General features: G+C 44.1%; 36 protein-coding genes, 1 tRNA gene and 2 pseudogenes. 23 read left to right on the top strand and 16 right to left on the bottom strand.

What is annotated here, in order from left to right:
- Window positions 1-125: pseudogene (locus ACHUFQ_RS11135) on the top strand (IS3 family transposase); the annotation flags it as partial.
- Here the strand turns inward: ACHUFQ_RS11135 and ACHUFQ_RS11130 are convergent.
- A complete protein-coding gene (locus ACHUFQ_RS11130) occupies window positions 98-754 on the bottom strand; it encodes a hypothetical protein (RefSeq protein ID WP_394175568.1) in 657 nt (218 codons plus the stop codon). The pseudogene ACHUFQ_RS11135 and the gene ACHUFQ_RS11130 sit on opposite strands and share 28 nt — an antisense overlap.
- Window positions 755-1,258: 504 nt before the next feature.
- Here ACHUFQ_RS11130 and ACHUFQ_RS11125 point away from each other — a divergent pair.
- A complete protein-coding gene (locus ACHUFQ_RS11125; protein ID WP_394175566.1) occupies window positions 1,259-2,386 on the top strand; it encodes an RHS repeat domain-containing protein in 1,128 nt (375 codons plus the stop codon).
- 10 nt (window positions 2,387-2,396) lie between these two features.
- Entirely contained in the window at window positions 2,397-2,798 is a 402-nt protein-coding gene (locus tag ACHUFQ_RS11120; RefSeq protein WP_394175564.1) for a type II secretion system protein GspG, read from the top strand.
- A gap of 203 nt (window positions 2,799-3,001) precedes the next feature.
- On the opposite strand, the gene ACHUFQ_RS11115 is transcribed toward ACHUFQ_RS11120, so the two are convergent.
- Together ACHUFQ_RS11115 and ACHUFQ_RS11110 are read right to left on the bottom strand one after the other, a co-directional pair.
- Window positions 3,002-3,826, bottom strand: coding sequence for an ankyrin repeat domain-containing protein (locus ACHUFQ_RS11115; RefSeq protein ID WP_394175562.1), 825 nt, complete (start codon window positions 3,824-3,826; stop codon window positions 3,002-3,004).
- 2 nt (window positions 3,827-3,828) lie between these two features.
- Window positions 3,829-5,094 (bottom strand): RHS repeat-associated core domain-containing protein, encoded by a 1,266-nt coding sequence (locus ACHUFQ_RS11110; RefSeq protein WP_394175560.1) that lies wholly within the window; start codon window positions 5,092-5,094, stop codon window positions 3,829-3,831.
- Window positions 5,095-5,173: 79 nt separating this feature from the next.
- On the opposite strand from ACHUFQ_RS11110, the gene istA reads away from it, so the two are divergent.
- From istA to ACHUFQ_RS11090, 4 genes are all read left to right on the top strand, one after another.
- Window positions 5,174-6,700 carry an IS21 family transposase gene (gene istA / locus ACHUFQ_RS11105; RefSeq protein ID WP_394175559.1) on the top strand — a complete coding sequence of 509 codons (1,527 nt, stop codon included), beginning with the start codon at window positions 5,174-5,176 and terminating at the stop codon, window positions 6,698-6,700.
- A complete protein-coding gene (istB, locus tag ACHUFQ_RS11100; RefSeq protein WP_143580152.1) occupies window positions 6,690-7,442 on the top strand; it encodes an IS21-like element helper ATPase IstB in 753 nt (250 codons plus the stop codon). Before istA ends, istB begins: the two co-directional genes overlap by 11 nt.
- 134 nt (window positions 7,443-7,576) lie before the next feature.
- Window positions 7,577-7,939, top strand: coding sequence for a hypothetical protein (locus ACHUFQ_RS11095; RefSeq protein WP_394175557.1), 363 nt, complete (start codon window positions 7,577-7,579; stop codon window positions 7,937-7,939).
- 230 nt (window positions 7,940-8,169) lie between these two features.
- A complete protein-coding gene (locus ACHUFQ_RS11090) occupies window positions 8,170-8,514 on the top strand; it encodes a hypothetical protein (RefSeq protein ID WP_394175556.1) in 345 nt (114 codons plus the stop codon).
- Window positions 8,515-8,558: 44 nt separating this feature from the next.
- Here the strand turns inward: ACHUFQ_RS11090 and ACHUFQ_RS11085 are convergent, their stop codons facing one another.
- A complete protein-coding gene (locus ACHUFQ_RS11085) occupies window positions 8,559-8,861 on the bottom strand; it encodes a hypothetical protein (protein WP_394175555.1) in 303 nt (100 codons plus the stop codon).
- Between the two features lie 707 nt (window positions 8,862-9,568).
- Here ACHUFQ_RS11085 and ACHUFQ_RS11080 point away from each other — a divergent pair.
- Window positions 9,569-10,615 (top strand): hypothetical protein, encoded by a 1,047-nt coding sequence (locus ACHUFQ_RS11080; RefSeq protein ID WP_394175553.1) that lies wholly within the window; start codon window positions 9,569-9,571, stop codon window positions 10,613-10,615.
- Between the two features lie 52 nt (window positions 10,616-10,667).
- Here the strand turns inward: ACHUFQ_RS11080 and ACHUFQ_RS11075 are convergent, their stop codons facing one another.
- Window positions 10,668-10,913, bottom strand: a complete 246-nt coding sequence (locus tag ACHUFQ_RS11075) for a hypothetical protein (RefSeq protein WP_394175551.1) — start codon at window positions 10,911-10,913, stop codon at window positions 10,668-10,670.
- 363 nt (window positions 10,914-11,276) lie between these two features.
- Window positions 11,277-11,687, bottom strand: coding sequence for a hypothetical protein (locus ACHUFQ_RS11070; protein ID WP_394175549.1), 411 nt, complete (start codon window positions 11,685-11,687; stop codon window positions 11,277-11,279).
- 631 nt (window positions 11,688-12,318) lie between these two features.
- On the opposite strand from ACHUFQ_RS11070, the gene ACHUFQ_RS11065 reads away from it, so the two are divergent.
- Together ACHUFQ_RS11065 and ACHUFQ_RS11060 are read left to right on the top strand one after the other, a co-directional pair.
- A complete protein-coding gene (locus ACHUFQ_RS11065; protein WP_394175547.1) occupies window positions 12,319-14,094 on the top strand; it encodes a tyrosine-type recombinase/integrase in 1,776 nt (591 codons plus the stop codon).
- Window positions 14,095-14,197: 103 nt separating this feature from the next.
- Window positions 14,198-15,142: pseudogene (locus ACHUFQ_RS11060) on the top strand (tyrosine-type recombinase/integrase); the annotation flags it as partial.
- A gap of 226 nt (window positions 15,143-15,368) precedes the next feature.
- Here the strand turns inward: ACHUFQ_RS11060 and ACHUFQ_RS11055 are convergent.
- From ACHUFQ_RS11055 to lptF, 4 genes are all read right to left on the bottom strand, one after another.
- Window positions 15,369-15,455: transfer RNA gene (locus ACHUFQ_RS11055), tRNA-Leu, on the bottom strand.
- A gap of 235 nt (window positions 15,456-15,690) precedes the next feature.
- Window positions 15,691-16,206 (bottom strand): RDD family protein, encoded by a 516-nt coding sequence (locus tag ACHUFQ_RS11050; RefSeq protein ID WP_394175545.1) that lies wholly within the window; start codon window positions 16,204-16,206, stop codon window positions 15,691-15,693.
- Window positions 16,207-16,403: 197 nt separating this feature from the next.
- Complete coding sequence (gene lptG, locus ACHUFQ_RS11045; RefSeq protein ID WP_394175544.1) at window positions 16,404-17,474, bottom strand: LPS export ABC transporter permease LptG; 1,071 nt, start codon at window positions 17,472-17,474, stop codon at window positions 16,404-16,406.
- 3 nt (window positions 17,475-17,477) lie between these two features.
- Window positions 17,478-18,587, bottom strand: a complete 1,110-nt coding sequence (gene lptF, locus ACHUFQ_RS11040) for an LPS export ABC transporter permease LptF (RefSeq protein WP_394175542.1) — start codon at window positions 18,585-18,587, stop codon at window positions 17,478-17,480.
- A gap of 239 nt (window positions 18,588-18,826) precedes the next feature.
- Here lptF and pepA point away from each other — a divergent pair, with 239 nt between their 5' ends.
- The 5 genes from pepA (at window position 18,827) to ACHUFQ_RS11015 (ending at window position 26,746) form a co-directional block, all read left to right on the top strand.
- Window positions 18,827-20,332, top strand: coding sequence for a leucyl aminopeptidase (gene pepA / locus ACHUFQ_RS11035; RefSeq protein ID WP_394175540.1), 1,506 nt, complete (start codon window positions 18,827-18,829; stop codon window positions 20,330-20,332).
- Window positions 20,333-20,770 carry a DNA polymerase III subunit chi gene (locus tag ACHUFQ_RS11030; RefSeq protein ID WP_394175538.1) on the top strand — a complete coding sequence of 146 codons (438 nt, stop codon included), beginning with the start codon at window positions 20,333-20,335 and terminating at the stop codon, window positions 20,768-20,770. It abuts the gene before it with no gap.
- 14 nt (window positions 20,771-20,784) lie between these two features.
- Window positions 20,785-23,640, top strand: a complete 2,856-nt coding sequence (locus ACHUFQ_RS11025) for a valine--tRNA ligase (protein ID WP_394175536.1) — start codon at window positions 20,785-20,787, stop codon at window positions 23,638-23,640.
- Window positions 23,641-24,214: 574 nt separating this feature from the next.
- Entirely contained in the window at window positions 24,215-25,342 is a 1,128-nt protein-coding gene (locus ACHUFQ_RS11020; protein WP_394175534.1) for a DUF481 domain-containing protein, read from the top strand.
- Between the two features lie 93 nt (window positions 25,343-25,435).
- Window positions 25,436-26,746 (top strand): amidohydrolase, encoded by a 1,311-nt coding sequence (locus tag ACHUFQ_RS11015; RefSeq protein WP_394175532.1) that lies wholly within the window; start codon window positions 25,436-25,438, stop codon window positions 26,744-26,746.
- 64 nt (window positions 26,747-26,810) lie between these two features.
- Here the strand turns inward: ACHUFQ_RS11015 and ACHUFQ_RS11010 are convergent, their stop codons facing one another.
- The 4 genes from ACHUFQ_RS11010 to ACHUFQ_RS10995 form a co-directional block, all read right to left on the bottom strand.
- Window positions 26,811-28,589, bottom strand: coding sequence for an acyl-CoA dehydrogenase C-terminal domain-containing protein (locus ACHUFQ_RS11010; RefSeq protein WP_394175530.1), 1,779 nt, complete (start codon window positions 28,587-28,589; stop codon window positions 26,811-26,813).
- Window positions 28,590-29,193: 604 nt separating this feature from the next.
- The gene (locus ACHUFQ_RS11005; protein ID WP_394175529.1) at window positions 29,194-32,292 is read right to left on the bottom strand and encodes an efflux RND transporter permease subunit; all 3,099 of its coding nucleotides are present in this window, start codon (window positions 32,290-32,292) and stop codon (window positions 29,194-29,196) included.
- A gap of 18 nt (window positions 32,293-32,310) precedes the next feature.
- Window positions 32,311-33,336, bottom strand: coding sequence for an efflux RND transporter periplasmic adaptor subunit (locus ACHUFQ_RS11000; protein WP_394175527.1), 1,026 nt, complete (start codon window positions 33,334-33,336; stop codon window positions 32,311-32,313).
- A 631-nt stretch (window positions 33,337-33,967) separates the two neighbouring features.
- Complete coding sequence (locus ACHUFQ_RS10995) at window positions 33,968-35,350, bottom strand: PhoH family protein (RefSeq protein WP_394175525.1); 1,383 nt, start codon at window positions 35,348-35,350, stop codon at window positions 33,968-33,970.
- 519 nt (window positions 35,351-35,869) lie between these two features.
- Here ACHUFQ_RS10995 and rapA point away from each other — a divergent pair.
- Both rapA and rluA read left to right on the top strand, forming a co-directional pair.
- Complete coding sequence (rapA, locus tag ACHUFQ_RS10990; protein ID WP_394175524.1) at window positions 35,870-38,773, top strand: RNA polymerase-associated protein RapA; 2,904 nt, start codon at window positions 35,870-35,872, stop codon at window positions 38,771-38,773.
- 74 nt (window positions 38,774-38,847) lie between these two features.
- Entirely contained in the window at window positions 38,848-39,513 is a 666-nt protein-coding gene (gene rluA, locus ACHUFQ_RS10985) for a bifunctional tRNA pseudouridine(32) synthase/23S rRNA pseudouridine(746) synthase RluA (RefSeq protein ID WP_394175523.1), read from the top strand.
- 76 nt (window positions 39,514-39,589) lie between these two features.
- Here the strand turns inward: rluA and katG are convergent, their stop codons facing one another.
- Together katG and djlA are read right to left on the bottom strand one after the other, a co-directional pair.
- Window positions 39,590-41,875, bottom strand: coding sequence for a catalase/peroxidase HPI (katG, locus tag ACHUFQ_RS10980; RefSeq protein WP_394175521.1), 2,286 nt, complete (start codon window positions 41,873-41,875; stop codon window positions 39,590-39,592).
- A 294-nt stretch (window positions 41,876-42,169) separates the two neighbouring features.
- On the bottom strand, window positions 42,170-42,964 hold the full coding sequence (gene djlA, locus ACHUFQ_RS10975; RefSeq protein ID WP_394175519.1) for a co-chaperone DjlA: 795 nt from the start codon (window positions 42,962-42,964) through the stop codon (window positions 42,170-42,172).
- 422 nt (window positions 42,965-43,386) lie between these two features.
- Between djlA and lptD the strand changes: the two genes are divergently transcribed.
- The 6 genes from lptD to ACHUFQ_RS10945 are packed head-to-tail and all read left to right on the top strand — an operon-like array spanning window position 43,387 to window position 50,000.
- A complete protein-coding gene (lptD, locus tag ACHUFQ_RS10970) occupies window positions 43,387-45,657 on the top strand; it encodes an LPS assembly protein LptD (RefSeq protein ID WP_394175517.1) in 2,271 nt (756 codons plus the stop codon).
- 11 nt (window positions 45,658-45,668) lie between these two features.
- Window positions 45,669-46,994: a peptidylprolyl isomerase SurA gene (gene surA / locus ACHUFQ_RS10965; RefSeq protein WP_394175515.1), complete on the top strand. Its 1,326-nt coding sequence runs from the start codon at window positions 45,669-45,671 to the stop codon at window positions 46,992-46,994.
- Window positions 46,991-47,974, top strand: a complete 984-nt coding sequence (pdxA, locus tag ACHUFQ_RS10960; protein WP_394175513.1) for a 4-hydroxythreonine-4-phosphate dehydrogenase PdxA — start codon at window positions 46,991-46,993, stop codon at window positions 47,972-47,974. The genes surA and pdxA overlap by 4 nt, the downstream gene beginning before the upstream one ends.
- Window positions 47,971-48,777 carry a 16S rRNA (adenine(1518)-N(6)/adenine(1519)-N(6))-dimethyltransferase RsmA gene (rsmA, locus tag ACHUFQ_RS10955; RefSeq protein WP_394175512.1) on the top strand — a complete coding sequence of 269 codons (807 nt, stop codon included), beginning with the start codon at window positions 47,971-47,973 and terminating at the stop codon, window positions 48,775-48,777. The genes pdxA and rsmA overlap by 4 nt, the downstream gene beginning before the upstream one ends.
- Window positions 48,778-48,785: 8 nt before the next feature.
- A complete protein-coding gene (apaG, locus tag ACHUFQ_RS10950) occupies window positions 48,786-49,178 on the top strand; it encodes a Co2+/Mg2+ efflux protein ApaG (protein ID WP_394175511.1) in 393 nt (130 codons plus the stop codon).
- A gap of 3 nt (window positions 49,179-49,181) precedes the next feature.
- The gene (locus tag ACHUFQ_RS10945; protein WP_394175509.1) at window positions 49,182-50,000 is read left to right on the top strand and encodes a symmetrical bis(5'-nucleosyl)-tetraphosphatase; all 819 of its coding nucleotides are present in this window, start codon (window positions 49,182-49,184) and stop codon (window positions 49,998-50,000) included.
- The last annotated feature ends 109 nt before the right edge of the window (window positions 50,001-50,109 follow it).

Here is a 50,109-nt window from a genome sequence, read left to right as displayed (position 1 = left end):
TGACGAAATATATAATCGGCTATTACAGCCAGGTTAGGCCACATCAGCATAATGGTGGTTTGTCGCCAAACGAGTCAGAAGAAAGATTCTGGCAAAACTATAAAACTGTGGCCAATTTAACTTGACCACTACACAGGTAGAGCTTGTTCCATTTAGAGTGCTTGCAGGCATTCAACAAGGCGCTTCTCTCTTTATCATTTAAGTAGCGCGTCCGTTTATTCGCCTCTGCTTTAGAAGCAACTCGATGCGCAGGATTATCAAAGAAAAGTCCTTCACGTTGAGCGTAAGTGAAAACTGCCGATACAGCAGCCTTATATCTGTTTATCGTTGCTGGGCTTCTCTTTTTATTTGTGGTCTTGGTAACTTTCTTTCCAAACGAATCGAATCCTCCATATCTTAAAGCAGAACCTTCTGCTAGTTCATTGAGAGCATTACGAATAAGTAAAGGAGTAATATTTGGCAGAGTAAGATGACCAATAATGTTGACCCAAAAGTCTAATCTCTGAGCCATAGAGCTATCCTTACCTGTCCATTGCCCCATATACGAAACAGAGAGTTGTTTGAATGTGAGCACTGCACCGGGGGAACCAAAAGCTTCAACGGCTAATTTGTCAGACTCAAGTTGGTTAGCCCATTCTCTGGCTAATGATTTTTTTGGATAGGTTTTAGTTTTTCGCGAACCGTCTGGTAATCGAACAATTGCTTTGTATTTTGTCTTGCCAGACTTAGAAAGGATTTTCTCGAAAGATGCCATAAAGAGCACTCCTGATAAAAGTTTCACACTAGTGAGCGCCCTAATTTGACACTCGTTTAGCTTTGAAAAGTTTTTTATCAAGTAGCTGTTTTACAGCTAACCCCTTATTCCTTAAGGGGTTTAAATGGTACCGGAAGCCGGACTTGAACCGGCACGCCCGCAAAGGCAACGGATTTTGAAGCTCTTTCTGGAGCCAGCCAATGACGAAACCTACTAAATATGGGCTGTGACATGTGTCAACTTTAGACTCATGGCAAAAAATCCACTCACTTAAGAAACGAGCTTTTTCTCGGATACCACTCCCCTGTCGGAACAAGTGGTATCCAGTTTTAAGTTTTATATAGTATTTAATCGACAGGCGAATTTATGAGAAGTTAAGCTATTTACAATGGTATGTTGGAAACGAGTGGATATCCGAGTAGAAATTAAAAAAAGCAGGAGCCGAACGTCTCTTATGTGCCAGGAACAGCAGTTCGATTATTTTCCTTTTTATTGCGATAATTTGTGAAAGCGGACGTTCAAATTTCAAGCACTGTTCAGATGAATGGTCGAATTTATGATCCAACGTTGGGCAGGTTTCTTCAAGCCGATCCATTTATACAAGCTCCGCTCAACAGCCAGAATTATAATCGATACTCGTACGTTCTGAATAACCCGTTGAGCTATACCGATCCGAGTGGGTATTTCTTTAAGTCGCTTTGGAAAGGTGTAAAAAGCGCATTTCGTGCGATTGCAAAAGTTCCAATTTTGAATGCTGCATTACAATTTGCTGCATGTTCCTTTGGTGGGCCTGCTGGGTGTGCAGCTTATGCCGCAATATCGACTTACGCAGTTACAGGTAGTTTAAAAGGTGCATTGATTGGGGCCTTTACAGCAGGTATAGGAGGTGGACAAGGCTTCTTTACCGTAGGTTTAATTGGAGGGCTAGCAAGTCGAGCACAAGGTGGTAATTTTGGTCATGGATTCTGGTCTGCGGGATTAGGGGCCCTATTGGGCGGCCGGATAAAGCTTGGAAACCCTTATGCTAATGTTTTAGTGTCAGCCGTAGTTGGCGGTACAATTTCGAAAATTACTGGCGGTAAATTCTCTAACGGTGCGCAAACTTGGGCGTTTAGTGCGGCCATAGCGCAGGACTGGAATGACGATTTTGGCACTAGTTCCTATGAAAAAATTGAAGAGGAGCTCGCCAATCTAACAGATGAGCAAAAGGATTCTAACTTTAAAAGAAACTATGAGTCGTTTAAAAGAGGAATTGAAGCTGTTGGCGAAGCTTTAGGCTTGGAAACACCAGACAATATCGTGGTTGTTGGCATGGATGACATTGATGGAAACTTGGCTGCAGTTGAGTGTTCCGTATTTTTAGGTTGTTTAAATCAAGTGAAAGTCAGCAGAGAGTTTCTTCAATTAAACAGGACATCATATGATTTTCTAGAAACAGCTTACCATGAAGTATTGCACTTTAATGACACAAGGTGGAATATATTTCTCAATTCTGACAGTAGGCATAATCAGATTATTCGCCAATCTGAGATGGTTCATTTTGTTACCCCCAGATGGGTTGAGCAAGGCATTCATGGAGCAAACGAGGCTCTGCGGGTAAGAACACAATTTGAGCGTATTGAAAATAATTAGGGATCATAATATGCAGAACAGAATCGTAATATTTGTAAGCATTCTACTTGTAATAGCCTTTTTATACGTTTTGGTTACCCCTAAAATTCCAACTTCAATGTCTTCTGATATTGAGGCAGATAAGAGAGTAATTTCTTTCGTTTATGAAGCTCTCAATATGTTCGAGAAAGATACCGGGGACTATCCAACTTCTTTAGATTATCTATACGTTCGGAGAAAAGGAGATGATTTGTGGAAAGGGCCATATTTGGCAAACAAGATAAACACTAACGACAGTCGCGGGAGAGAGTGGATTTATAAATATCCGCATAGTTGTGCCATTAACTCTGGACGACCTGCATTTTACTCAGTTGGGCCTAATGGCATTGATGAATGTATGGGAGGTGATGACATTTTTTTCGATTTTAAGTAACTAATCTACGTAAATTGAAGTATTTATAACGGATAGTCATCATGGCCAGAGTTTCAATATTAGAAAGCGGTCCTTAATCGCTTTATGATCCAGTTTGAAGACCGCATAGTCGATTACCTTTAAACTTGGCAGTTACAAGGTCAATTATATATTAATGACCTTCAATACATAAATCGATGCCATAAGCTGGGCTTGGAGGAGACTTAAACTTTTACACCTTTATCATCTAACCATTTAACAACTTTTTTTAAATATATGTCTTGCTTGGATCCTTCTTGAAGTCTATGTTGTACAGCCTTAATTCTAGAAATTAAATTTCTGTCAGTATCATCTAAAACTTGGTAGTCTGCACCTGCCTCAAGAAGGGAATATACGATATCAAACCTCACGATATCTGCCGCAGCTAAAATAGGAGTCACTCCCCCCATAGAAATTCCGAATATTTTTTCACTGCCTGTTGGAGCATTAATATCTGCACCAGATTCTAATAGAAGCATCAAGGCTGGTAGGTTATCTCCACCTTCAACACTAATGGTATTAAAAATAGGTGTCTTTTTAGGATTGCCTGCATATAAATCAGGATTACCTTTAAACTTCAATGCTAGCTGCAAAAAACGAATATCTTTGTGTCTAGCTGACCAATGCATCACTGAACTATCAGCAAACACGATATTAGGATTGGCTCCTAGTTCCAAAAGCCTTTCGAACCCAGTAATATTCTCATTTCTTAGCGCCCAGAATAGAGGTGTGGCCCCTTGACTGCCTCTGGAATTGACATCAATGCCTTGTTTAACAAGTTCATTAATTTTCGTGAGGTTTCCTTCTCCTGCATATTTAGCCAACTTTCTGACATCAGGATCTAAAAACATTATGTTTAAAGGCATTGAAATAACTAAGTCGTGATCAGCCTTCATCATAAACTTACTATTTTTTGATTCCATATTTTGATTTCTTTCTAACGAATGGCAAGTTAATGAAAAGCCTGTCACAACTATAAATATAATCTTTTGTAATATGAGATTACTCATAGCTAGCACCTCACTCTTTCACAGACACCGCCCATAGGGTGCCATCCTGCAGCCCTTAATAAAATTTGGTTGCCATATGACTTAACAGGAGTAAGAGAATTTAATATTTGTAATCCATCGAATGAACTTTGGAAATGAGTGATTGAGCCTGGCACGGGTGACGCACCGCCCACTGTACTTGGATTCACGCCCGCAGCATTAAACACTGTCGCACTGCCGCCAGTCACAATTGCAGATGCTGTAGCCAAACCGCCACCGAGTGAGTGACCAACAAATTGAACATTTCCGCCTGTTGCAGCGTAAACCGCTTGTGCCTGTCCCATTGCTTGAGTGTATTGAGCACTTTTTAACCCGAAGGCTTGTCTTATGTTAGCAATCCAATCTGACGCTCCGTTAGTGCCAGCAAAAGCCAAAACACTATGCCCTGTATCTTGATTGACATAAAGAGCCGACTGAAGTCCTGTTTCAGAATCTATAAATAAATCTCCGACCATTTCATAGCCATCAATTTCTGCTCCTTGAGGATCATAGACATCTTCTGCTAGTTTTGCATAAGTAACTTCTTGAGCAGTGGGTTTTCTAGGGGCTGGAGCCCCCGCGTGCACAGCGGACAGAAATGCGGCACTTAAAGCTCCATTAGAAAATTTTCCACCGGTAACCTTTGATACTGTTCCTCCCACGACCGCTGCGGTTAAAATTTTACCAAAACCTCTACCATAGCCTCCTCCAAAGGCTGTACCCAATCCTGCGGACCAGAACCCATGACCAAAATTCCCACCTTGCACTTTACTGGAAATACCACCGGCAAACCCATTAGTAAAAAACGCGCCCATGCCTTCGCCAACTCCCGCTCCAATGCCTGCGGTCAATGCCCCGGTTAAAGTCCCTGTCAATATGTTTCCTCCATTTAAAGCTGCACTAGTAGCTCCAGCCCCCGCACCGATCAAAGACCAAATGGTTGAAGTACAAGTTCCAGCGCAATAGTATGAAGCAACAGCTACAATTATAACTCCGACAAACTTCTTAACTCCTTTCCAAAATTTCTTAAATAAATATCCGCTCGGATCTATATTACTCAGCGGGTTATTAAGCACGTACGCATAACGATTATGCGATTGAGAATTATTAGGAGCCTGAATAAAGGGGTCAGCCTGTAAGAATCTGCCCAAGGTTGGATCATAAATTCGACCATTCATCTGAATAATGCCAAGCGAGTCTAGGTGTTTGTGTCCTGTATAGCTGTTAATTTGCATCGAAAATTGATCCACTTCAACCCCTAATTTGCATCCAAAATTGATCCACTTCTTTAATTAGTTCTCGCACTCAAATTGCGGGAGAAATATTGGAGTGATTGATGTGTCATTACTAAGCGTTATCCGGCGTTGGTATTTTCGGGAGGGAATGTCCCAACGTGAAATAGCCAGAAGAACCGGACTTTCAAGAAATACCGTTAAAAAATACCTGGCCAAGGAATGCGTTGAACCTGCGTATCCCAAACGAACATCGATTAGCAAGCTTGATGGCTACAAAGAGCTGCTATCTGCCTGGTTGCTACGGGAATCGAAGCGTCGGCGCAAAGAAAGAAAATCAGCCAGGAGATTGCACAAAGAACTCGTTGAGCTGGGCTTTAGTGGCTCTTACGATCGCGTTGCGGCATTCGCTCGGCAATGGCGGGAAGAGCAGAAAATTGCGGCTCACGGTCTGAACAAAAAAGCCTATGTCCCTTTAGTGTTTGCGCCAGGTGAAGCGTTTCAGTTTGACTGGGGTGAAAATTATTCTTATGTCGGTACTCGTAAGGTAAAGCTTCAGGTTGCTCACTTTGTGTTATCCCATTCCAGAGCGTTCTATCTGCGTGCCTACTGGACTCAGACTCATGAAATGCTATTCGATGCACACAATCATGCCTTTCGCGTGTTTCAAGGTGCCGCTGAGCGCGGTATCTACGACAATATGAAAACCGCTGTCGATAGAGTTGGCAAAGGAAAAAGACGTGATGTAAATCGTCGCTTTCAAGCCATGGTTGGTCACTATTTGTTTGAATCAGAGTTTTGTAACCCTGCGGCAGGCTGGGAAAAGGGCCAAGTGGAAAAGATGGTCAGAGATGCTCGTCAAAGCATTTGGCACGATGCCCCAAAATGCAAAACGCTCGATGAATTAAATGACTGGCTTGAGCAAAAATGCATGTCACTGTGGCAATCAACCACGCATCCAAATTATGGTGACCGGACGATTGAACAAGTCTGGCTCGACGAGAGGAAACACCTGATGAAGGTCCAGGCACCATTTGATGGATTCATCGAACACACTAAGAAAGTGTCATCGACTTGCCTGGTGAACTTTGAACGCAATAAATACAGTGTCCCAGCCAGTTTTGCTAATCGCTTGGTAAGCCTTCGAGTGTACCCTGAACGCATTCTGTTTATAGCCGAAGGTAATAAAGTCGCAGAGCATGTCAGGCAATTCAGCCGAGATCACAACTCCAAAGGGGTTGTGACTTATGACTGGCGTCACTACCTGCTTGTTGCTCAGCGTAAACCTGGCTCACTCCGTAACGGTGCCCCGTTTAAAGAACTTCCCGAGTGCTTCCAGCACCTTCAGGATACCCTGTTGAGATATGACGGTGGCGATCGAGATATGGTAGATATCTTGTCATTGGTGCTGCACCACGATGAGCAACTGGTTAAAGAAGCCATTGAGCAAAGCCTGAACGTTGGCCTGACGTCAAAGCAGCATGTGATCAATTGCTTGCATCGACTGATGGATATACCAACACCGGATCCATTACCCATCAAAAAAGCGTTACAGCTTGAGCAAGAGCCAACGGCAGACACAAGTATCTATGAGCAATTGAAAGGACAACGGCATGCACATTGAAGCCTTATTAAACACCTTAAAAACCCTAAAACTGCATGGCATGAAGGCCAGCGTGAACGATTTATCGATTCAGAGTTCACCAGCGTTCAAACAAGCATTACCCGTTCTCGAAACCCTGCTTAAAGCCGAGGTCGCAGACCGAGAAGTTCGTTCAATCGCTTATCAGATGAAAGTTGCAAAATTCCCTGCCTATCGAGACTTATTCGGCTTCGAATTCCAATACAGTGCGGTTAACGAAACGGTGATACGGGGCTTACATCGATGTGAGTTTGTCGAAGACAGTCAAAACATCGTATTCATCGGTGGCCCAGGCACAGGCAAGACGCACTTGGCAACGGCCATTGCTGTCCAAGCGGTACAGCATCACCACCTCAGAGTACGGTTCTTCTCGACTGTAGAGCTTATCAATGCGCTTGAAAAGGAAAAGCTAGATGGCAAGAGCGGCCGCATTGCCAATCGGCTTAGCAGCGTTGATTTGGTGGTTCTAGATGAGCTTGGCTATGTACCTTTCAGCCAAAATGGCGGTGCACTGCTATTTCATCTTCTAAGCAAGCTCTATGAAAAGACCAGCATCATCATTACGACTAACTTGTCATTTTCTGAGTGGGCCAAAGTCTTTGGTGATGCAAAAATGACAACAGCACTGCTCGACAGACTAACTCATCATTGCCATATCATCGAAACTGGCAACGACAGTTATCGATTCAAAGAATCATCGGCTGCAAAAAATAAGGAAAAATAACTGGAGATATTTTCAAGATATTGGTCATAATAAGACCAACTTAGGCGGATCAGTTTTCAATGCAAATCGTGGATCAGTTTTAAGTGCAAATTAACAGCGCGCGATTCGCTCGCTATAAACATGTTAGGTATTACATGAAGAATGGATTCATACTGCTGGCTATTTTTATATCATCTAAATCTTTTGCTTGCTTTAGTGGTATTGGTTACGAGCAAAACTGGGATTACGCAATTAAATTGCTCTTAATAGCTCTAGGTATTTCTGCCGTTTCTACAGCTTTCAGTGTCGCGCGTAAAGCCAAACGATATTGCATTCCTATCGTTATTTTTATAATTTTCTCGCTTCCTTCTCTAATAGAAATTTTCCGTTACGGTTCTGGCGATTGTGGGGTAATGCTAAAAGAGGCTTCTGTTTGGCCTATATACTCGTCAATTATTGTTGTAGCCTATGAAGTCATTTTTTATATAAAATCAAAGTTTCGAGTAGGTAATACCTAACAAAAACGCTTGCTCGGTTCCGCTTCGCTTCACATTTTGGCAAGCATTACTAAGCCGTTTTATGTGGCGTTAACACCTAGAAACCAGCGTATATTAGCAATTGCTAACGGGCAGCTAATGGCACATAAGAGACACTCAGGCCCTACCATTTTTCATCAAAATTGTTGAAATTCCCCCTACCGGATCCTTGTTATTTGTGTCCAACCAAACAACAAGGAAAACCTATCAATATGGAACAAAACTATTTAAACATTAAATTTGTCAGCGAATTGCTAAACCAGCTAAATGAAGCGTTTCGCCTGGAAGAAGATGTATTGCGCGATGTAATAGTAAATAAGTGGGGAGTGCACGATGACCACATTTTTTGCGAACATCTACAGAAATACTTTACTGAACTTTTACCGCATGAACGCAAGGCGTTAATGTCGATTGCTCGGACTGTAATTTGTGCTTCGGCTGAAGCCTATTATGAATTGATTGAGGACAATTACCTGGGGTATGAAAAGCAGGACAATGAAGCGCTCAGCTTAAATGAATTCATTGACAGACTTCAAACCGAAGGCGCGGAATACTAGCCCTTACCTTCATAAAAAATACAGCCCCTTTCGGGGCTATTTTTTTACCAGTCGTCGCTAAACGATGAGCCTATAGAACTATCGAATGACGAAAAGCTATCATCAATCGAGCTCGAAGAAAATGAATCATCAAAACTGCTCGTGCAGGTATCGATACCGATAGAGCTTGTTGTATTTATGTCATTGCTGCATTGTCCATACGCCTTGCCTTCCACATCTATCATAGAGTCGGGGATCATAGGTGTACCATCACAATTTACGATTGCTGTTGTGCTAGTGTTACTTGAACTTGAATGTAACGTTGAGGTGGTATCATCAGAGCCGAATAACCAATTGAATAGTCCCATATTTATCTCCTTGCTTAATTATCAGCCCATTCCATTTTAAGGATTTTTCTGATAATTTGATGAATTCTTCGTACGCGAACGCGACCTAAAATTCTTACCTTTCTGTCAAACAAGTCTCCCTGCCCTAACACTCACCTCTGATTCAATACGCATTATCTGCCGAAGGCAAAATAACCAAATTTTTAAGGAATTAAAAATTCAAAATAAGCGAATGTAATTCGCAACAAATCGCGGAAGCAAACAACCACGATAGTGGCTTGTTTGGTGAAGCCTGCCATCAGAAGCGCAGCGCTGATTTCGCTGTACGGAGTTCCGCCTTAAGCGGAATGAGTATCAAAGAGGTACGATTTTGATGCTCACAATAGCCACATAGTGGCGCTGATTTTTGAGGGGTTTCTCAGGTGTCCCACCGCCCGAAAAAAAGCATGTGGAGTGAAGCGAAATCAGCGGTAGCGGATGGCAGCAGCTATTTTCTGAGACGCCCGAAGGAAGGAAAGCCAGACCGAGACATGTCGCGAATAGTCTGGCGTTCAGAGAAATAGCCAAAACGAAGTTTTTACAACGACAGTTGGATTAGCTTGCAGCATGCAAAGCGTGGCGAAGCCCTACCCTGATGCCAGACATCAGGCAAAGCTATTTTGCTAAACAATAGAAAAATTTGCATCGGCTGAACCTTGTTATTGGTTGAAATACAAGAAGGAGATGCGATGCTAGAATTATCAATCTATCAGAATCTGGGGACTCGATTTCTCATTCCCCCAGAGTACAACAATCCAACTCAAATCGGTCATGCCAGGAGAATTGCGGCTCTCTATGTTATTGGTCGATTTGGCTTTAGTAGTAAAACCGTTATTCAGTATCTTTTGGGAATTCGCCGTGAAGCCATCAACAAGTTATTTAGAAAGTTAGTGACCGATGGCCTTATAAATGAGCGAAAAAGTTTCGGTAGTAAAGATGGTGCGGTGTATTACTTAAGTGCCAAAGGAAAGCGATTTATCAGCTTTGAAACGGAGTTGGAATATCATCAGAAAACCGATACCAGCGCGCACAACTCAAAAACCGAAATCCACGACTTGAGTATTCAAATATGTATGATAAATCGTTTGCTGCATAGCAGAGAAAATTACACTGCATTTGTAACCGAAAAGGAGCTTCGAGAATTAGGCTACGGAACCTTTGGCGAGCTCAGAAACGAAAGGGCAGTAGATGGCCTCCTCTACCTAAGTGCGGGCGATTGCAAGGATAATTGCATGAATAATTGCAGCGATAGTAGTAAATCATATTCCTGCTGGCATTCTCTTGAAATTGAGACGTCCAATGCCAAGAATAAAAGGGCCGCTAATAATTATCTGCGCCCAGAAATTCTGGAAAAGTACCGACGTCAATTAGTAGCAGAGGATGGTCTTTATTCCCGGGTACTATTTTTCAGTCATCGAGAGCGTTTTCTGCGACAAATTGCCGCTAGGACAGATGAAATCATCAAAGAGAATGCGCTGGGCTATACCGATAAGGATATTGAGGTATTAACGGCGTCATTAAAATATGTCCATTCATTTTGCCCTACTCTTTACGAGTTATTCTGGAACCCGGATTCTAAGTTGGATAAAGACAGTCACATCAAAATTGACCAAGACAGAATTGAGCAAGCAGTGGCCTTGTACTCGGTAAACTCATCCAACGAGTATCAACAAGGCTTAACCGATGTATTTCGAACACTTGGCATTAAACATCCAGACATACCAACTAACAATTAAAGGCAAAAAAACAGGCACCGCATAGCGGTGCCTAATCGTAACGGGTTGCCCGTCAATCCTTAATCATATCAGGTCGGTGTTTGGCGACATAGCATCGTAATCCGATGCTGATACCAACCATCGTCAAAGCCAATACCGTCAAGCCAACAATGACATGAAGCTGAGTATCTAAATCTTCCTGCAAAAAGATGACTATCATAATCAACGAAATTGATGTGGCCTGTAGTATCCTCAAGCCAATTTCACACAAGCCTTGTGAGGATTCATAGATATAGATTAAAGATTCTTTGTTTTTCATAGTGTTTCCTTTTTCATTCATGGAACTGTCTTCCATAACTATGTAGAAACACGCCAGGCGAAATATGGGTAAAGGGAGCCAATCTGGCTCCCTTTACAGTCGATATGCTTTCCTTTTCTCACCATTGTCGCAATAACGTTGGCAACATCAGGTATGGGTTTCCGATCACCCACGGAGCGTTGAGCTGGTCATCGAGGTCAACGTCAACTCAGTCAAAACGCAAAGCTCGGAAACTTCACTGATTTGCTGTAATAAGTGACAGCGGCACCTTGCCCCAACATAACTTCCGACTGCCCTGTTAACTAGTTCCAATGTGGGGAAATTATTGTAGGAAAAAAGAAAAGGGAGCTTTCGCTCCCTTGATTAGACTGAGTTTTCGCACAGCGTTAACAACGATTCATAATTGTCACTGGAAAAGAACACGGACTTCGAAACGCCGGTGAAATTGAAAAACGCCAAATCATCGACGTTATGCTCGATAAACTGGCAAATTTCACTAAAGAAAAAGCCGAATACCCAAGCACGCTCTTCCGGTAGAAAATACTTTCGGTTGATGTGCTCTGGCAACTGCTCTTGCAATAAACCGGTAATGGCAAAGCCATTCGTGCCGCCCACATGGTTACGGTATTCGTATATTGCTTGTTTATTTTCTTCGTCGAGATACCAGCAAATTCGAAAATCATCCGGTTTGTCGCCATTGCCCCAGGGGCAGCGAGAACGGCGCACCATTTTATGAATCCAATTAAACTGTGTGCTTTCTCTCTTTTTGGTCATTGATATATCCTCTTTTTGTTAACCTCGGATATAACTAGGCCCCTCTCAAGAGAATTATTTCAATCGATGGGTAAATACCATTATTTTCAGTTTGGAAAATTTTTGTTTGTAATTATGTCGAGTGAAAATTGGCTGTCTAAAAATGTTTTCGAAAATCAAAAATGTCAGTTTTCGTATGAAAACCAAGCAAACGAACAAAAATATTTATTTTTTTCAAAAAAAGTGAAATTCGCCTGTTTCAAACATAGAGCCAATATTTTTCAAGTTGTTATGCGTTTCTATCAACAAAGTGGAGCTTACTCTCACCCAGATAAAAATACGCTTTTACATATATATTTATCCAAGAAAAAATAAAGAGTTAAATTGAAAAAAAGCGATTAAAAACGGTCGGTTGCGCTTCTTTTTCGAAAATATTTCGGGGGCTATTTTTCTTATAACACCTTTGTTTATACTCAGACGAATTCGTTTAAAGCCAGAGAAAAAATGAGCTAGCTTATCGAAAACCCAATTAGGGATTTCATTGAAAAATCGCGAACTCCACTGACGCAACCCGTTCGGAGATTCCTAGTTAACTTTCAAAAGCAAACTTGTTTAGTCCTGGCAATCATCCATTTATCAATGAAGTCAACTTATGCATCTAGAATCGTTTGAAAATTTAAACATTGACACCCTTTTGCAACTAGTTAATAAGCTAGGTTCAGCACAAAAAAAACAAACCAGACATTTAACAGTCAGTGAGTTAAGCTGCCAGCTGGGTTTTCCGGAACAGGAGATTATCTCTCTAGCGCGACGTGGTGAACTTCCTTCTACAAGTCTAACTAATTCTGAGGAACTATATTTCCACCCAGAAGCGGCTCAATTGTTCAACGAGAAAGAACTAACTAAATTTCAAAAGCTATATCCGAAACAATTAGCTTTAAGCGAAAGTAATGGCATTGTTGATGAAGAAGCGGCTGAAGTAATCCAGTCCAAGAAGTTACCACCCGACAAACAAAGAGTAAAACCGGCATTTTCACACCTCATACCGGTTAATTCGGATACTGTTTTAGAAAGTTTTCCGGCCGAAAAAAGTCCTGCACACTCCAAACAATTTAGAGAGTCTATGGCAGAAAACACGTCAATTACTTTACCAATAAACGGCAAAAACCAAGACATGTCTAAGTTTGAAATCCAGGAACGTTTTCGTAAAAACATATTATCTAAAGTTGACGACTTTTCACTTTTAACTAAAAGCGAAAAGTCTGAATTAGGGACTCAAGCTCTTAACGATTTGCAAAACAGAGAAAAAGTTACATTCAATTACGTCGAATACTTTAAGCTACCAGTCAAACGAAGACCCGAGAATGGAATATATTATCTAAACCTTCGAAATAAGATTGGAAAGGTAATTCAGCGATACAACGTTTCAGACCGCCCTAGTTTAGGGGTTACTGTCAGAGAACAAGCTATCTCAAAAGCTAATGAATTGCTGCACGGAGTCAATGTTGCAAACAGTAATTTTCTCTGTGTACCAAACCATTCAGTGCCCACCTTGAATGACGCATTGAGGATAAGCATGCGAGTCAACAATCTTAATGACGGGAACACTCGGAAGGAGATGAATAAAAAGATTGGGATCTGGAGTTATTTCGCTGGTGACGTTCCACTTGAAAACATAAACAGAGACTTAATTGTTAGTGTTTTACAAAACTTGAATACTGCGGGCTCGGAGGATAGCACAATCAATAAGTATGCTGTTGAAATTAGAAAAGCTCTAACAGAAGCTGTGTCTAATAATTTAAGCGTGTCTGTCCCTGACATCCCTTCATTTGGGTCCGGTCAACGAAACTTAATCGAGATACCCTGGCATAACGTTTGGTTACCATTCGTAAAAACTTATTGTAGTTATGAAAACCGGTTTAATCAGGAAGAGTTCCTATTTCTCAGTCTTATTTGGCATTTTGGACACAGGCATACAAATGTCAGCGAATTAACATTTTCTCAGATAGATTTTGTCAATAAAGTCGTGCACTTTAACAGGCACAAATCTAAAGCCAGAATAGATGTTCCTTTATCGGATTTTGCCTTAGAAATTATTGCCCAAATAAAAGCCCACCATAAAGCAATCAATTACACTGGAGACCAACTATTTCCAACATATAAAGGTATCGATCGCAAGAGATGGGTGAAAGCTATAGAGAAGCATCAATTACCTGGAGAATTAGTCATACACCACGTACGTCACTACTTTCTTACCGACCATAGAAGAAACGGAACCCCGCTTTGTGAACTGAAAGTGATAGGAGGTTTTAAGTCAGACGAAGGTGTAAAACGTTATATTCATTGCGGTATTGAGAATATTGTAGCTGAAGCATCTAACAAGAGAACCGGTGTAGCTAGATTCAACGTTAAAGATATTTCAATTTAGTTTTAAAAGGCCCCTTTGGAGTAATGCAGTAAGATATATTTTTACTGCATTATGCATTCGCTAAATATAAAGTATTCGTTCCTAGGTCAAAACAAGGAACATAATGATTTACAAAAAGAAAAACTCAAAATTTTGGTATACGCAGTTTGAGTTAACCTATCAAGACACACGAAAGCGCATAAACAAAAGCACTCGACAGACCTCCAAAGCTAAAGCAGAAGCATTTGAAACTCAATTAAGAGCAGAGCTTTGGCAACGCTTAACGTCTCCCCTACCGGAAGATCACCATTTTAACGAAGCACTCGAACTTTACATAACGTCACGTCAACAAAACCGAACGATAAATGAAAAAAAGAACAAGCTATCCTGGTGGAACAAACAGCTTGTTAACCCGATATTGCGTGACCTTTCTACCCAACAAATTCTCAGCCACATAGCGAAAAAAGAAAATATTTCTATCGCTACTCGGAATAGATATTTGGCAGAGCTTAAGGCTTTTTTAAACTTCTGCCATCAAGAATTAGGGTGGCTCGAAAAAGTGCCTGTGCTTAAGATATCAAAAGAACCCAAAAGAGCCTTTTTTAAGCTATCTAACAAGGATATTAAGAGCTTACTTAAGGCGAGCCCCGATTACCTTCAACCGGTCTTGATATTTGCTCTCTTTACAGGGCTGAGGCGCAGCAACATTCTTAATTTGCGTTGGGCGGAGATCGACTTTGAGAGAGGGTGTGTTTTCATAGCAGGCGAAAACCATAAATCGAAGGACCATGTCACAACACCGTTATCTGAGCGAGCGTTAAATTTATTACTACATTTAAAGACTCAATCAACTTCTACTTACGTCTTTGTTAACTCTCGCGGGCGACCAATCAAAGACATTAAAGATAAAAAATGGAAGGAAATAACCAAATCAGCAGACTTAATTGGTCTTCGATTTCATGACCTCAGACATAATTGGGCAACAAAACACATCGAAGCGGGAACTGACTTACTGGCATTAAAAGAGCTTGGTGGGTGGAAAACACTGGAGATGGTTCAACGTTATGCCCATCCATCAGATGACTATTTATCAATCCAAGCAAAAAATATTGATAATCAAAGCTCTGTGGGAAAGATAAATGAACTACAAATTCAGGGTAAAAATAATTGTCACATTGAAGATTGTGGCAAAAAACTTACCCACACAAATGTCACAGAAGTTGAAACAAGGGATTTTTTGATAGTTGGGGAGCCCCAAAAACTAAAAAACCTGCTAAAAATCAGCAGGTTAATTATGGTACCGGAAGCCGGACTTGAACCGGCACGCCCGCAAAGGCAACGGATTTTGAATCCGTCGTGTCTACCAATTCCACCACTCCGGCAACACATGCATCAACATCGCTGTTGATGGGAGGCATTATACGAAAGAATAACACCTTCGCAAGTATTTTCTTCACCTTTGTGTCTGTCTGCACAAGAAATAAGCGGCAATGGCGATAAACCAGCACGTAAACGTTTTTTGCACGGGTTTTAAAGACTATTGAAGATAGAGTCCTAAACCGATTGTAGAAATATAAGGAATGCAATACGCAGCTTTGCGCTGTAATTGCTTATTATTTACTTCACCGTGGGTAAAACTACCACTTCGGTATCGGTGTATCTGTCTTGCAATGACAGTTTGTTTTTCCGATCGACGATCACCAGTAAATTGCCAAGCCCCAGCAAAGTAAAGACTAATCGTTTAACACCGATAGTTTTAGATATTAACGTACCGTCCTGATTCTGGACTTTTAAACGCCAGGCTCGCATACCGATTGTTTGGCCACTACGAGCCCAGAAATAGATAAAGAAAAAGCTTACCCAACTCAGGTTCCAAAGATATATCAGCAACGACCAAATGACCGAAGATTGTTGTAGATCTATGGGATGATTAAACCCTTGATTGTCAATAATGCCCATTGAAAACAACGTGCCGAAGATACCAAACGATATGGCGCCTGCACACATATACACAGCAATTGCGATTAATACATCGTATACCCAGGAGCCAAAGCGACGACGAAAGCCCGCTCTCGGGTATCCGGATTGGCTCATGGAAGAAAGATGTTGGGTGCTCGGTTGCTGGACGGCCACAATGTGTTACTCAGGAACGGATAATGTCGGTGATTTTAATGAAAAAATCGAAATCAGTCTATGGATATCCGTGATATCGATTCGAAACCACCGCCAAGGACCGCGATAACCCTATGATTAAACTGGGCTATGTAATGGTTCATAAAACGGGCCCGCGCATAGATAATACAATTAGCGATTTGGCCCGGGTAATCACATCAAGCTTTGCGTCGCAATAAATAAACGGCAATAGCCACAAATAATAGACTAGGTAATATCGCACCTATGATAGGCGGGAACTGGAAAGTCAGACTCATCGAGCCAAACATGCGGTTTAAAAAGTCATAACTAATACCGGTACCTATTCCCATCATAATTCGCGCCCCCATGGAAACCGAACGCAACGGCCCAAAGATATAGGAAAGGGCTACTAACAACATCACAGCCACGGTAATGGGTTGCATTAATTTGCGCCAGAATGCCAGTCGATAACGACTGGTTTCCTGGTTATTTTGTTCCAGGTAATCTAAATAACTTACCAGCCCGGCAACGGATAATGATTCCGGTTTCACCGTAACCACCTGTAACTTGCCCGGGGTCAACGAAGACTTCCACCATTCAGTATCTTGTCGGGAAGTCGTAATTTTTTTCTCGGTCAGAAAGGACTCTTCAACGTCCTCTAGCAGCCACTGCTTTTTATCCAATTCCCAGCTGGCACGATCGGCATTTTTCCACAATGACATCTTAAATTGCTCATCAAATCGATATATCGCGATGCCTTTTAAATTCATGGTGTCCTGAACTTCAGTGATATGGACAATCAAGTCACCATCTTTGGCCCACACCCCATTTTTCGCTGATATCAGACTACCACTGGAAATCGCCCTCGCCCTGAGCTCTCTTGCGTTTTTCTCACCCTCAGGAGCAACCCATTCCCCAATAGCCATGGAAATCACGATCAATAATGCCGCTGATTTCATCACCGATTTGATGATTTGCAATTTCGATAAACCTGAAGCCTGCATGACAACCAGCTCAGAGTTATTAGCCAGCATCCCCAAACCAATCAAACCGCCAATAAGCGCCGCCATTGGGAAGAAAATTTCCACATCCCGTGGCACCGAATACAACGCGTATAAAGCGGCATCGCCTAAATCGTAATTGCCTCGACCCACTGCGCGCATTTGTTCAACAAATTTGATGATTCCGGAAATACTTACCAGTACCGCTAGCGTAATGAAAGTGGTAGAGGCGATAACCCGACCAATGTAAACATCGAGAATTCTCATGCCTTAACGCCTTTTCAACTTAGCTTTGATTTTTTTGCCACTGCTGCGGCTACGCAACAATAGTGTCCACCCCAAAAATAAGGCAATGATATGGATCGGCCACAGGCCCACTTCAGGCGCTAAAATGCCATCTTCAATAGCGGTGCGACCACTGGTTAAGAGCAGGAAGTAACATAAGAACAGCAGTAACGCCGGGAACATCTTGGCAAATTTTCCCTGCCGTGGATTCACCACACTTAATGGCACGGCTATCAAGGTTAAGATCAACACCGACAACGGAAAAGAAAAGCGCCACTGTACTTCCGCAATGGCTTCCACCGATTTATCTTGCAACAGTTCAAGGGTTGGTAACGCGGTTAATTTACGACGTTTGTGCTCAACTTCCTGTTCCTGAATTTGCATTTCATATTTACCAAAGGTCACGGTTTCAAACTCACCGGTTGCTTTGTCTTTCTGATAACGGTTTCCCAGGTCAAGCATTAGACGCTGTTCACCATCTTCTTCTTCGACTACCCGTCCACTTGCGGCATAAATTAAGCTGACTTTGTCGTCTTTATGGCCATTTGCATCTTCGTCAGGCAATTGCGCCACAAATACCTGTTGCAGGCGATTGTCTTTGCCGATGTTTCTCACATATACCACGGCTTTTTCATTAGAGGTTTTTTGAAAACGGCCAGGAACCAACGCCGAAATACCAATATCTTTGGCGAGTTTTTCTTTAACTTGGTACTCATTTTCCGCAGCCAATGGTGATAGGTAAAGTGTAAAGGCTCCGGTGATTAATGCCGTGATAAACGCAGCAACCAGGGTTATGCGAACCACATACCATTCACTGACCCCGCAGGCATGAAAAACGGTCATTTCGTTCTCCGCATAAATGCGGCCATAGGCCAGTAAAATACCGAGAAACAAACTTAACGGCAGCATGATACCAATCAGGTGGGGTATGGTCAGGCCGATAAAGGTCATCACCATATCACCAGGGATCCCACCGTCCGATGCATCGCCAAGTACCCTGACGAATTTCTGACTAATAAAGATGGTCATCAGTACCAGGAATACACCCAGTTGTGTGCGACTGACTTCACCTAATAAATATCGAAAAATAATCAATGATTTAATCCAAAAAACTTAGTTTTTTTCTGACAACTAAAGGATTTTTAAGTAAACTTACCGTTTTTATAAAAAATTAATATGGCTAATTTGCCGTCAAACAGACGAATCTGGCTATAATAATAGCCTGAAGCCTGTTTGCTAGTGTTGTTAAGTCTATCTTCTGACGGCAGATTTTAGCAAGCATCTGCGACAAATTAACCCTGAAATTTGAATTTAACCATAAATTAGGAGTGTTCATGGAGTTCAGTGTAAAAAGTGGTAGCCCGGAAAAACAACGCAGTGCCTGTATTGTTGTCGGTGTTTATGAGCCACGTCGTTTATCCGCTGTCGCTGAGCAATTAGATGAAATAAGTGGTGGTTACATCTCCAACCTACTGCGCCGCGGAGACCTGGAAGGCAAATCTGGTCAAATGCTGTTATTGCATCAAGTTCCTAATATTTTAAGTGAACGGGTTTTACTCGTTGGATGCGGTAAAGAACGTGAACTGGACGAGCGCCAGTATCGTCAAATTATCTCCAAAACCATCAACACTCTCAATGAAACCGGTTCTATGGAAGCGGTATGCTTCTTATCAGAACTGCATGTTAAAGGACGCGATTCGTATTGGAAAGTTCGCCAGGCCGTAGAGGCTACCCAGGATTGTCTATACAGTTTCAACAGCCTTAAAACCCGCAAAGAAGAACCTCGTCGTCCGTTGCGTAAAATCGTATTTAATGTCCCTACCCGTCGCGAATTGCCGATAGGTGAACGCGCGATTGCCCATGGTCTGGGGATTTCGGCGGGCATCAAAGAATGTAAAGACGTTGCCAATTTACCGCCAAATATCTGTAATCCGGCGTATCTTGCCGATCAGGCGAAAGCCTTAGCGGAAAAGTATGACAAGGTGTCAACCGACGTGGTTGATGAAAAGCAAATGCAGGAGTTGGGCATGGGCTCTTACCTTGCGGTAGGTCGCGGCAGTGTCAATGAATCCTTGATGAGCGTTATTCATTACCAAGGTGGTGCTAAAGATGCGGCACCGATCGTATTGGTCGGTAAGGGTCTGACGTTCGATTCCGGTGGTATTTCCCTAAAACCTGGGGAAGCGATGGATGAAATGAAATATGACATGGGCGGTGCAGCTGGAGTACTTGGAACCATGCACTCGCTCGCTGAACTGAATCTGCCTATTAATGTTATCGGCGTCCTGGCCGGCTGTGAAAACATGCCAGATGCCAATGCGTATCGTCCCGGAGACATCTTAACGACGATGTCAGGACAAACCGTTGAAGTGCTAAATACCGATGCCGAAGGCCGATTAGTATTATGTGATGCGCTTACATACGTGGAGCGTTTTGAACCCGAGTTGGTTATTGACGTTGCGACGTTAACGGGTGCTTGTGTCATTGCCCTGGGTGCTCATGCAACCGGTCTTTTGAGTAATCACAACCCCCTTGCGCACGAGCTATTAAATGCATCCGAACAAAGTGGTGACCGCGCATGGCGACTACCGCTGTGGGATGATTACCAGGAGCAGCTGGAAAGTCCATTTGCAGATTTTACCAATTTGGGTGGTCGTGCCGCCGGCACCATAACCGCGGCCTGTTTTCTGGCACGTTTTACCAAAAAATACCACTGGGCACATCTGGATATCGCAGGTACCGCGTGGCGCAGCGGTAAAAATAAAGGTTCTACCGGTCGACCAGTTAGCATGTTGACCCAGTTCTTAATTAATCGAACGGGTCAGGAGCAAGGCGAATAAATGACCTTACAGGCCATTTTCTATTTATTGGGTAATGCCAGCGAAAATGAGTTGCTGCGCTTTGTATGCGCTCAGGCAACGCTCGCCTTTCGTCAAAATAAACGCGTTTTTATATACACCGAAGATCAGGACAGTGCCCATCAGTTAGATGAATTGTTGTGGTCTTTGGATGCACAAAGTTTTGTGCCTCATAATCTGCCCGGAGAAGCAGAAAATCAGGGTTCCCCCGTTGAAATCAGCTGGCTTGCCCCCACTTCTTCGAGACAGGTATTAATCAATTTAGCGGCTGAAGTCCCAGACTTCGCGTTACAATTTTCTCAAATTATAGATTTTGTTTCTGAACAGGAAGAGTTGAAACAACTCGCCCGACAACGGTATCGTCGTTATCAGCAACTGGGGTTTCACGTTGAAACCCGTCCTGCCAGCAAAGTCGCATAACAAGCAGTAATTCCATGGAAAAGACATTTAATCCTTCAGCTATTGAGCAAGCCATGTATTCCCACTGGGAACAAAAAGGCTATTTTACTCCCACCGGTCAGGGCGACGGCTATTGTATCGCCATTCCACCGCCAAACGTCACTGGCAGTTTGCACATGGGCCATGCATTCCAGCAAACCATTATGGATACATTAATCCGCTACCAACGCATGCAGGGGAAAAATACGCTTTGGCAAGTAGGTACCGACCATGCAGGCATCGCCACGCAAATGGTGGTTGAGCGCAAAATAGCAGCCGAAGAAGACAAAACCCGTCATGATTACGGGCGCGATGCGTTTATCGACAAAATATGGGAATGGAAAGAGCATTCCGGCGGAACCATTGGCAAACAAATGCGCCGTTTAGGCAATTCCATCGACTGGTCGCGTGAGCGCTTCACCATGGATGACGGTATGTCCAAAGCCGTACAAGAAGTTTTTGTTCGCTTATACCAGGATGATTTGATTTATCGCGGCAAACGTTTGGTTAACTGGGATCCAAAACTGCACACTGCCATTTCCGATTTAGAAGTGGAAAACAAAGATAAGAAAGGCCATATGTGGCATTTCCGTTATCCTTTGGCCGATGGCGCGAAAACTCAAGATGGTAAAGACTACATCGTTGTAGCAACCACACGTCCGGAAACCATGCTCGGTGATACTGGCGTTGCGGTGAATCCGGATGATGAACGTTATCAGCATTTAATTGGTAAATATGTCGTACTACCTATCGTCAACCGTCGTATTCCAATCGTCGGCGATGACCATGCCGATATGGAAAAAGGTACCGGCTGTGTAAAAATCACTCCGGCCCACGATTTTAACGATAATGAAGTCGGTAAGCGTCATCAATTGCCAATGATCAATATTTTTGATCAGGATGCCGCCGTTCTGGCCACTGCCCAAGTATATGATGTTAATGGCGAAATCAGCGATGTTTATGACAGTGCATTACCAGAACAGTTCGCCGGTTTAGATCGTTTTCAGGCCCGTAAAGACATTGTCGCAGAGTTTGATACTCTAGGCCTGCTAGATGAAGTCAAAGATCACGAATTAACCATTCCTTATGGCGACCGCTCGGCGGTTGTGATCGAACCATTATTGACCGATCAATGGTATGTGCGGGTTGAGCCGCTTGCCAAACCTGCCATTGAAGCAGTGGAGAATGGCGATATCGAATTCGTGCCAAAACAATATGAGAATATGTATTTCTCCTGGATGCGTGACATTCAGGACTGGTGTATTTCACGCCAGCTTTGGTGGGGTCATCGAATTCCGGCCTGGTATGATGCTAATGGCAATGTCTATGTTGGGCGTAGCGAAGAAGAAGTCAGAGCACAAAACAACCTAACCGCTGATGTGACGTTAACTCAGGACGATGATGTTCTTGATACCTGGTTTTCTTCGGCGCTTTGGACTTTCTCTACCCTGGGCTGGCCAGAAAAAACTGAAGACCTGGCAACCTTCCATCCAACGGATGTGTTAGTGACCGGCTTTGACATTATCTTTTTCTGGGTTGCCCGTATGATCATGATGACCATGCACTTCAATAAAGATGAAGATGGCAAAGCACAGGTTCCATTTAAAAAAGTCTATGTTACTGGTCTGATTCGTGATGAGCACGGTGACAAGATGAGTAAATCTAAGGGTAACGTTATCGATCCATTGGATATGATCGACGGTATCTCCCTTGACGAGTTGCTGGATAAACGCACCGGCAACATGATGCAACCGAAAAAAGCGGAAAAAATCGCGAAAGCTACGCGCAAAGAGTTCCCTGACGGCATTGAAGCTCATGGTACGGATGCGCTGCGCTTCACCTTAACGGCTCTGGCTTCGACCGGCCGCGATATTAACTGGGATATGAAGCGTTTAGAAGGTTACCGTAACTTTACCAATAAGCTATGGAATGCCAGCCGTTACGTATTAATGAATACCGAAGAACATGATTGCGGCGCCAATGGCGGTGCCATGGAATTGTCCCTTGCCGATCGCTGGATCATTGGACAATTTCAACAAACCGTAAAAACCGTACATGAAGCCTTTACATCATTCCGGTTTGATTTGGCATCACAAGCGCTTTATGAATTTACCTGGAACCAGTTCTGTGACTGGTATTTAGAATTAACCAAGCCGGTTTTATTCAAAGGCAGCGACGCCCAACAGCGTGGTACTCGTCACACCTTGGTCAACATCCTTGAAAGTCTGTTACGCCTAATGCACCCAATAATGCCTTATATTACTGAGACCATTTGGCAACGCGTTGCACCACTGACCGGTAACTTCACCGATGGCGACAGCGTGATGATGCAGAATTTCCCGCAGTTTGAGTCGCAATTACTGGATAACCAAGCCATTGACGATTTGGAATGGGTAAAACAATTTATTATCGCGGTTCGGAATATTCGTGGTGAAATGGATATCGCGCCAAGTAAGCCACTTCCAGTATTGTTAAAACACGTTAATGCTGTCGACAAACGTCGCCTTGATGATAACCAACAATTCTTGAGCGCACTGGCGAAATTAGAAAGCATCGATGTGCTCGCTGAAGATGACAACGGCCCGGCTTCTGCTACTGCCGTTATCGGTGACATGAGTGTGCTGATCCCAATGGCCGGTCTTATTGACAAGGAAGCGGAAATTGCCCGTCTAAGCAAAGCGATTGAAAAGCTTGCTGGTGATGTCAAACGAACCGAAGGAAAGCTCGCAAACGAAAACTTTGTTTCCAAAGCGCCTGCCGCGGTTATTGATAAAGAGCGTGCGAAACTTACTGATGCAAAAAATCAGCTTGAAAAACTCAATGAGCAAAAACTGAGTATTGAAGCCTTGTAAAACATTTTCGCGAAAATGATTAATCAAAATCCCTCCCCCGCGAGGGATTTTTTTTTATGCAGGGACGAATTTATCCTTGCGTGCCATGGATGGTGTTAGCAAGGGTTTATGCAGCCTTGTGAAACGCTAGCCGTGTTCGCAAGGATTTACTCGGGACGCATTTATCCTTGCGTGCCATGGATGGTGTTAGTAAGGGTTTATGCAGCCTTGTGAAACGCTAGCCGTGTTCGCAAGGATTTACTCGGGACGCATTTATCCTTGCGTACCATGGATGGTGTTAGTGAGGGTTTATGCAGCCTTTCGAACCATTAGCAAGGTTCGCAAAGGGGCTCGGGACGCATTTATCCTTACGAGCCATGGATGGTGTTAGTAAGGGTTTATGCAGCCTTGTGAAACGCTAGCCGTGTTCGCTAGGGTTTATGCAGAAAAACCCTGATAACTCGATCCATTAACAAAACTTAGAGACTATTTTTCTTAAGTTAATGCTATTACTCGTGTCTATTTTTGCCAATTTTCGATATTTTTCCTAAAGTTAACAATAACTAAAATAATTATCACAATAAGAATAAATGTCGTGATTAAATTGCTGCCTCGCTTGCTCTTAGCCACCATTACCACCCTATTTGGGTGTATTTGTGTTGCCAAAACCACACCAACGCAGTGGGAAGAGCCGGAAGAATGGCCCATTAACCGCCCGACCATGCCGATACGCTTTGATTGGATTTTATTGGAAAACGGCGAACTTCTCGGGGGCGACCTACTCTCGATGTATCGTGACAAGGTTCGCTTTGATAGCGATGAATTGGGCCTGGTTGAAATAGATTTTGAGGATATCCGACAAATTCGCTGTAACGACATCGTTAGCATTCGCCTGGAAAACAATCAAATTTATGAAGGTCAGATGCTTCTTGATCGCAGCAAAGTTACATTTTTCAATAAACCGCATTTAAGCTTTCCGCGTTCACAACTGCTCTCAATCTCACCGTCCAAACAGAGTGAAGACAATATTTGGAGTGGTAGTGTCAGTGCCGGGGTTAATTTTAAGGACGGAAATTCACAACGATTCGATTACACCATTCAAACCGAAATATTAAGGTTAACACCACTAGACCGGATACAACTGAACTACCTCGGCATCTTCGCTCGCTCTGAAGATCTAGAGTCAGGGCAACAAGTACTAACCGAAGAAAATCATCGTATTAACTTTTCCTACGACTGGTTTTACACGCGTAAGGTATTTTTCCGACTTCCCGATCTAGAACTTTTCAGCGATCACTTTAAAAACATCAATTATCAGGCAACCATCGCGTTGGCCGCGGGTCTTACCTTACTTGATGATGACGACTTTTACTGGCGAATATATGCCGGGCCGAACTTACAATACACCCGTTTTGTTGAAGTCGAAGCAGGGATATCATCACATAATACCTCTGCGGGTTTGCTTGCCGGTACCGACTACAGTTACGACTACACTCAGGATGTGACCTTAATTTTAACTTATGTGGGAAAGACCGCTTCAAAAGAAGCCGGTAGTCTGATCCATCACATAGAGGCAGGATTCGATGTTGAAGTAATCGACGATTTAGAAATTGAAGTTAAATCAATCATTGATTACGTTGCCGACCCGAGCCCGAATGAATTAGGCGAGCTTCCCAAAAAAACCGATTTCCTGTTGATCCTAGGGTTAAAATATTCCTTCTAATTCTGCACGGTTAAGGTAGACTCGTAGCCACCCATGTAAGAACTCCGATTGGAGCCCTCTTTACCAAAACCCAAAAAAATAACAGGTAACGACATGAAAACTCGCCTTTCCCGATTGGCACTTTTAAGTGCTACCCTATTTACCGTGGCACCTGCCGTGATGGCAGATCAATATCAAACCATTGAAAAGTTATCCCTTGAAAACGAACAACAGGTGATTGACTGGCGCCACCATTTCCACCAGTTCCCGGAACTTTCCAATCGCGAATTTAATACCGCTAAGACCATTGCTAAAGAGTTAAAAGCTTTGGGCTATGAGGTACAAACCGGCATCGCGCATACCGGCGTTGTCGCTGTGTTAGATTCCGGTAAACCCGGACCGGTTGTCGCTTTGCGTGCCGATATTGATGGCTTGCCAGTCACCGAATCGGTTGATTTAGATTTTGCCTCTAAGGTAACCACCGAGTTTAACGGCGAACAGGTCGGCGTCATGCATGCCTGTGGCCATGATACTCATATCGCAATGTTGCTTGGCGCGGCCAAGATCTTAAAAGAGATGCAGGGTGAATTAAGTGGCAAAGTAAAATTCATTTTCCAACCTGCAGAAGAAGGTGCGCCAGCCGGTGAAGAAGGCGGCGCCGAATTAATGGTTAAAGAAGGCGTTATGAAAGGCGTCGATGTGGTTTTCGGGTTACATATCAGCTCCGATACCGACGTTGGTACCATTGAATATAAGCCCGGTGGGATCATGGCCGCGGTCGATTCCTACCGCATACTGGTAAAAGGTAAACAATCTCACGGAGCCTACCCTTGGATCAGTGTTGACCCAATAGTCACCTCGGCACAAATCATTATGGGATTACAAACCATCGTATCCCGTGAACTGAGTTTAATTGACGAAGCCGCGGTCGTAACCGTAGGTAAAATCAGTGGTGGTACTCGTTCCAATATCATTCCATCGGAAGTTGAAATTGTTGGTACGCTGCGCTCATTAAATACCGAAATGCGTATGCAGATTCGTGAAGCCGTAACCCGAAAAGCACAAACCATTGCCGCCAGTATGAATGCAGAAGTCGAGGTTGAGGTGCCTTGGGGCGCCAACTACCCGGTAACCTATAATGAACCGGCATTGATGGAAGCCATGCTACCAACGATCCGTAATAGTGCTGGAGCGGAAAATGTTAAGCTGACAAAAGCGGTAACCGGTGCAGAGGATTTTTCCTTCTTCCAACAGGAAGTTCCGGGATTATACCTATTTGTCGGCGGTAAACCTAAAGATCTTCCGACAGAACAAGCACCCGGACACCACACACCGGAGTTCAGCGTTGATGACAGTGGCCTGAAAACCGGGGTTGAAGTATTGCTAAACTTAACTCTGGATTATATGAATATGAAGGCAAAATAGCCGAATTATGCTCAATCAAAAACGGGGTCATACGACCCCGTTTTTCATTCTTATGAAAGCGCAATTAAAACAGTTCATCCGGCAGGTTATACAAATGTTCAGCCGCACTTCGCGCAGACGCCATTAATGATAAGCGACGTGGTAATAAGCGAGCAAAGAAGTAGCGCGCGGTGTGAATTTTTGCTTTACAAAAGTCGTTACTGTGCGAATTTGGCAATGCTGCCAACGCCATTCTCGCCCACATATAGCCAACGGCGGTATAGCCAAAGACATGTAAGAAATCACAGGCGGCACTACCCAATTGATTCGGGTTGGCGCCAGCAGCAACGAGTATATCTCTGGTCAACGTCTCTAAGTCATCGATGGACTCGCTTAAGGGCGAAACAAATTCCGCCATCTCAGACGACGAGTTGCCAGCGATAAATGCACGCACTTCGGCAATGAACAATTTCATAAATTCACCGCGATTTGCCGCTAACTTACGACCGATGAGATCCATTGCCTGAATGCCATTGGTACCTTCATAGATTTGCGCAATACGACAGTCGCGAACTAATTGCTCCTGTCCCCATTCACGAACATAACCATGGCCACCGAGAACCTGCTGTCCGGCAATAGTATTATCAAGGCCGATATCGGTAAAGAACGCTTTCGCTAAAGGCGTCATTAACGCCGTTAGCGCCTCGCCTTTCATCTGCTCTTCACCACTCCCATATTTTGATAAATCAAGTTGCTGGGAGATATACAAAGCTAATGCGCGGTTACCTTCATTCATGGCTTTCATGGTTAGCAGCATGCGACGGACATCAGCGTGAACCATAATCGAGTCCGCTTCTTTATCCGGGGATTTAGGACCGGTTACCGCGCGGCTTTGTAATCGTTCTTTAGCATATTCCAATGCATTCTGATAAGAGCGAACACTTGCGCCTAAGCCTTGTATGCCGACACCGATACGTTCATAGTTCATCATCGTAAACATGGCAGCAAGGCCTTTGTTTACCTCACCAACCAGATAACCTTTAGCACCATCAAAATTAAGCACACAGGTAGCTGAGGCATGAATCCCCATTTTATGTTCAATGGAACCGCAACTTACGGCGTTACGCTCCCCTAAAGAGCCATCTTCATTAACGTTGAATTTTGGAACCAGAAACAGAGAAATGCCTTTTGGGCCTTTCGGGGCATCGGGTAATTTTGCCAGTACCAAATGAATGATATTTTCGGTTAAATCCTGCTCACCACCGGTGATAAAAATTTTGCCGCCAGTCAGCGAGTAACTGCCATCAGCATTTTCAATCGCTTTGGTCCGAATAATGCCGAGATCGGTACCAGCATGTGCCTCTGTTAAACACATGGTACCCGTCCACTCACCGCTGTACATACGCGGTAGGTATTTTTCTTTAAGCGCTTCGCTACCATGAGCGGATAGAGATAACGCGGCTCCAGTTGTAAGGCCCGGATACAATGAAAATGACATATCTGCACCGCAGACAATCTCTTCTTGCAATGCCGTCAACATTTTCGGCATTCCCATACCGCCATAGTTGATGTCGCCACCCAGGCCAATCCAGCCGCCTTCAGCGTAAGTATCAAAAGCCTGTTTAAAACCCGGAGGTGTGGTGACTGAACCGTCATTAAATTGCACACCGATTTCATCACCCTGGCGGGAAATAGGCGCAATTTCTTGTTCGGAAATTTTCGCACACTCTTGTAATATTGCCTGCGCTGTATCTTTATCAATAGATTCAGCGAGCTGTGGCAGGTTTTGCCACATCTTATCTGCTTGAAAAACATCAAACAGCAAAAAATTCATATCGTCTAATGCAACGCTATATTCAGCCACCATGGCCTCCATTATGAAATCTTGTTGAAAATTAACTTCAGTGGAATTGGTTTTATTATAAGTATAAGACCGAGTTTATTTGGGAAGTATGACAAACAAAATGCCATCAATTTGCCGAATTCAAACTCTTATACCAATCCCATTAAATTATTGCTCACTCAGTGAGAATTTAAAGGCTTTTAGACAAGGCTTTGATTGCAGAGAATGGTTATTCCGCTCTCAAAATCAGCCAAAATCAGTAACGCAGGATAAACGCCTTTAAAACTCACCCGTAGGGAGTTAGAGAGAGGCCCATTTACTACCCTACATTTCATTAATATAGAATGACTATATCAATAAAATCTATGTTGCAAATGAACGTCGGCCCTAACTCTGAGTTGTGCACAAACTTAGTGGGATTGGCATTAATTAAAACCACCAATTTAAACGCCCGTTTAAATATAGCGACAGCGAACCTAAGGTGTAAAGTCTTTTTTGAAAATGTCCGAAGAAAAGAAGTTAAGAATAATGGAATTGGCATAAGACAGGGCCATTAAGATTTGAAGATCCTCTTATCGGACTTTTACGATAAGAGGATCTCGCCATTGACGCCGCCCTGTCAGAATTATTGAGCGTTACGGGCGCTGCTTAATTCGTCAACCAGGATTTTTTCCTGATCGGCTCTTGGTTTAGCAAAACGAGCTAACCAGACATATAACACCGGTGTTAAGAATAAAGTAAAGACTACCGCGATACCTAACCCGCCGAATACGACCCAACCGATAGCATTTCGTGCTTCGGCACCAGCACCACTAGAAAGGATCAAAGGTAATCCTCCTAAGACAGTTGACAGCAGGGTCATCATAATCGGCCTTAAGCGCACTTTACCGGCTTCGATAATAGCTTGCTCTATCGCGATACCGCGATCCCTTAACTGATCGGCAAACTCAACCAGCAAGATTGAATTTTTAGCCAACAAGCCGATAAGCATCACCAGGCCAATTTGCGTATAAATATTGATTGTCGTGCCGGTAAGCCATACCGCAAATATCGCCGCGGCAATACCAAATGGAACCGTTAACATCACCACAAGTGCACTTACGGCACTTTCAAATTGTGCCGCCAAAACAAGCAATACGATTAAGAATGCGACTACATAGGTCATGGTGACTTGCTGATCGGTTTCCTGGTACGTTTTCGCTTCACCCAGCAAGATTAAATCAAAGCCATTAGGTAGATGTTCTCGCGCTAGCTGACGCAAAATTTGCACGGCTTCGGCAATCGGCATCGCTTCGGGCAAATCAGCGTCGATTTCGATCGCCCGTCGTTGAGCATGACGCTCCAACTCTGCAGCTACACCTTCCTCAGCGATATAAGCAATCGAAGATAATGACACTAACTCGCCATCTTTCCCGGCGACATACAAGTTGATTAAATCTGACGGGTTTGCTGAATCTTTATAAGAAGACTGCAAAATTATCGGCACGGCCTTGTCCCCGACATTCAAATCAATTAAATCATCACCGCCTATGGCAGCACGTAAGGTTTGGTTAATATCAGCAAATGGAACCCCTAGCTCTTCGGCTCGATTACGATCAATATGAACACGCATTTGCGGCTGAGTTGGCTGGTAGGAAATATCCAGTTGACCAAATTGCGGATATTGCGACTCTACAACCTGGCTAAATGTCTGGGCTACGGCAAAAATCTCTTCATAATTATTGCCGGTAATGGCAAACTCCAGGCCACCGCCCTGACCTCTCAGGTTTAAGCTGTTTGCACCAAAAGCACGCCCCGGCGCACCCGGAATTTCCGCCAGTTTAGGACGAATCTCATCAATGATTTTTTGCTGACTATTTTCACGTTCAGACCAGTCCTTTAAATTAACTGTCATGAATACAATGTTAGGATCCCGATAACCTACCGTGGTATTAATAGAGTCAATATCTCCCAGGGCTGCATACGGCAACATGATGTCTTCCATCACCTGAGCTTGCCGGTCCATATAAGAAATACCAACACCGTCCGGTCCCCGGGCGAATATCCGAACCGTACCTCTATCCTCAGTTGGTAATAATTCTTTATCTATGCTGTTATACAAAAATGTTGCGCCAGCGCCTGCAATCACACTGAGTAATAAAACTAACCAGCCGTATTTAATACAATACTGTAAAGATCTGCCATAGGCGGTTACCGCACCATTACCAAAATTCTGGAATCTGGTCGTCTGACTGGATTGCTGTTTCGGCTTTAACTTTGCTTTTAATGCCGGCACTAGGGTTAGCGCAACCAACGAGGAAATGATTACCGCACCAGCGAGCACTCCGCCAAACTCTCGGAACAACTTACCTGCCGTAGAAGGCAAAAATGCAATCGGCAGAAAAACAGCGACGAGTACGGCCGTAGTCGCGACCACCGCAAAGAATACTTCTCGCGAGCCAACCACAGCCGCAGCTTTTGATTTCACCCCTAAAGATTTATGTCGTTGAATATTTTCAGAAACAACAATGGCGTCATCGACAATCAATCCAGTCGCTAATACCAACGCCAGCAAGGTGAGAATATTAATCGAAAAGCCAAGCGCCCAAACAATGGCTAATACACCGATTAACGAAACAGGAATGGATAATGCCGGAACGATCGTTGCCCGCCAACTTCCAAGGAATAACCATAACGTGAAGACAACCAAAGCAATGGTATAGGCAAGTGATTTAATCACCTCTTCTACAGAACTGCGAATAAATTGAGCATCATCTGAGGTGACAAAAATCTGCAAGTCGGGATAGCGCAATTTGATCTCTTCAACCATCGCTAATGCAAGGTCTGATATTTCAATGGTGTTGGCACTCGCCTGACGAATGACACCTAAACCAATAACCGGTTGGCCATTCAATCTGACGAAGCTTTGCGCATCCGCAGGACCAAAGTAGACCGTGGCGACATCACCTAAGCGAATATCATCGCCGACAATGATCTTCTCAACCTGTTCCGCCGTAACAGACGTTGCATCAGCACGAACAATGACCTGATGATCCGTTGAACGCAAACTGCCTGCTGCAACATCAAATGGGGCAGATTTCAATGCATTGGCGACGTTGGTAAAAGACAGGCGATAACTTGCTAAACGAATTGGGTCAACAATGACACGTAGAACCTGTTTTCTTTCACCATTTAACCGGACATCGGCAACGCCAGGGATAGCAAGAAACATCGGCGAAATGTCACGATCAACAATTTCAGCAATGGATTCCGTGTCGATATTATCACTACCGATCGCCAGATCAAGGACAGACTGAGCGTCGTTATCAGCCTTAACGATAGATAACTGTTCCACTTCATCAGGTAATTGACGCTGTACCCGGCTAACTGACTCTCGTAATTCATTGGCAGCATCTTCAATATCGATACCCGGTCGAAATTCAACTCGTACCCGAGAAGAGCCTTCTTCACTAGACGCTCTAATCGACTTCACGCCACTGACTCTTGCCGCTGCTCCTTCGATTCGTCGAGTTACTTCGTTATCTACGGTTTCCGGTGCACCACCTGGAAAATTAGCAACAACACTGACAATCGGCCGATCCACATCTGGCAGTTCCCGCACTTCTAATCCGAGTACCGCCGACAGGCCGGCAATAATGATAAGAATATTCAACACCACAACGGTGACGGGTCTGCGCACCGAAAGTGATGGTAAATCGTCTTTATTTTCAAATAAATTAATCATGATAATCCCTTAAACGATTTACCGGTTAGCTAACGTACTTTCCATGGCTACACTGGCGTTTTCCCGCAAGCGCTGAATACCTTCAACAATAAGGACGTCACCATCGGCTAAATCCCCTTCAACCAGTATTGCGCCTCGCAAACGTTGTTTAATCACCACGTTTTTCTTTTTCGCTTTACCATCTACTGCCAGCCAGACGTAGGAACCCGTAGCGCCCCAGGCCAGAGCCGCTTCGGGGATAATGGGGTAGGCGGTACCGTTCGTATTCAGGGTTACTTTGAAACTCAAGCCCGGGCGGAAAATATCATCGCTATTGCCAAGTAATGCCCTGACTTTTAAAGTGCGATTTTGGGAATCGATTCGGCTATCTAATTGCTCCAGAGAGGCGATATAGCGAGTTTCGCGGCTATTCCATGGCTGGACAGTTACACTTGTACCTGATCCAACTAAATTGTAGGACGCTTCTGGCACCGTAAAATTAATAAATAATTGTTCTCTGTCGTCAATGGTTGTGATCAATGTCGTCTGATTAATGCGATCGCCCACTTCAATTTCAGTCAGACCCAGATAACCACTAAATGGCGCAACCACGCTTCTATCTTCTAAATCAGCCTCAGCTTCGGCAACACTGACCAAAGCAAGATCCAATATCGCCTGTGCTTCATCCACTTGTGATTCTGTTACCGCACCATTGGCTTTACTTTTGATAAGTCTTTCAAAGTTACGACGCTTATTAGCCAGATCGATTTTCGCCCGCTGCAAGGCAGCTATCTGGCGACGAGAATCTAGCTCTACCAGAACCGCACCTTTTTCTACGAAGTCGCCCGGCGCAAAAGCTACCTTAGTCACGCGATCTGCGGCTGCAGGAAACAAATTTACCGATTTTTTCGCTTCCGCGGTACCAACGGTTTCAATCGCTACTTTTATCGGCTCGAACACCACTTTTTCGGTTATGACATTGATAGGAGGTCGTTTACGTTCATTCGCAAAGACAGAATCCGACAGCAAGGTTAAGGCCGCAATACAAAAAATGAAAATTCTCATAATTCCCTTCAATTAGGTTCCGGTTAGCGCCAACATGAGCCTAATAAAACCAATCGTTTGATGATATTTACTAAAACAGATGTTCCTATTCAGTTTTTAGAACACCCCATGCCCCGGCATTATCGCAATAATGGTAAATTCAGCCGCAAGCGAACAAGTATTCTACATAAAATAAGGATACCCTAACCAACCTTTTCGCTATTTAGATACCGATAAATCGATGAGCGGCATTAAAACCACGTTAAGTTGTGTAAAACCCAAACGATTCAAATAAAACCTTCAATGTTTCGCTACGTTAAACATCCATATAAGGATTACCTGATATCCGTAAAAAGTGATAATTCGAGGCTTTAAAAACCCCAGAAAAAAGGCCAATTAGTTTTTGATTTTAATAACAATTATTCACCGAAATACAAAAAAGGTTATACAATGTCAGGCGTGTTCAGGGATCAGAAAGAATGAGCCATCACTGTTACCTCGCGGATTATCCGCCATTAAGTTCATTTCAATAATCCACCCCAAAAAAAGCAATATTCTACTCAGTTAATGGTAAAAAACTGCCTGCAGCGATCACTTTCATGACGCAACAGGCAGTTAAGCTGAGTTAATGCAATGGTACTTTTAATTAAATTTACAGGTTTTGCTCGGCAAACGAGGCCAATGGTGAACGAACCACACCATTTAAATTTATCGTAGCGCTGCCCTGATAGTCTTTAAATCGTTCGACAATATAGGTTAATCCTGACGTTAATGCGGTTAGGTAATTACTGTCTATTTGCGCCAGATTTCCAGAGCAGACAATCTTGGTTCCTTCGCCACAGCGAGTAATGATAGTTTTAAGCTGTGAGGCGGTAAGATTTTGGCACTCATCGAGGATTACCAAGGCATTTTGAATCGAGCGACCGCGCATAAAGTTAATGGATTTAAACTGAATGTTAGCTTTCTCCATTATATAATTCATGCTGCCGGACATGCTTTCATCCTGCTTGTGCAATACCTCTAACGAGTCGGTTATTGCCGCTAGCCAGGGCGCCATTTTTTCTTCTTCGGTCCCCGGTAAAAAGCCAATCGACTCGGCAATTTCAGGAGTTGAACGGGTCACGATAACCTTGTCATACAACCCTTTTTCGACGGTAAGTTCTAGTGCTGATGCCAAAGCCAGCAGTGTTTTCCCGCAACCGGCAGGTCCTGTCAGGATCACTAAATCAATATCCGGGTCGAGCAACGCATCTAACGCCATCCCCTGATAAATATTTTTAGGATGAATTCCCCAAGCCTGTCGTCCCATCAAACGCTCATAACCTAAATCCTGAACGGCCGCCGTATCGCCTTCGACACCAATAATTTTACCGGCAAAGGTTTTCTCTTCATCGATGAGGTATTCATTAATAAACGCACTAGGCACTAGGTTTTTATCAATAAAATGTTGGGTATAGCGTCCATCGGTTTTGCTTTCGCAATTACTGACTTGTTGCCAGAAATCGCCGGAAAATTTGTGATACCCCTTAGTCAGGAAATTAATATCATCAACGAGTTGGTCGGTACGATAATCTTCAACATAAGCTAACCCAGCGCCCTTGCCTTTAAGACGCATATTGATGTCTTTGGTGACCAATACGACGCGCTTTTTAGGGTTCATTTCCTGAATATGCAATGCCGTATTAATGATGCGATTGTCATTGTCGTTATCGGATAAAGCCCCGGACTTTTGTTTCAATGTGAAATCATTGAAAATCGATAATCGGCCTGGCTTAGTTTGGGTTTCGGTCTTATTCGGTAGTTCAACCCCCGCCATAACTTGCTCCGGAGAGGCGTCGGTAAGTGTGTCTTCGAGCGCTCGGATGGCCACGCGGGCATCGCGACTTACGTCTTTTTTTCTATCTTTAATGTTGTCGAGTTCTTCGAGTACGGTCATTGGAATGACCACCTCATGTTCCTGAAAGGATAAAAATGCGAAGGGTTCGTGTAGAAGAATATTAGTATCTAATACATAAATAATGCTTTGTTCTGTCATATGAAATCCTGCTGCCTACAATTGATTGTGAGCCAATACCGGAGCTGTGCGGAGCAGAACAAAGGTGAAAACGCATCGCCGGGTCACCATCCTTGCCTCTCCCAGACCGGCCATTGGAGCCTGTGGTGCTAATTGAGCAAGAAAAACCTCCCTTTTCGCGATTACCTTATCCCCACTTTGACAGTTTATTGAGCAACTGGCAAGTGACAATTTTATGTCAATGGATGAAAATTATTCACGGTCATAACCCCAGCTATGGACGCTAATTCGCAAGCTCTTCTGCAGGAAATCGGGATCGATTCTATTCTTATTATGGGTTCAGCTTAACGGTAAGTCAGTTGCCTATTCAGGCTGCCCACAAGAGGCGTTGAACCTGAACAGATATTTTGTATGTAAATCAAACGATTTTAAGTAAATATACCGCCAATGTTGGTGCTGCCTCCAAAACAGTACCAACCCGGGCGAGAAAGCGCTAACATAGCGCCCCTTTTGACAAGCGTGGTTTTTTCGGAGAGTTTTATGGCATTTTTTCTTGGTCAACGCTGGATTTCAGATAGTGAATCCGATCAAGGTTTGGGTACTGTGGTTGCGGTTGAAAATCGCTTTGTCACCATTCTTTATACGGCTACCGGAGAATCCAGACAGTATGCCATTAAAGATGCGCCATTAACCCGCGTAGTATTCAATGTTGGTGACACGGTTCCAAGCCACGAAGGATTCTCCATTAAAATTAGCAAGGTTATTGAAAGCGATAATCTCTACACCTATGAAGGAGTGCATCAACAAAGCGGCGAAACCGTGCAACTCAAAGAGATGATGCTGGATCATTTCATTAAGTTTAATAAGCCTCATGACAGATTATTAAATGGTCAATTTGACCGTCTCGACTGGTACCAGCTGCGCAAACGCTCTCTGGCCATCAGTAACGAGCAACAGCAATCTGCTCTGACCGGATTAACCGGCGGCCGGGTTAGCCTGATAGAGCACCAATTGTATATTGCCGAAGAAGTCGGACAGCGCTACGCGCCACGCGTATTATTAGCCGATGAAGTGGGCTTAGGAAAAACCATTGAAGCTGGTCTTATTATTCACCAGCAACTTGTTTCTGGCCGGGCGCAACGGGTTTTAATTGTTGTACCAGAAGCGCTTACTCATCAATGGCTGGTGGAAATGATGCGTCGTTTCAACCTCAAATTCAGCATTTTTGATGAAGAGCGTTGCCAGCAGTATGGCGCTGATGAAAACCCTTTTAGCAGTGAACAACTGGTATTGATTAATCTTGGCTTTCTTGCAAATAATGCCGATCAATTTGAAAACATCGCTAACGAAGACTGGGACTTAATGGTGGTGGACGAAGCTCATCATCTGGCCTGGAGTGAGGAAAGCCCGAGCATCGAATACCAATGCGTGGAAATGCTGGCAGAGCATATTCCAGGGGTCTTACTGCTTACTGCAACACCGGATCAATTAGGCCATCAAAGCCATTTTGCAAGACTGCGCCTGTTAGACAACAATCGTTTCTACGATTACCAGAAGTTTGTCGAAGAAGAGCAGCAATATCAGGAGGTTGCGGATGCGGCAAATTCATTGCTCGCCGATCGTGCGCTAACCGATAGCCAGCAACATAGTCTACAACGCCTTTTTTCCGAAAAAGATATCAGTCGCGAGCTGTTGGCGATTAATAGCGATGCTGAGCACAGCGATAGCATTAAAGCCAACTTAGTGGATCAACTACTCGATCGCCATGGTACAGGTCGCATACTGTTTAGAAATTCACGAAATACCATCAAAGGCTTCCCAAAACGTGAATTGATTGCCGCCGCCCTGCCTTTGCCTGAGGCTTATGATGAATGCATACAAGCGTTTATCTCGGAGGCGGATACCGACCAATTATTGACGAGTTCACGTTGTAAATACCTGTTCACCCCGGAGTGTTTTTATCAGCTAAACAGCACAGAGTCAGCCTGGGTCGATATCGATCCTCGGGTTGATTATTTGATCGATTTATTAAATCAGGATCGCAAAGCCAAAGTGTTGGTTATTTGTGCTCAGGCACAAACGGCGAAGGACATTGAAGAAGCGTTGCGGGTTAAAGAAGGGATTCGTGCTGCCGTATTCCATGAAGGCATGAGCATTTTTGAACGTGACAAAGCCGCGGCTTATTTTGCTCAGGAAGAAGACAGTGCGCAGGTGCTGCTTTGTTCGGAAATTGGTAGTGAAGGACGTAACTTCCAGTTTGCCCACCAATTAGTGCTATTTGATCTACCACAAAACCCAGATTTGTTAGAGCAACGTATCGGCCGTTTGGATCGAATTGGTCAGACGCAGACCATTAAAATCCATGTACCTTATTTCGAGCAATCACCGCAGTCCATGCTAATGAACTGGTATCACAATGCGATGAATGCGTTTGAGCAAACCTGCGTAACCGCAAGAGCCATCTATGAAGCGTTCGCTCGTCCCCTCGTGCAATCCGCGTTGCAGGGTACTTGGCACGACAGTGGCATTGAGAACCTGGTGAATGCCAGTCGCGATATGCATATGCAACTCAAGGCTGAAATGGAGTCAGGTCGTGATAAGTTGTTAGAAATTCATTCCTCCGGCCATGGTAAAGCAGCGCAGCTGGTAAAAGATATAGAGGCTCAGGATGACGATACTAAATTAGCGCAATATATGTTTTCGGTGTTTGATGTATTTGGCATTAATCAAGACGATAAAGCCGACAATGCCCTCGCACTGACCCCAAGTGAACATATGTTAAGCCCTAATTTTCCGGGTTTGGGAGAGGATGGTACAACCGTAACCTTCGATCGACAGACCGCATTAAGCTGCGAAGATTATCAATTGCTGACCTGGGATCACCCAATGGTAAGAGGTAGCCTTGATTTAGTACTTAGCGATGAAATCGGTAATGCCTCTTTAGCGATATTGAAAAATCCTGCCATTGCTGTAGGAAGCTTTTTTATCGAATGTATTTTTACGCTCGAAGGAATGGCGCCGAGTGAACTGCAACTGGGTCGCTATTTGCCAACCACGCCAATTCGGATATTGCTGGATAAGAACGGTAATGATCTGGCGGATAAAGTCAATGAAGCCGGGTTTGATCAGCAATTAAAACCGGTTAAAAAGCAAACAGGAATGCAGTTAGTAAAAGCGTTGCGCAGTGTTGTGCCACCGCTGGTGGAAAAGGCCGAGAGCATAGGAAAACAGCAGGTTGTTACGTTGCAGCGCCAGGCTATGGACAAAATGCAAAACAGTTTACAAGAAGAACTGGAACGCTTGCAGGACTTGGCGGCTGTTAATCCCAATGTTCGCCAGTCAGAACTGGAGTTTATCGTTGCCCAGCAAGAGCAACTAAGCCATTATATCGAACATGCACAACTCAAATTTGAAGCGATTCGATTAATCGTCGTCAGTCACTAAACGGAAGTATTAAGGTGGTAAGAGGAAGGTGGAAGTAACTTACCTCTCGCCACTTACCACTAATTTAATATCTTATGTCAGCCAATCCAGATTTTATCTATGCGCCACCAATGAGTCCTTATCTCGATATCCTCTATCGTGACGACGACTTAATTATTGTCAACAAACCCAGTGGATTACTCACCGTGCCTGGCCGCTTACCTGAACACCAGGACTGTTTGCAGCATCGGGTACAACGAGTGTTACCTACTGCAACCATTGTTCATCGCCTGGATATGGCCACTTCCGGGGTGATGGTGATGGCACTCAATAAACCAAGCCACGTGGCAATTTCCCGGCAGTTTGAAAAACGTCAGACCGAGAAATATTACCTGGCTCGGGTGTTTGGCAAGCTAATGCCGGAAACCGGTGAAGTGGATTTACCCTTGATTTGTGACTGGCCCAACCGACCCAAACAAATGGTAGATCATGAGCGTGGCAAAAAAGCTCTGACCCGTTATCAGGTATTAGCCTATGAAGAAAAAACCACGCTAGTCAAACTTATGCCGGTGACCGGCCGCTCTCATCAACTGCGTGTACACATGCTAAGCCTAGGCCATCCCATCATTGGCGATCGCCTTTATGCGCCCCCTGAAGCCCTGGCGTTAAGCCCGCGCCTGCAGTTGCATGCCAAAACGTTAAGCCTTTTTCATCCACAAAGTGGCGAAAATATGTGCTTTACCGCAGCCGAAAGCTTTTAATACCAAAATAACAATGGGCGCAGCACTTAATGCTGCGCCCACTTTCAGTCGTAATCTATAACAAGAATGTCATAGATTACAGATGGTGTCGTAAATCGAACCGATCAAGCTGCATAACTTTGTTCCAGGCGGCGACAAAATCGGTAACGAATTTTTCCTTCGATGTGTCATAGGCATAAACTTCCGCTACCGCCCTTAGCTCAGAGTTTGAACCGAAAATCAGGTCTACGGTGGTTGCGGTATATTTTTGTTCACCGCTTTTGCGATCGACTCCTTCATAGAAGCCTTCCTCTGTCGCTTTTTGCCACATTGTAGACATATCCAGCAAGTTCACGAAAAAGTCATTGCTTAGGGTACCAACGCGATCGGTCAATACGCCATGTTTAACGCCGTCAGAGTTTGCACCTAACACACGTAGTCCACCAACTAACACAGTCATTTGTGGCACCGTGAGATTTAACTGATCCGCTTTATCAACCAGCATCTGCGCCGGGCCTTTATAACTTGCGTCAGTGTTAAAGTAATTGCGAAACGCATCGGCTTTGGGTTCAAGCAACGCAAACGAGGCAACATCGGTTTGCGCCTGAGTTGCATCCGTTCTGCCTCCTTCAAATGGCACCGAAACATCATAACCGAAATCTTTGGCAGCTTTTTCCACCGCCGCATTACCCGCCAAGACGATCATATCTGCCATCGAAATCCCCATACCTGAGGATGCATCGTCATTGAAATCCTCACGAATCTGAGCCAACTCAGCCAATACTTTAGCGAGCTCGTCCGGATTATTGACGGGCCAGTCTTTCTGAGGCGCCAATAACACTCGGGCACCATTGGCACCACCACGCATATCCGAGGCTCTAAAGCTTGCTGCTGAAGCCCAGGCAGTGCGCACCAATTCGGGTACTGAAAGCTCTGAATATAAAACCGCTTCTTTCAATGCTGCGATAGCTTTCTCATCCAAGGCCTCATATTCGACAGGCGGCACCGGATCTTGCCAAATCAGAGATTCTTCTGGCGCTGTGTCTGCCAAATAGCGACTTTTTGGTCCCATATCTCGGTGGGTCAATTTATACCAGGCTTTGGCAAACGCCAGACGATATTCTTCCGGGTTATGTAAAAAACGTTCCGCTATTTGACGGTATTCGGGATCAAACTTAATGGCTAAATCTGCTGTCGTCATTACTGGCGGATTGCGTTTATCTTTGACATGAGCATCAGGTACGGACTCATGCAAAGCTTTATCTTTCGGGACCCAAATAATTGCCCCCGCAGGACTTTTGGTCTGCTCCCACTCGTTATTCAGTAAATTTTGCAGATACAAAGTAGTCCAACGGGTCGGCTGTTGCGTCCAAGCCCCTTCCAAACCACTGGTAATGGTATCTTCGGAGTGCCCTTTGCCACAGCTGTTTTTCCAGCCTAGTCCCTGTTCTTCGATTGGCGCACCGCCGGGCTCTCTGCCTAAACATTTGGCAGCTTTGGCTGCGCCATGCATTTTACCAAAGGTATGTCCCCCGGCGATCAATGCGACGGTTTCTTCGTCATTCATCGCCATTCGAGCAAACGCAGTGCGAATGTTTTTGGCTGAACCTTTAGGATCTGGTTTACCTTTTGGTCCCTCTGGGTTCACATAGATTAACCCCATATGTGTTGCCCCAAGGGGCCGTTGCAATTCGCCGTTTTTACTCTCTCTGTCGCTTGCCAGCATTTCGACTTCAGGACCCCAGTAAACAATATCGGGCTCCCAGTCATCGGCGCGACCACCTGCAAACCCATAAGTTTTAAAGCCCATGTTTTCCAGCCCCACAGTGCCAGCTAATATCATCAGATCGCCCCAAGACAGACTTTCACCGTACTTTTGTTTGACCGGCCACAACAAGCGTTTGGCTTTATCAAGGTTGCCGTTATCCGGCCAACTATTTAATGGGTCAAAGCGCATTTGTCCACCATCACCACCACCACGGCCATCGAGGGTACGGTACGTTCCTGCACTATGCCAGGCAAGACGAATAAATAACGGCCCATAATTGCCAAAGTCTGCTGGCCACCAATCTTGGGATTCCGTCAGTAGTTTGTCGACATCGGATTTAACCTGAGCAATATCCAAGCTATTAAATTTTTCAGCATAATCAAAATCAACCCCATAGGGGTTGGAGGCAACACTGTGATCGCGAAGCGGCGATAAATCGAGTTGATCTGGCCACCAGAATTGATTGGATTTAGGTTGATTGGACTGGGTTTGCCCCGTTCCCATTGCCCCTGCAGGTTTACTAGACTGACTCTCAGCGAACGTTGCTGAGGCAAATAATACGGTACTAATCAGTGTTATCAGTGCCGGCTGTTGAACGCCCCATTTAATCTTCATAACTACCCTCCTAGCTTCAGGTAATCAAACAGTTACCCGTATCATTAATAATGATCGAGCCTGTTGTCTCGTTGAATAACTTGACATTAAGTCTAGCGGTAACAGAAGATTTGAAAAATTAATTAAATCGATTAATCAGAACGCTTTTATCAATTAAAAACAGATTTTCCAGTTTACATAGTTAACGAGAAAACCAATTAAAATGTATAGGATGAGGGCATGCATCGATTGTTGAATGCCAGAGTGTTTATCACGATAAAGATTGACAGAGCTGAGCAAGGCTCAGCTCATTAACTACGCAGCTTGTTTGCTGACCAGCTCGTAAGCTGCCTGGATATCCTGAGCTTTTTGTTTCGCATCTTCCATTAATTGCGGAGGCAAGCCTTTAGCAACCAGCTTATCCGGATGATGCTGAGCCATTAATTTACGGTACGCTTTTTTCACATCGCGTGCGGTCGTTTGCGGTGTAACGCCGAGAATTTTATAGGCATCATCGAGACGCTGTTGCTGTTGCTGTGGTGATTGTTGTGAGCCTTGCTGATGAAAATGTTCCCCAGCAACAATACGATCCAACATAAAGTCAAGATGGCGGGCAGGGATCCCTAACGATGCGCCGATCCCATGTAATATTTCACGCTCTTTAGGATGCAAATTGTCATCGGCAAACGCTGCCTGAATTTGGATTTCCACAAACATTTGCAACAAATCCTTACGACCAAAACATACCCGTTTTAGTTTCTTCATTTGCTCCTGGAGATCAAAATGTGGCTGTTTGCCGTCGCGAAATGCATTTTGGGCAGCCTGTCGAGCATCCCCCGTTAGCCCCCAACGCTTCATATGGGACGTAGCAAAAGCAATCTCATCTTCGCTAACCTGACCGGAGGCTTTGGTGATATGGCCCATAACGGAAAACGTCACGTAAAAAAAGTCTTGCTGGCGCGCCGTTTCATTTTGTTGATTAAACGCAGCAAAGTCCGAACCCAGGCCTTTATCAAATTTCCAACCTAGAAAAAATCCCAAAGCAGCGCCAATTATTCGGCCAACCATAAAGCCCAGCAAAGTACCGAAAACTCTACCCCATATTCTCATTTATTAACCTATATTCACTTTCAATAGCACTAGTACAGTGGACGTGACCATGGTGATGTAACACCGCTTACGCCTACTCAGGTGGCCCATCATACAGATTTCCACGTCAGTTTTGCAACGCTCAAAGGGCGTTCAAATACATTGCCGGATAAAAATAGTGTTTATCTATTTTTGCACCAATTCAGAATTAAGCCATTATTGGCTATGACAACTAATGTAATTTAAGCGAAATTGCTATATCATACCAATCACATTAAATTATTGCTCAAACAGTGAGAATTTAATGTGATTGGTATCATAGTCGCCAATATAGATGTTCGTAAGTTGGTGTTAACCACTGCGATACGCTAAGCGGGTCGAATAACCCTATAATAATTGAATTATTTTATAAAAATAAATCGCCTTATTCTTTCGGAAAGTACATGCCAAGCTCCCGTATTGCTGTATTGTTAGCCGTTTTTAGTGCTCCTCTAACCGCTCAGGAAAATCCTGCGCCGACGACTGCTGGCGCCTTCATCCAATGTCCTCTTCCTGAGGTCGTACCGATTGAGTTACGAGAAGACTTAAGTCAGCGTTTTGACGCTATTGTTATTGAATCTAGAAATACTCAAACCATCGCTGAGCAGGCAACCAAATTTTCTGGTGGTGTAAAGCTTGCCTATGAAGATAAACGCATTGTCGCAGATGAGATCACCATAGACCGTGGCGCGGGGAAAATTCGTACCTCCGGTGATACCCGGTTTCAGGATGGTAATATCACCATTCAGTCCAGCCAGTTAGAGGCCGACAATAGCAATAATTCCGTGGTTATGAGCAACTCTAATTATCAATTAGGTCTGTCTCCGGGTCGCGGTGCGGCCGAACAATTAAAAATTACCGAGCAAGGCGTCAGTCTTGAAGAGGCCAGCTTTACTTCCTGTACCGATGAAACCCCGGATTGGCTGTTTTCTGCCAGTGAGATAAACCTTTCCACTGAAGACAACACCGGTAGTGCCTATAACACCGTTTTTCGGGTCAAAGATGTACCAATCATGTACCTGCCCTACTTTACGTTCCCATTAACCAATGAACGTAAGACAGGTTTCCTTTACCCTGAAATTTCTTCATCCAGCAAGTCCGGTTTTGAACTCGGTGTACCGTTTTATTGGAATATCCGCGAAAACATGGATGCGACGATCACGCCCTATTACATGTCTAAACGCGGTACTCAGCTTAAATCCCAGTTTCGTTATCTTTTTGGCGAGCAATTCGGGAAAATCGATTTTGAATACCTAGGCGAAGATAACGAGTTATCCAGCAAAGAAGAACGATACCTTGGTCGTTATCAACATATGGGCACATTTGCCGATAACTTTCGGGTATTTATCGACTATAGCGATATCAGTGACGATAACTACCTGGTTGACTTGGAAAGTGACCAGTTTTCCTCGACGGATGCTTACCTATGGCGCATTGGTGAATTGTCGTATTTTGCAGAAAACTGGCAATCGAGTGTAAAAGTTCAGGGACTCAAAGTATTAGGTAACCGCGAAGACAGTTATCAAACCTTGCCGCAATTGGATTTCCTAGCGTATCAGCCGCTTGGCTTTTTCAATAGCTCGTTTAATCTTTTCGGGGAATACACGCGCTTTGAAATTGACGACCCCAATAAACCCGAAGCAGATAGGTTCCACATCGAAGCGGGCTTTGCTTTGCCATACTCGATGCCAGGTTGGTTTGTAAATACCGATGTTCGATTGATGCACACTCAGTATCAGCAACATAACATCGCCAACAACCCTTTGCTGGAAGAAGACGTGAGTCGAACGTTACCAAAAGCCCGTGTTCATGCCGGCTTAAGATTTGATCGATTTGCCAGCTACTTTAAACAGAATTTCGTGCAGACGCTCGAACCGCAATTGCAGTACCTGTATATTCCAGATAAAGACCAGACAATGATTGGTAATTACGATACCACAACGTTACAAGATGACTTTGATGGTCTGTTTCGAGATCGCAGATACAGTGGTTTAGATCGCATTGCCCAGGCTAACCAAATATCCTGGGGCGTGACATCCCGACTGTTAGACGAAAGCAATACGGAACTTTTTCATTTAAGCTTGGGTCAAATCGTCTACTTCAATGATAGTAATTTTGCACTCAATGAAGATAATGAACCGGAAAGTGAATCTGCATTAGCCGCTGATTTATTTTTACAATTAACGGATCGTTGGCAGTTTCGAGGTGACATTCAGTACGATACTGAATTAAATAACACCGAAAAAAGCCAGCTGACTATTGATTATCGTAAAAATGAACGTAATCTGGTGCAATTAAACCATCATTACATTCGAAACCTCTCGGGTAACGAAATAGAACAAGTTTCTGCATTAACCAGTTTTCCAATAAACCGCCATTGGCAGTTCATTGGACACGTTACTGAAGATTTAGTACGCAGTCGCTCCTTGGAAGCCTACGCGGGTTTTCAATATGAGAGTTGTTGTTGGGCGGTACGCGTTGCTTACCACCGTAATATCAATACCAACCTTGACGAAGCCGACTTTTTGGCAGAAGATCGCGATGCCTTTGATACTGGGGTTTCCCTGCAATTTGTATTGAAAGGACTTGGTGGCACTCAAAAGCCGCTTGCGATTGATGATATGTTACGCTCAGGATTATTTGGCTACAAACGGCCATATTTCCTCTCAAATTAATGAAAAGATGTATGTTAAATAAAACAATAATTCGTAAAGCCGTATTGGCATCGGGCCTGATGATAAGTTCATTAGGTTTTAGCGGCTTTGTACAAGCCGAAGAACAGCCGCTTGACAGTGTCGCAGCGATTGTAAATTCAGGCGTTGTTCTGGAATCTGAAGTTAACGCACTGGTCAATCAGGTGAAACAACAGGCAGCCGCCGAAGGGCAGAGCCTGCCATCGGATAAAGCCTTACGCACCCAGGCGATGGAAAAGCTAATTACCGACGCGCTAATGATGGAACTAGGTGAGCGTATGGGCGTACAAATCAGTGACGCGCAACTGGACGACACCATTAAAAACATCGCCCGTGAAAATGGCTTTAACAACATTGTAGATTTTCGTATGCAAATTATCAGCACTGGCATGCAATGGGATAGCTACCGTGAGGATGTGCGCAAACAACTGATTACCGGTGAAGTGCGCAGAGCCAGTGTTCGTCGTCGGGTTTCCATTACACCACAGGAAATCGATAACCTGGTTAAGATGATGCAAGAGCAGACCAACGCTGATATCGAGTATAACCTGGGTCATATCCTTATTGCCTTTCCTGATGAGCCAACACAGGAAGATTTGGTGGCGGCAAAAGATCGTGCCGATAAAGTGGTGGAATTGTTAAACAACGGTTCTGATTTCAAAAAAATTGCCATTGCATCTTCCAGTGCCCCGACAGCGCTAGAAGGTGGTGATTTAGGCTGGCGTAGTATTAATGAAATGCCTACGTTGTTCGCCGAATTGGTCAACAATAAAAACGTCGGGGACATTTTTGGCCCCGTACGAACCGGACTTGGTTTTAACATCGTAAAAATCCTCGATATTCGCGGTAAGCAGAAAGTTGAAATTGAAGAAGTAAAATCTCGCCATATTCTGATCAAACCATCGATTATTCTGTCCGAAGAAAAAGCCGAACAAATGCTGTTAGATATGTTGGCACAAATTGAAGCTGGCGAAGCCGATTTTGATACTTTAGCACGCGAAAATTCCGAAGGACCTACCGCCACACGAGGCGGCGATTTAGGCTGGGCTGAACCCAGCAACTATGATCCAGCCTTTGCACAAGCCTTAGCAGACTTGGAAGTTGATGAATACCACAAGCCGTTTCGCTCATCATTCGGTTGGCATTTAGTGCAACTTACGGGCCGACGTACGCAGGATGCGACGGATACCAACCAGTCAAATAGAGCTTATCAACTTATATACAATCGTAAGTTTGGTACTGAGTCAATTCGCTGGATGAAAGAGATCCGCGACGAAGCTTATATTGAAATTATGGATGAAGGAAATAGCAACGAATGACCGCAAAAATCGCAATTACCCCAGGTGAACCCGCGGGAGTAGGCCCTGATATATTAGTGCAACTTGCACAACAGGACTGGCCGGCTCAATTAATTGCGATTGCGGATCCAGAATTGCTTCGCCAGCGGGCAGCATTATTGGGCGTTAACCTGGAAATCGATATTTACGATGAAAATCAGGCTCCGACGATGCATAAAGCTGGTCGTTTAACGGTCAAGCCTGTCACCCTTAGCGATAACTGCGTACCTGGCGCGTTAAACCCAAATAATGGCGCCTATGTGGTTGAAACCCTGCGCCTTGCCTGTGAAGGCAATATGAGCGGTGAATTTCAGGCCATTGTGACCGGTCCGGTCCACAAAGGACTGATTAATAAATCTGGTATTCCTTTTAGTGGCCACACCGAATACTTTGCCCAACAGGCAAATTGTTCGGATGTCGTGATGATGTTAGCCACGGAAGGTTTGCGAGTTTCGTTAATGACAACTCATATTCCGCTGGCTTACGTTTCCAAAGCAATTACCTATGAAAGAGTGCAGAAAATCACACGCATTCTCGACACCGATCTCAAGCAGAAATTTGGCATTAAAGAACCTAAGATTTATGTCTGTGGTTTGAACCCCCACGCGGGCGAGGAAGGCCATTTAGGCAGAGAAGAAATTGATGTCATCAGCCCAGCTCTGGACAGTTTACGTGCAGAGGGAATGCATTTGGTTGGGCCATTGCCGGCAGACACCATTTTTCAGGAAAAATACCTGGCTAAAGCCGATGCCGTGATGGCAATGTATCACGATCAGGGCTTACCAGTGCTAAAATATAAAGGATTCGGATCCTCGGTGAATATTACCCTAGGTCTTCCGTTTATCCGTACCAGTGTCGATCATGGCACTGCAATAGAGCTTGCCGGAACCGGTGAAGCGGATTGCGGCAGTTTCGATGCTGCTCTTAACCATGCTATTACGTTGGTAACCAATAAACAATGAGCAATAAAAGCCATTTAGGCCACCAGGCTAAAAAACGGTTTGGTCAAAACTTCCTTCATGATGATGCGGTGATTAGCCGTATCGTTGATGCCATTGACCCGAGTGAGGGTGAAAACTTAATCGAAATAGGACCCGGCTTAGGTGCGTTGACAGAACCGGTGATTGAACGCGCCGGGGATATCAGTGTTGTCGAGCTAGACAGGGACCTTGCCCATCGACTTCGGCACCATCCGTTTATCGCCAAGCATTTGACGATTTACGAAATTGACGCATTAAAATTTGATTTCGGGACGCTGGCGGATGAACAGCCGCTGCGTGTTTTTGGCAATTTACCTTATAATATTTCCACCCCGTTAATTTTTCATTTATTAACGTTTAAAGATAAAATTAAAGATATGCACTTCATGCTTCAAAAAGAGGTAGTGAATCGCATGGCTGCCGCTCCAGACTGCAAAGCATTTGGTCGTTTGTCAATTATGTGCCAATATTATTGTCAGGTGGTTCCGGTGATGGAAATCGGACCGGAAGCATTTCAGCCGCCGCCGAAAGTGGACAGCGCCATTGTTCGGTTAATCCCTCATAAGGACATTCCTTTTCCTGCCAAGGACGTCAAATGGCTTAGCCGAGTATGCACAGAAGCTTTTAACCAACGAAGAAAAACAATCCGAAACAGTTTGAGTAAATTACTATCCGCAGAGCAATTGGAAGACCTTGGTATCAAGCCAAGTCTACGCCCGGAAAATCTCAGCCTTAAAGAGTACGTGCTAATCGCCAATTACCTTGCGGATACTTCACCAGAGTAATCAATTAAATGAGTAGCGTTTTTAGCCAGGAAAATTCTCAGGTAGACATTAATGCTCAAGTACATTTTATTGAAGAGCAGTCCGATCAATACAATGAGCGTTTTGTGTTCAGTTATACCATCACCATAGAAAACCATGGTCCTGAAACCTTGCAGTTGCTGACCCGCAGTTGGCTAATTACCGATGCCAATGGCAATAAGGTATCCGTAGAAGGTGATGGCGTAGTCGGTCAACAACCGGTAATAGCGGCTGGCCAATCCTATCAATATACCAGTGGTTCAATTATTAAAACGCCTTTAGGTACGATGGAGGGGTTTTACATGCTGAAGGATTTACATGGGAAAGAGCATAAAGTTCAGATACCCGTTTTTCGCCTCGCGGTGCCCAATATATTGAACTGATTAATGGCAATCTATCTGGTTGGTGATGTGCAGGGATGCTATGTTGAGTTACGTCAGGTACTCGACCAGGCAGACTTTAATCCAAAATACGATGAATTGTGGTTAACCGGAGACTTGGTAGCCAGAGGCCCTGACTCACTCGCAACACTTCGCTATTTAAAATCCTTAAATGAACGTGCTAAACCGGTATTGGGTAATCATGATTTGCACTTGCTTGCCATTTGGGAAGGCTTTAAAAAGCCGCATAGGAAAGACTTCCTGCAAACCGTGCTTGATGCCGAAGATGCGCCACAATTAATGGATTGGCTGGCATCGCAACCTCTGCTCAGGCAACTTCCAAATAGCCATGCTTACATGACTCATGCCGGGCTTGCGCCGCAATGGGATATTCAAACCGCCATTGCTCAAGCCAAATTTGTGCAACATTGTCTGCGCTCTGACCGTCGATATTTTCTCAACGTTATGTATGGCAATGAACCGGCAGCCTGGCAAGATGCCAAAGATGATGACCAGCGCTTCCGCTACAGCGTTAATGCGTTAACCCGAATGCGCTATTGCACCCAATCAGGTGATTTGGAGTTTATCCACAAAGAGCACCCCGAACACAACCCTGATAGTGATTTACAGCCCTGGTTTGAACTGGACCAAAGCCTGGACAAAGCGCAATGGATAATTGGCCACTGGGCGACTCTGGACGGTCAGTGTCCGCACCCTAACATATATGCACTCGATACAGGCTGTGTCTGGGGTGGCTATATGACGTTGCTTCGCTGGGATGACAAAAAAATATTCCGTGTCCCCTCGGTTAAGCGAATTTGCTAACGCCGATAGAGCCTCAAGCAAGCAATTTCACTGTAATACCAATCACATTAAGTTTGTGCACAACTCAGAGTTAGGGCAGAGGTTCAGTTACAACATAGATTTTATTGAT

The organism is Thalassotalea litorea (genome assembly GCF_043642205.1).
GTDB lineage: Bacteria > Pseudomonadota > Gammaproteobacteria > Enterobacterales > Alteromonadaceae > Thalassotalea_A > Thalassotalea_A litorea.
Note: the sequence above shows the minus strand (reverse complement) of the source record. Positions and strands in the feature narration are given on the sequence as shown.

Bases quoted from the DNA above. Each gene is read 5' to 3' on its own strand.
- surA (WP_394175515.1), top strand. From the start codon at position 45,669: ATGTTAAATAAAACAATAATTCGTAAAGCCGTATTGGCATCGGGCCTG.
- ACHUFQ_RS11115 (WP_394175562.1), bottom strand. From the start codon at position 3,826: ATGAGTAATCTCATATTACAAAAGATTATATTTATAGTTGTGACAGGC.
- ACHUFQ_RS11025 (WP_394175536.1), top strand. From the start codon at position 20,785: ATGGAAAAGACATTTAATCCTTCAGCTATTGAGCAAGCCATGTATTCC.
- ACHUFQ_RS11070 (WP_394175549.1), bottom strand. From the start codon at position 11,687: ATGACCAAAAAGAGAGAAAGCACACAGTTTAATTGGATTCATAAAATG.
- ACHUFQ_RS11085 (WP_394175555.1), bottom strand. From the start codon at position 8,861: ATGGGACTATTCAATTGGTTATTCGGCTCTGATGATACCACCTCAACG.
- istB (WP_143580152.1), top strand. From the start codon at position 6,690: ATGCACATTGAAGCCTTATTAAACACCTTAAAAACCCTAAAACTGCAT.
- djlA (WP_394175519.1), bottom strand. From the start codon at position 42,964: ATGAGAATATGGGGTAGAGTTTTCGGTACTTTGCTGGGCTTTATGGTT.
- lptG (WP_394175544.1), bottom strand. From the start codon at position 17,474: ATGAGAATTCTCGATGTTTACATTGGTCGGGTTATCGCCTCTACCACT.
- ACHUFQ_RS11075 (WP_394175551.1), bottom strand. From the start codon at position 10,913: ATGAAAAACAAAGAATCTTTAATCTATATCTATGAATCCTCACAAGGC.
- rapA (WP_394175524.1), top strand. From the start codon at position 35,870: ATGGCATTTTTTCTTGGTCAACGCTGGATTTCAGATAGTGAATCCGAT.
- ACHUFQ_RS11065 (WP_394175547.1), top strand. From the start codon at position 12,319: ATGCATCTAGAATCGTTTGAAAATTTAAACATTGACACCCTTTTGCAA.
- ACHUFQ_RS11120 (WP_394175564.1), top strand. From the start codon at position 2,397: ATGCAGAACAGAATCGTAATATTTGTAAGCATTCTACTTGTAATAGCC.
- ACHUFQ_RS11005 (WP_394175529.1), bottom strand. From the start codon at position 32,292: ATGATTAATTTATTTGAAAATAAAGACGATTTACCATCACTTTCGGTG.
- ACHUFQ_RS11000 (WP_394175527.1), bottom strand. From the start codon at position 33,336: ATGAGAATTTTCATTTTTTGTATTGCGGCCTTAACCTTGCTGTCGGAT.
- rluA (WP_394175523.1), top strand. From the start codon at position 38,848: ATGTCAGCCAATCCAGATTTTATCTATGCGCCACCAATGAGTCCTTAT.
- ACHUFQ_RS11095 (WP_394175557.1), top strand. From the start codon at position 7,577: ATGAAGAATGGATTCATACTGCTGGCTATTTTTATATCATCTAAATCT.
- pepA (WP_394175540.1), top strand. From the start codon at position 18,827: ATGGAGTTCAGTGTAAAAAGTGGTAGCCCGGAAAAACAACGCAGTGCC.
- pdxA (WP_394175513.1), top strand. From the start codon at position 46,991: ATGACCGCAAAAATCGCAATTACCCCAGGTGAACCCGCGGGAGTAGGC.
- ACHUFQ_RS10995 (WP_394175525.1), bottom strand. From the start codon at position 35,350: ATGACAGAACAAAGCATTATTTATGTATTAGATACTAATATTCTTCTA.
- ACHUFQ_RS11080 (WP_394175553.1), top strand. From the start codon at position 9,569: ATGCTAGAATTATCAATCTATCAGAATCTGGGGACTCGATTTCTCATT.
- ACHUFQ_RS11130 (WP_394175568.1), bottom strand. From the start codon at position 754: ATGGCATCTTTCGAGAAAATCCTTTCTAAGTCTGGCAAGACAAAATAC.
- ACHUFQ_RS10945 (WP_394175509.1), top strand. From the start codon at position 49,182: ATGGCAATCTATCTGGTTGGTGATGTGCAGGGATGCTATGTTGAGTTA.
- ACHUFQ_RS11090 (WP_394175556.1), top strand. From the start codon at position 8,170: ATGGAACAAAACTATTTAAACATTAAATTTGTCAGCGAATTGCTAAAC.
- katG (WP_394175521.1), bottom strand. From the start codon at position 41,875: ATGAAGATTAAATGGGGCGTTCAACAGCCGGCACTGATAACACTGATT.
- lptD (WP_394175517.1), top strand. From the start codon at position 43,387: ATGCCAAGCTCCCGTATTGCTGTATTGTTAGCCGTTTTTAGTGCTCCT.
- ACHUFQ_RS11015 (WP_394175532.1), top strand. From the start codon at position 25,436: ATGAAAACTCGCCTTTCCCGATTGGCACTTTTAAGTGCTACCCTATTT.
- rsmA (WP_394175512.1), top strand. From the start codon at position 47,971: ATGAGCAATAAAAGCCATTTAGGCCACCAGGCTAAAAAACGGTTTGGT.
- apaG (WP_394175511.1), top strand. From the start codon at position 48,786: ATGAGTAGCGTTTTTAGCCAGGAAAATTCTCAGGTAGACATTAATGCT.
- ACHUFQ_RS11030 (WP_394175538.1), top strand. From the start codon at position 20,333: ATGACCTTACAGGCCATTTTCTATTTATTGGGTAATGCCAGCGAAAAT.